This window comes from Streptomyces catenulae (genome assembly GCF_000718015.1).
GTDB lineage: Bacteria > Actinomycetota > Actinomycetes > Streptomycetales > Streptomycetaceae > Streptomyces > Streptomyces catenulae.
Map to the genome: position 1 here is coordinate 56,721 of NZ_JODY01000009.1, position 57,464 is coordinate 114,184.

The 57,464-nt window shown below is 73.1% G+C and carries 50 protein-coding genes and 2 pseudogenes (2 of these 52 cut by a window edge); 28 read left to right on the forward strand and 24 right to left on the reverse strand.

Annotated features, from left to right (window positions below; all coding sequences use genetic code 11):
• A protein-coding gene (locus IF23_RS0111010; protein WP_030282393.1) for a pyridoxamine 5'-phosphate oxidase family protein crosses the window boundary here: on the forward strand, window positions 1–250 show its 3' portion. Its footprint begins 203 nt before the window's first position; only the last 250 of its 453 coding nucleotides appear in the window; its start codon lies beyond the left edge, outside the window; its stop codon occupies window positions 248–250.
• A gap of 57 nt (window positions 251–307) precedes the next feature.
• Here the strand turns inward: IF23_RS0111010 and IF23_RS0111015 are convergent, their stop codons facing one another.
• The 7 genes from IF23_RS0111015 to IF23_RS34865 form a co-directional block, all read right to left on the reverse strand.
• Window positions 308–1,240: a phospholipase D-like domain-containing protein gene (locus tag IF23_RS0111015; RefSeq protein WP_078653911.1), complete on the reverse strand. Its 933-nt coding sequence runs from the start codon at window positions 1,238–1,240 to the stop codon at window positions 308–310.
• A gap of 389 nt (window positions 1,241–1,629) precedes the next feature.
• Entirely contained in the window at window positions 1,630–2,553 is a 924-nt protein-coding gene (locus tag IF23_RS0111020) for an RNA polymerase sigma-70 factor (protein WP_030282397.1), read from the reverse strand.
• Between the two features lie 40 nt (window positions 2,554–2,593).
• Window positions 2,594–3,067 (reverse strand): carboxymuconolactone decarboxylase family protein, encoded by a 474-nt coding sequence (locus IF23_RS0111025; RefSeq protein ID WP_030282399.1) that lies wholly within the window; start codon window positions 3,065–3,067, stop codon window positions 2,594–2,596.
• A gap of 137 nt (window positions 3,068–3,204) precedes the next feature.
• Window positions 3,205–4,374 carry a M20 family metallopeptidase gene (locus IF23_RS0111030; RefSeq protein ID WP_030282401.1) on the reverse strand — a complete coding sequence of 390 codons (1,170 nt, stop codon included), beginning with the start codon at window positions 4,372–4,374 and terminating at the stop codon, window positions 3,205–3,207.
• Window positions 4,371–5,804, reverse strand: coding sequence for an MFS transporter (locus tag IF23_RS0111035; RefSeq protein WP_078653912.1), 1,434 nt, complete (start codon window positions 5,802–5,804; stop codon window positions 4,371–4,373). The genes IF23_RS0111030 and IF23_RS0111035 overlap by 4 nt, the downstream gene beginning before the upstream one ends.
• A 42-nt stretch (window positions 5,805–5,846) precedes the next feature.
• Window positions 5,847–6,419, reverse strand: a complete 573-nt coding sequence (locus IF23_RS0111040) for a TetR/AcrR family transcriptional regulator (protein ID WP_051739484.1) — start codon at window positions 6,417–6,419, stop codon at window positions 5,847–5,849.
• A gap of 236 nt (window positions 6,420–6,655) precedes the next feature.
• Window positions 6,656–8,182: an RICIN domain-containing protein gene (locus tag IF23_RS34865; protein ID WP_157848000.1), complete on the reverse strand. Its 1,527-nt coding sequence runs from the start codon at window positions 8,180–8,182 to the stop codon at window positions 6,656–6,658.
• Between the two features lie 291 nt (window positions 8,183–8,473).
• On the opposite strand from IF23_RS34865, the gene IF23_RS0111050 reads away from it, so the two are divergent.
• The 7 genes from IF23_RS0111050 to IF23_RS35505 are packed head-to-tail and all read left to right on the forward strand — an operon-like array spanning window position 8,474 to window position 17,205.
• On the forward strand, window positions 8,474–8,773 hold the full coding sequence (locus IF23_RS0111050) for a WXG100 family type VII secretion target (RefSeq protein WP_030282407.1): 300 nt from the start codon (window positions 8,474–8,476) through the stop codon (window positions 8,771–8,773).
• A gap of 35 nt (window positions 8,774–8,808) precedes the next feature.
• A complete protein-coding gene (locus IF23_RS0111055; protein ID WP_030282409.1) occupies window positions 8,809–13,206 on the forward strand; it encodes an FtsK/SpoIIIE domain-containing protein in 4,398 nt (1,465 codons plus the stop codon).
• Window positions 13,206–13,487, forward strand: a complete 282-nt coding sequence (locus tag IF23_RS0111060; RefSeq protein WP_030282411.1) for a hypothetical protein — start codon at window positions 13,206–13,208, stop codon at window positions 13,485–13,487. The genes IF23_RS0111055 and IF23_RS0111060 overlap by 1 nt, the downstream gene beginning before the upstream one ends.
• Before the next feature lie 9 nt (window positions 13,488–13,496).
• Window positions 13,497–14,915 (forward strand): hypothetical protein, encoded by a 1,419-nt coding sequence (locus tag IF23_RS0111065; RefSeq protein WP_030282413.1) that lies wholly within the window; start codon window positions 13,497–13,499, stop codon window positions 14,913–14,915.
• A gap of 16 nt (window positions 14,916–14,931) precedes the next feature.
• Window positions 14,932–15,663, forward strand: a complete 732-nt coding sequence (locus IF23_RS0111070) for a hypothetical protein (protein WP_030282415.1) — start codon at window positions 14,932–14,934, stop codon at window positions 15,661–15,663.
• Window positions 15,660–16,355, forward strand: coding sequence for a hypothetical protein (locus tag IF23_RS33980; protein ID WP_030282416.1), 696 nt, complete (start codon window positions 15,660–15,662; stop codon window positions 16,353–16,355). Before IF23_RS0111070 ends, IF23_RS33980 begins: the two co-directional genes overlap by 4 nt.
• Window positions 16,356–16,401: 46 nt before the next feature.
• Window positions 16,402–17,205, forward strand: coding sequence for a LuxR C-terminal-related transcriptional regulator (locus IF23_RS35505; protein WP_030282417.1), 804 nt, complete (start codon window positions 16,402–16,404; stop codon window positions 17,203–17,205).
• A 26-nt stretch (window positions 17,206–17,231) separates the two neighbouring features.
• Here the strand turns inward: IF23_RS35505 and IF23_RS0111085 are convergent.
• A pseudogene (locus IF23_RS0111085) lies at window positions 17,232–19,991 on the reverse strand (AfsR/SARP family transcriptional regulator); the annotation flags it as partial.
• A gap of 348 nt (window positions 19,992–20,339) precedes the next feature.
• Between IF23_RS0111085 and IF23_RS0111090 the strand changes: the two are divergent.
• Window positions 20,340–21,101 (forward strand): chitinase, encoded by a 762-nt coding sequence (locus IF23_RS0111090; protein ID WP_030282419.1) that lies wholly within the window; start codon window positions 20,340–20,342, stop codon window positions 21,099–21,101.
• A gap of 77 nt (window positions 21,102–21,178) precedes the next feature.
• On the opposite strand, the pseudogene IF23_RS0111095 reads toward IF23_RS0111090, so the two are convergent.
• A pseudogene (locus tag IF23_RS0111095) lies at window positions 21,179–22,201 on the reverse strand (chitinase); the annotation flags it as partial.
• Window positions 22,202–22,484: 283 nt separating this feature from the next.
• On the opposite strand from IF23_RS0111095, the gene IF23_RS0111100 reads away from it, so the two are divergent.
• From IF23_RS0111100 to hypE, 14 genes are all read left to right on the forward strand, one after another.
• Window positions 22,485–23,573: an NADH-quinone oxidoreductase subunit B family protein gene (locus tag IF23_RS0111100; RefSeq protein ID WP_030282421.1), complete on the forward strand. Its 1,089-nt coding sequence runs from the start codon at window positions 22,485–22,487 to the stop codon at window positions 23,571–23,573.
• 67 nt (window positions 23,574–23,640) lie between these two features.
• Window positions 23,641–25,422 carry a nickel-dependent hydrogenase large subunit gene (locus IF23_RS0111105; protein WP_030282423.1) on the forward strand — a complete coding sequence of 594 codons (1,782 nt, stop codon included), beginning with the start codon at window positions 23,641–23,643 and terminating at the stop codon, window positions 25,420–25,422.
• Complete coding sequence (locus tag IF23_RS0111110; protein WP_051739487.1) at window positions 25,419–25,958, forward strand: hypothetical protein; 540 nt, start codon at window positions 25,419–25,421, stop codon at window positions 25,956–25,958. Before IF23_RS0111105 ends, IF23_RS0111110 begins: the two co-directional genes overlap by 4 nt.
• Window positions 25,955–26,617, forward strand: a complete 663-nt coding sequence (locus IF23_RS0111115; RefSeq protein WP_030282426.1) for a DUF5947 family protein — start codon at window positions 25,955–25,957, stop codon at window positions 26,615–26,617. Before IF23_RS0111110 ends, IF23_RS0111115 begins: the two co-directional genes overlap by 4 nt.
• Complete coding sequence (locus tag IF23_RS0111120; RefSeq protein WP_030282427.1) at window positions 26,614–27,285, forward strand: DUF6084 family protein; 672 nt, start codon at window positions 26,614–26,616, stop codon at window positions 27,283–27,285. Before IF23_RS0111115 ends, IF23_RS0111120 begins: the two co-directional genes overlap by 4 nt.
• Entirely contained in the window at window positions 27,282–28,715 is a 1,434-nt protein-coding gene (locus IF23_RS0111125; protein WP_030282429.1) for a hypothetical protein, read from the forward strand. The genes IF23_RS0111120 and IF23_RS0111125 overlap by 4 nt, the downstream gene beginning before the upstream one ends.
• Window positions 28,712–29,242, forward strand: a complete 531-nt coding sequence (locus IF23_RS0111130; RefSeq protein ID WP_037677914.1) for a hydrogenase maturation protease — start codon at window positions 28,712–28,714, stop codon at window positions 29,240–29,242. The genes IF23_RS0111125 and IF23_RS0111130 overlap by 4 nt, the downstream gene beginning before the upstream one ends.
• Before the next feature lie 16 nt (window positions 29,243–29,258).
• The gene (locus IF23_RS35580) at window positions 29,259–29,369 is read left to right on the forward strand and encodes a DUF6893 family small protein (protein ID WP_425423829.1); all 111 of its coding nucleotides are present in this window, start codon (window positions 29,259–29,261) and stop codon (window positions 29,367–29,369) included.
• Window positions 29,370–29,527: 158 nt separating this feature from the next.
• Complete coding sequence (locus tag IF23_RS0111140) at window positions 29,528–29,917, forward strand: hydrogenase maturation nickel metallochaperone HypA/HybF (protein ID WP_030282432.1); 390 nt, start codon at window positions 29,528–29,530, stop codon at window positions 29,915–29,917.
• A gap of 4 nt (window positions 29,918–29,921) precedes the next feature.
• A complete protein-coding gene (hypB, locus tag IF23_RS0111145) occupies window positions 29,922–30,674 on the forward strand; it encodes a hydrogenase nickel incorporation protein HypB (RefSeq protein ID WP_030282433.1) in 753 nt (250 codons plus the stop codon).
• Window positions 30,671–33,052 (forward strand): carbamoyltransferase HypF, encoded by a 2,382-nt coding sequence (hypF, locus tag IF23_RS0111150; protein WP_030282435.1) that lies wholly within the window; start codon window positions 30,671–30,673, stop codon window positions 33,050–33,052. The genes hypB and hypF overlap by 4 nt, the downstream gene beginning before the upstream one ends.
• A 32-nt stretch (window positions 33,053–33,084) precedes the next feature.
• On the forward strand, window positions 33,085–33,432 hold the full coding sequence (locus IF23_RS0111155; RefSeq protein ID WP_051739488.1) for a HypC/HybG/HupF family hydrogenase formation chaperone: 348 nt from the start codon (window positions 33,085–33,087) through the stop codon (window positions 33,430–33,432).
• Window positions 33,429–34,553 carry a hydrogenase formation protein HypD gene (gene hypD, locus IF23_RS0111160; protein ID WP_030282439.1) on the forward strand — a complete coding sequence of 375 codons (1,125 nt, stop codon included), beginning with the start codon at window positions 33,429–33,431 and terminating at the stop codon, window positions 34,551–34,553. Before IF23_RS0111155 ends, hypD begins: the two co-directional genes overlap by 4 nt.
• Window positions 34,546–35,631, forward strand: coding sequence for a hydrogenase expression/formation protein HypE (gene hypE / locus IF23_RS0111165; RefSeq protein WP_030282441.1), 1,086 nt, complete (start codon window positions 34,546–34,548; stop codon window positions 35,629–35,631). The genes hypD and hypE overlap by 8 nt, the downstream gene beginning before the upstream one ends.
• Before the next feature lie 575 nt (window positions 35,632–36,206).
• Here the strand turns inward: hypE and IF23_RS0111175 are convergent.
• The 9 genes from IF23_RS0111175 to IF23_RS0111215 form a co-directional block, all read right to left on the reverse strand.
• Window positions 36,207–37,034, reverse strand: coding sequence for an alpha/beta fold hydrolase (locus tag IF23_RS0111175; protein ID WP_030282445.1), 828 nt, complete (start codon window positions 37,032–37,034; stop codon window positions 36,207–36,209).
• Window positions 37,035–37,179: 145 nt separating this feature from the next.
• Window positions 37,180–38,220, reverse strand: coding sequence for an SDR family oxidoreductase (locus tag IF23_RS0111180; RefSeq protein WP_030282446.1), 1,041 nt, complete (start codon window positions 38,218–38,220; stop codon window positions 37,180–37,182).
• Between the two features lie 29 nt (window positions 38,221–38,249).
• On the reverse strand, window positions 38,250–39,500 hold the full coding sequence (locus tag IF23_RS0111185; RefSeq protein ID WP_030282448.1) for a beta-ketoacyl-[acyl-carrier-protein] synthase family protein: 1,251 nt from the start codon (window positions 39,498–39,500) through the stop codon (window positions 38,250–38,252).
• Window positions 39,497–39,778: an acyl carrier protein gene (locus IF23_RS0111190; protein WP_051739490.1), complete on the reverse strand. Its 282-nt coding sequence runs from the start codon at window positions 39,776–39,778 to the stop codon at window positions 39,497–39,499. The genes IF23_RS0111185 and IF23_RS0111190 overlap by 4 nt, the downstream gene beginning before the upstream one ends.
• 17 nt (window positions 39,779–39,795) lie before the next feature.
• A complete protein-coding gene (locus IF23_RS0111195) occupies window positions 39,796–41,043 on the reverse strand; it encodes an aspartate aminotransferase family protein (RefSeq protein WP_037677917.1) in 1,248 nt (415 codons plus the stop codon).
• Between the two features lie 64 nt (window positions 41,044–41,107).
• Complete coding sequence (locus IF23_RS0111200; RefSeq protein ID WP_030282453.1) at window positions 41,108–41,554, reverse strand: type II toxin-antitoxin system RatA family toxin; 447 nt, start codon at window positions 41,552–41,554, stop codon at window positions 41,108–41,110.
• 58 nt (window positions 41,555–41,612) lie between these two features.
• The gene (locus tag IF23_RS0111205; RefSeq protein WP_030282455.1) at window positions 41,613–42,752 is read right to left on the reverse strand and encodes a GNAT family N-acetyltransferase; all 1,140 of its coding nucleotides are present in this window, start codon (window positions 42,750–42,752) and stop codon (window positions 41,613–41,615) included.
• Window positions 42,753–42,756: 4 nt separating this feature from the next.
• A complete protein-coding gene (locus IF23_RS0111210; RefSeq protein ID WP_030282457.1) occupies window positions 42,757–43,890 on the reverse strand; it encodes an acyl-CoA dehydrogenase family protein in 1,134 nt (377 codons plus the stop codon).
• On the reverse strand, window positions 43,887–45,152 hold the full coding sequence (locus IF23_RS0111215; protein WP_030282459.1) for a cytochrome P450: 1,266 nt from the start codon (window positions 45,150–45,152) through the stop codon (window positions 43,887–43,889). The genes IF23_RS0111210 and IF23_RS0111215 overlap by 4 nt, the downstream gene beginning before the upstream one ends.
• Before the next feature lie 875 nt (window positions 45,153–46,027).
• On the opposite strand from IF23_RS0111215, the gene IF23_RS0111220 reads away from it, so the two are divergent.
• Window positions 46,028–46,588, forward strand: coding sequence for a GNAT family N-acetyltransferase (locus IF23_RS0111220; protein ID WP_030282461.1), 561 nt, complete (start codon window positions 46,028–46,030; stop codon window positions 46,586–46,588).
• Between the two features lie 13 nt (window positions 46,589–46,601).
• Here IF23_RS0111220 and IF23_RS0111225 read toward each other — a convergent pair whose 3' ends face one another.
• The gene (locus IF23_RS0111225) at window positions 46,602–47,261 is read right to left on the reverse strand and encodes a response regulator (RefSeq protein ID WP_030282462.1); all 660 of its coding nucleotides are present in this window, start codon (window positions 47,259–47,261) and stop codon (window positions 46,602–46,604) included.
• A 68-nt stretch (window positions 47,262–47,329) separates the two neighbouring features.
• Window positions 47,330–48,493: a sensor histidine kinase gene (locus IF23_RS0111230; RefSeq protein ID WP_051739491.1), complete on the reverse strand. Its 1,164-nt coding sequence runs from the start codon at window positions 48,491–48,493 to the stop codon at window positions 47,330–47,332.
• A gap of 207 nt (window positions 48,494–48,700) precedes the next feature.
• On the opposite strand from IF23_RS0111230, the gene IF23_RS33985 reads away from it, so the two are divergent.
• Window positions 48,701–49,075, forward strand: coding sequence for a hypothetical protein (locus IF23_RS33985; protein WP_030282466.1), 375 nt, complete (start codon window positions 48,701–48,703; stop codon window positions 49,073–49,075).
• Window positions 49,076–49,100: 25 nt separating this feature from the next.
• On the opposite strand, the gene IF23_RS0111240 is transcribed toward IF23_RS33985, so the two are convergent.
• Together IF23_RS0111240 and IF23_RS0111245 are read right to left on the reverse strand one after the other, a co-directional pair.
• Entirely contained in the window at window positions 49,101–50,822 is a 1,722-nt protein-coding gene (locus IF23_RS0111240) for a flavin reductase (protein ID WP_030282469.1), read from the reverse strand.
• Between the two features lie 64 nt (window positions 50,823–50,886).
• Window positions 50,887–52,107 carry a styrene monooxygenase/indole monooxygenase family protein gene (locus IF23_RS0111245; RefSeq protein WP_030282471.1) on the reverse strand — a complete coding sequence of 407 codons (1,221 nt, stop codon included), beginning with the start codon at window positions 52,105–52,107 and terminating at the stop codon, window positions 50,887–50,889.
• A 517-nt stretch (window positions 52,108–52,624) separates the two neighbouring features.
• On the opposite strand from IF23_RS0111245, the gene IF23_RS0111255 reads away from it, so the two are divergent.
• Both IF23_RS0111255 and IF23_RS0111260 read left to right on the forward strand, forming a co-directional pair.
• Entirely contained in the window at window positions 52,625–53,623 is a 999-nt protein-coding gene (locus IF23_RS0111255; RefSeq protein WP_030282475.1) for an AraC family transcriptional regulator, read from the forward strand.
• A 117-nt stretch (window positions 53,624–53,740) separates the two neighbouring features.
• The gene (locus tag IF23_RS0111260) at window positions 53,741–55,285 is read left to right on the forward strand and encodes an FMN-binding glutamate synthase family protein (protein ID WP_030282477.1); all 1,545 of its coding nucleotides are present in this window, start codon (window positions 53,741–53,743) and stop codon (window positions 55,283–55,285) included.
• Window positions 55,286–55,376: 91 nt separating this feature from the next.
• Here the strand turns inward: IF23_RS0111260 and IF23_RS0111265 are convergent, their stop codons facing one another.
• Window positions 55,377–56,168, reverse strand: a complete 792-nt coding sequence (locus tag IF23_RS0111265; RefSeq protein ID WP_030282478.1) for an SDR family NAD(P)-dependent oxidoreductase — start codon at window positions 56,166–56,168, stop codon at window positions 55,377–55,379.
• 87 nt (window positions 56,169–56,255) lie between these two features.
• Between IF23_RS0111265 and IF23_RS0111270 the strand changes: the two genes are divergently transcribed.
• On the forward strand, window positions 56,256–57,107 hold the full coding sequence (locus IF23_RS0111270; RefSeq protein ID WP_030282485.1) for a helix-turn-helix transcriptional regulator: 852 nt from the start codon (window positions 56,256–56,258) through the stop codon (window positions 57,105–57,107).
• 27 nt (window positions 57,108–57,134) lie between these two features.
• On the opposite strand, the gene IF23_RS0111275 is transcribed toward IF23_RS0111270, so the two are convergent.
• A protein-coding gene (locus IF23_RS0111275) for a hypothetical protein (protein ID WP_157848001.1) crosses the window boundary here: on the reverse strand, window positions 57,135–57,464 show its 3' portion. 294 nt of this gene lie beyond the right edge of the window; 330 of the gene's 624 nt are visible here — the last part of the coding sequence; its start codon lies off the right edge, out of view; the stop codon is at window positions 57,135–57,137.

A 57,464-nucleotide genomic window follows, 5' to 3' on the forward strand; every position in this document is an offset into this window, starting at 1 on the left:
GCGCCGCGATCCCCGCGCCTCGCTCCTCGTCGCCGCCCCGGCGGGGGAGCGCGAGCGCTGGGTGGCGGTCACCGGACGGACCACCATCGAGACCGACGGCGCCCACGACCTCGCCGCCCGTCTGGCCGCCCGCTACTGGGGCCACGACGCCCCGGCCCGGGCGGCCGAGACCGCCGCCGCGCAGACGGCGGAGCCGGATCTGGTACGCGTCGTGCTCCATCCGGAGCGCGTCCGCCGCTACCGGATGTGACCCCGCGTCCGGCCTGCCCGCCACGGGGGAGCGGGCGGGCCGGTACGCGGCCGGGTGTCAGGCCCTGCCGGAGCCCTTGTGGAAGTCGGCGGTGAACGCCTTCTCGATACCGCCGACGATCGCGGAATCGCTCACGATGATGCCGAGTTCCCGGTTGTGGTGGAGGGAATTGGCGGAGAAGTTCTCCGACCCGGCGAATACCTTCGCACCGGAGGCGCCGTGGTCGACGACGATCGCCTTGGCGTGAATGTAGTAGCCGGTGGAGCTGGTGTACGTGACGACCTTTCCGCCCGCCGCGGTGACCTTCTTCAGCTGCTTGCTGTACTTCGACGACTGGTTCTCCGCGACGACCCGGACGGTGACACCGCGCTTCGCGTCCGCGACGAGCGCGTTGACGAGAGTGGTGTCACCGAATTCCTCCTCCTGGACGTCCAGGCTGTGCTTGGCGCTCTTGATCAGCGTCAGCAGATGGCTCTGCGAGTCGGTCGGCGACCAGACCAGATCGGTGCCATCGGAGGGGGTGACCGCTTTCTTCGCGAAGTCGGCGGCGAAGACCTTCTCGATGGCCCTCACATCGGCCGCGTCACGGTCGAAGACGCCGTAGTCGCGGGAGGTCGGATAGTACTTGGTGTCGAAGTTGCCGGTGCTGATGTACGAGGTGGCGCCATCGACGGTGATCGTCTTCTGGTGGGTGTAGACGTACTTCGAGGACGAGTACGTCACCCCGGCACCGGCGGCGGAGAGCTTCTTGTAGGCGGCGCCGTCGATGGCCGAGTGCTGCGAGTCGAAGACCACCCGCACCTTCACCCCCGCCTTCTCCTTCCGCACCAGGTCCTTGACGAGCGTGGTGTCACGCAGTTCGTAGATCGTCACGTCGACCGATTTCCGGGCCGAGTTGACGAAGGAGTAGATCGCGGATTCCTTCTGGTCCGGCAGGATCACCAGGGAATGGACCCCGGCGGCGTGGGCGGCGGGAACGAGGGAACTCACCGCGCTCAGGGCACCTGCGACGAGAGTGGTTGTGAGACTGCGGAGGGGAATCACCGGAACTCCTCACATGGCCGGACGGCACGCAATGCGCGTAGCGGGTCCAGTAAGGCACGGTGCCCCGAGGCGCTGAAGCCCGGTTCGGTGAACAACGAGGCAGGATTGGGCAAAAGCAGCACAAGAACTTATCCGGAGTCAATTGTCGCTAAAAAATGGCGCGTTGTGGCTCCGGTTCCACTGTGCGGCGGCGTAATTCCGTTCGAATGGTTCGGGGGGTGTGGGATTTCCGGGATTCCGGTTCCCGGCCGGACGGAATTCCGTATCTGTGCCGCACGTGACGCGAGAGGCGCGGGCACCGGCCGCCCGGACGCGGTGCGGCCGGTGCTACCCCGTCAGCTCCGCCGCCGACGGGCCTGCCGGATCTCCCGGTCGACGCTCCAGGCGTCCGCGACCGGCCCCAGATGGCCGAGCTTGTCGGGGTTGAGCACCCCGCGGACCGTCCGGATCCGCCCGTCGAGGATGTCGAGGACCAGCGTGTGGAGCACCTTGCCGTCCGCGGTACGGAAGACCGCGCCCGGGTGGCCGTTGATCCGCTGCGGGGTCAGCACCACGCCGACCTGCCGCATCCAGGGGAAGACCGAGCCGAGCAGCCGGGCCACCTTCTCCGCGCCGACCACCGCACGGGCGAACTGCGGTGCCTTGCCGCCGCCGTCGCCGACCATCGTGACATCCGCGGCCAGCAACTCCTGGAGCCCGTCGACATCACCCTCGTGGAGCGCCGCGAAGAACCGGGACGCCAACTCCTCCCGCTCCGCCCGCGCCGCCGCGAACCGCGGCCGCCCGGCCGCCATGTGCCGCCGCGCCCGGACCAGCAGCTGACGGCAGGCCGCCGGGGAGCGCTCCACCGCCTCGGCGACCTCGTCGTAACCGAAGCCGAACACCTCCCGCATCACGAACACCGCCCGCTCCAACGGGCTGAGCCGCTCCAGCAGCAGAAGCGCCGCCATCGACAGCGAATCGGCCAACTCCGCCGCGCGCTCCGGATCCTGGTACGGATCGTCGAGCAGCGGCTCGGGGAACCACGGGCCCACGTACCGCTCCCGCCGCACCCGCGCCGACCGCAGCACATCGATGGCGACCCGCGTCACCGCCGCCGACAGATACGCCTTGACCGACACCGGCCGGACCGCCGCGCCGTCGAAGCGCAGCCAGGTCTCCTGCACCGCGTCCTCCGCCTCCCCGACGCTGCCCAGAATGCGGTACGCCAGCGAGAACAGCAGCGGCCGCAGCTCCTCGAACTCCTCGACCTTGCGCACACCGATCCTTCCCCTCGACTTCCCGGTGGTCCGGCGCGGTTCAGCGGAACCGGGCCGGGACGTGGTCTCCGGCCGGCTGCCGGGTGAGGACGTTCAGCCGGTTCACCATGTTCATGAAGGAGATAAGGAGGACGAGGGCCATGAGGTGCTCCTCGTCGTGGTGGGCGGCGGCCCGGGCCCAGACCGCGTCGCCGACACCGGTGGCCGCGTCCGCGACCCGGGTGCCCTCCTCCGCCAGCTCCAGCGCGGCGCGCTCCGCCTCGGTGAAGACCGTGGCCTCCCGCCACGCCGCCACCAGATGCAGCCGCACCGCGCTCTCCCCGGCGGCCGCCGCCTCCTTGGTGTGCAGGTCGACACAGACCGCGCAGCCGTTGATCTGGCTCACCCGCAGCGCGATCAGCTCCCGCAGCCCGGCGGGCAGCGGCCCCTCCCGGAGCGTCCGGCCCACGGCCATCAGCTGCCGGAAGACCTCCGGGGCGTCCGCGCCGGTGGTGAAGGTCAGCCGTGCGTCCATGTGTGCTCCTCCGTACTCGTCCGTGGATACACCCCTGGGACGAGACGGCCGGGCCCCCTGTGACACCGGCGGATGTGACCCGCGTCTCCCCGCCGGAGGGCGGGCGCCACCCGCGCGGGCGGGCGGCGCCACCGGCCCTACGCGCTCCGCTCCCGCACCCCCGCCAGCAACCGCTCCCGCAGCGCCGGACGGGCCCCGCACTCCACCCCCGTCCAGGCCATCGCGACGGCGCCGTCCAGGACCGCGCGGTCGGCGCCGGGGGAGGTCCCGGCGGCGGCGAACTCCGCCGTGTGCTGGCGGGCGCCCCCGGTGTCGTAGCCGAGCATCGGATGGATGGCCGGGACGAGACGGGAGACGTTGCCCATGTCGGTGGAGGCGGTCCGGCCGGGCGCCCGGTCGACGGTGCGGCCCAACTCCTCCGCCGCCGCGGCGTACACCGCGGACAGCTCCCCGTCCTGGCGGAGTTCGGCGAAGTCGTGCCCGTGCGGGGTGAGCGTCAGCTCGGCGCCGGTGGCCACCGCGCCCGCCTCGAAGCAGGCACGGACCCGCCGCCGGATGTCGTGCAGCCGCTCCAGCGAGTCGGCGCGGATCTCGTAACGGGCGGCGGTCCGCGCCGGGATGACGTTGGCCGCCTGCCCGCCGTCGGTGACGATGCCGTGCACCACCGCGTCCCGGGGCAGTTGCTGGCGCAGCAGACCGAGCGAGGTCTGGGCGACGGTCAGCGCGTCCAGCGCGTTGACGCCCTCCCAGGGCGCGGCCGCGGCGTGCGCGGGACGGCCGGTGTAGGCGATGTCCCAGGCACAGATGGCCAGGGAGCCGCCGTCGACCTGGTCCTTCTCGTCGGCGTGCGCCATCATCGCCGCGCCCACACCGTCGAAGACCCCCGCCTCGATCAGATACGCCTTCCCGCCGCGGTCCTCCTCGGCGGGGGTGCCGATCAGCCGGACGGTGAGCCCGAGCTCGTCGGCGACCGCGCCCAGCGCCAGCGCCGCGCCGGTGGCGGACGCCCCGTTGACGTTGTGGCCGCAGGCGTGGCCCAGCCCCGGCAGCGCGTCGTACTCCGCGCAGTAGGCGATCACCAGATCGCCGCTGCCGATCCGCGCGTCGAAGGCGGTCGGCAACCCGCCGACCCCGCGCTCCACCGCGAACCCGGCCCGCTCCGCCAGCGCGGTGATCGCCGCGGCCGACCGGTGCTCCTCGAACGCCACCTCCGGCTCGGCGTGCAGCCGGTGGCTCAACCCGACCAGCTCGCCGCGCAGTTCACGGGCGCGCTCCGCCACCCGGCGGCGCAGTTCGGTCGTCGTCATCGTCGTACCCCTTCTCGTGTCCGTTCGGTGCGCAGCCCGGTCGCCGCCACCGCCGCCACCGCGCCCACCAGCGCGCAGACCGCCCAGGCGACGGTGTAGCCGCCGCCCGCCACCCGCCCGCCGGTGCCCGCATGGGCGCTCAGCACCGCGCTCACCAGCGCGGCGCCCACGGCCCCGCCCAGCGAGAGGACCAGTTCGTTGACGCCCGCCGCGGTGGCCGTCTCGGAGACCGGTACGGCCTCCACCGCCAGCGCCCGGGTGGCCGACTGGAAGATGCCCATGGCCACCCCGGTCAGCGCCGACAGCACCAGATACGCCGCCAACGTCCCGTGGACGAGCGCCAGCCCGCCGAACCCGGCCAGCGCGGCCAGGCCACCGATCGCCACCGTCGTACGGTCGCCGAGCAGCCGCAGCGCCCGCGGGGTCAGCAGCGAGGCGGCCACCCCGGTCGCCGCCTGCGGCAGCATCGCGAAGCCGATCGCCATCGAACCCAGCCCGAAGCCGTACCCGGCGGTCCGCGGATCGGCGCCCAGGAAGGTGGAGTTGGCGCCCAGCGTGCCGATGGTGACGAAGGAGAGGCAGAAGGTCACCACGGATGCCAGAGCCACCCGCCGGTTGCGGAACATCCGGACGTCCACCACCGGCCGCGCGGCCCGCAGCTCCGCGAACGGCCAGCTCGCCGCGGCCAGTACGCCGACCCCGGCGCTCACCAGCGTCGCCGGTGCGCCCCAGCCCCATACCGGGCCCTGGGAGAGCGCCAGCGTGATCCCGACCAGCCCCAGCGCCAGCAGCGCGAACGGCTGGAGCGGGAAGCCCTGCCCGGCGGGTGCCGACCGCTCGGCCGGGATCAGCAGACAGGCCACCAGCCCCAGCGCGGCCACGGCGACGCCGGTCCACAGTCCGAGCACCGGACTGACCGCGGCCATCGCCCCCGCCGCCACCCCGGCCAGCCCGATGGCCGCCAGCAACACGCCGACCAGGATGCCGATGCCGCGCCGGGCGCCCTCGTCGCCGGTCCGGTCCCGCAGGATGCCGATCATCAGCGGCATGAAGCCGACCACGCTGCCCTGGAGCAGGGCGCCCACCGCGATGCCGATCAGCGACGGCCACACCGCCATCAGCAGCGAACCGGTCGCCAGCATCGCCACGGACAGCCGCAGGATCCGGCGGTAGCCGTGGTTGTCGCCCAGCCGGGAGAGCAGCGGGGTGAAGACCGTCATGCCGACCTGCTGGACCACGTAGATCCAGGAGAGCTGGACGGTGCCGATCCCGTGCTGGGCGCCGACCGCGGGGAGCACGGGGTAGAGGTACTGCTGGGTGAAGCCGCTGACGGTCTCGACGACGGCCATGGAGGCGAGCATCGACCCGACCCCCAGCCGTATCTGACGATCCGTCAGATCTGTGGGTGGAGCGGTGGTGATTTCGGGCATGGCGGCTCTCCTGGGAGCTGTTGGGAGGGGTGGCGGCCCGGCTCAGCGGCGCAGCCGGGGCACCCCGCCGCGCAGCGCCAGGTCCACCAGCTCATCGGCCTGGGTGGCCAGGAAGACGTCCGAGCGCATCTGGCTGCGGAACTGGACGACCCCCGACCAGCCGTCGAGCAGCAGGTCCACATCGGTGTCGGCGGGCAGGTCGCCGCGGACCATCGCCCGCTGGACGGTGGCCCGGGCGTCCTGGCGGCGCGGTGCGAGCACCTCGCGACGGAAGCGCTCCATCACCGCCGGTTCGCCCATGTTCGCCCAGAGGGCGGGCAGGACGAGCGTGCCCTCGCCCTGGGCGTCGCGGAGGATCAGTCCGAAAAGATGGCGCAGTTCGGCCCGGCTGTCGCCGAGCTCGGGCACGGTGTCCATCCGCGCGTCCCGGATGAGGAGTTCGCCCACCAGCGCGGCCTTGTTCGGCCACCGGTGGTAGATGGTCTTCCGCGTCACCCCGGCCCGCTTCGCGACCATGTCGACGGTCAGCTCCAGGTAGCCCAGCTCCGACAGCAGCTCGGCCACGGCGTCCAACACCTTGCGCTGCACGCCGCCCGACGCGTTCTCCTTGCCCATGGCGGATCAACTTAGAGACGCCCGCCGGGCGCGTCAATGGTTTGAGGTAAACAACGTGTTCCCGAGAGTGGTACGAGAAAAGCCGTGCCCACCAGGCACTGGCCAGCGGAGGGGAACAGTGTGTTTACTTACGGGGTGGCTGTCCCGCTCCCGTCCGGAGACGACGAAGGCCCCCGGCGCTGCCGGGGGCCTTCGGTGGGGCGTGCTGCCCGTACGGGGATCCGCTCCCCGCTCCGTCACTTGCGCTGGAAGACCTCGCTGCCGTCCTTGGTGCACGGCTGCAGCTGGACGCCGCCGTTGCCGCCCGGCTTGACGCACTTGTCGGCCTGCCCGGCGTACAGGGTGCCGTCACGCAGGGAGAACTGCTGCGCCGGGTTCCCGCTGCAGTTGGCGATCTGCACGGTCGTACCGGCCTCGGTGGCGCCGCCCGCGGCGTCCATGCACAGGCCCTTGGTGCGGATGGTGCCGTCCTTGGCGATGTCCCACTGCTGGTTGGCGAGACCGTCGCAGGGCGCGAGGGCCAGCGGCGTACCGTCGCTGCCCGCGGCGCCGCTCAGGCACTTCTTCGTACCGGCGTGCAGCAGCGGCGCCCCCGGGGCGCTCGGGTCGCCGCCCGGCGGCGGGCCCTGGGACTCCGGCGGAGCGGGCTGGTCGGGGGTGGCGCCGCCCGTCGCGGGCGAGGTGGGCCCGGTGGTGGCGGAGGGCGCCGGGTGGTCCGCCGCCGGGGAGTCCGTCGAGGGCCGGGTGAAGAAGAAGACCAGCCCCGCCGCCACGACACAGGCGGCGGCCACCACCGACGCCACGACGATGTTCCGGCGGCGATTGGACGACGGCTTGTCCGCCGGTACCCCGGGGACGGGACGCGCCGACGGCGCCGTGACCGACCGGGGCGCCGGGGCGACCGTGACGTCCTTGACGTCGTCCGCGAGCGGCGGGGTGTCCAGCGCCGGGTTCAGCGGATGGTGCACCGGCTCGGCCAGCAGCCCGGTGTCGATCAGCCCCCGCGAATCGACGGTGAACCGCCAGCGCGGACGGTCACCACGGCCCAGGACCACCACCGACCACGGGGTCCGCGGATGGTCCGCCAGATAGTGGACGCGCTCCCGGTCCCGCCCGCCCGGCATGCTCGCCAGGATCAGCACACCGCCGGACGGCTGGGACAGCGCGGCCCCCGCCTCCTCCAGGCTCTGCACCTCGGTCGTCCCGGCCGGATCCGCGGTACCGGGCTTGAACCCGACCCGGACCACCTGGACACCCCGCGACCACGGATTGGTGGTCAGCTCCCGCGTCCAGTCCTGGACGAGCGCGCGGGCACGCCGACTGTCGCCCTCCAGGGCGATGATCCCACCGGCGTTGGCGAGGTTGAGCAGCGCGAAGCCGTCGCTGTTGCTGCCGATGGAGACCAGATGCGGGTACGGCTCCCGCACCGACTCCGCGACCTCCGCGGTCTGCACCCACCGCAACTGGGCGTACCAGGCACGGGCGTCGGGGTCGGCGGTCCAGCCCGCGGGGGGCCGCCCGTCGGGGGTCTTGAGGAGGAACCGCACGCTGTCCGCGCCCACGACGACCGCATGGACCAGCGGTACTTCACGGTTCTCCCGGGCGCAGGCGGTCGCCAGCACCCGCATCACGCGGTCGACCGTCCACAGGCCGTGATCGGCGCGCAGGCCCCCCGCCAGAGGTTCGGTCTTCCGCTTGCCGAACAACCGGGTCAGCCAGTTGCCCTGGCGTCCTCGATCGGCGGGTCGGTTGGGCTGTGTCACCTTCAACTCCTCGACTGGGGCCTGCCGGACGGCGAGAGGGTTTCGCGCGGGTGCGCGGCAGGGGAGGCTCCGCGCGGGGTTCGCAGGCGTGGAAGGAACGGTGGCGCGCCGCGCGTGGGGGTGTCAACGCGGGGTGGGGGGTGAGCTTGGGTCCTTGGGCCCATCGCGGCCCGGCAGTTGTGGACCCTCGCGCCGGTCCGTTCCTAGCATCGAGCGCGTCCGTGCCGGGGAGTACCGGCGAGTGCCGATGTGCCGCAAGACGGCCCGGCGACAGCAGAAGGGATGTCTCTCATGGCGAACATGAACGTGACGTACGGCGAGATGCAGGACAGCGCAACCCGTATGCGCAACAACAAGTCCGACATCGACGCCAAGCTCAGCGAGTGCAAGAGCATCGTCGACAACCTGACCGCCAGCGGCTTCGTCACCGACCAGGCCTCCGGCAAGTTCGAAGAGGTGCACACCGAGTTCGTCACCTCGGCGAACACGGCGATGGAGACCCTCGACCAGCTTTCCCAGTGGCTCGACAAGGCGGTCACCGCGATGCAGGACATGGACACCCAGCTGTCCGGCTCGCTGAACAAGAAGTAACGCGAGAAGCCGGTCGGCAGCGAGAGGGAGCGGCCATGCCCATGATGATCACCATCGCCCGGGAACCGGACGTGTCGGCCGATCTGGTCGTGGACGCGGATCCCGGCACCGTCCTGCGCGAGGTCGTCCGCAAACTGCTGGCCAGCGTAGGGGTGGCCGGGCAGCCGGGCAGCGCCCAACTGCCCGAGGTCTACCTCGACGGGCAGCTGCTCGACCTCGACCGGTCCCTCTCGCAGAGCGGTATCCACGACGGCAGCGTCCTGTGGCTGGACCGGCCCGGCAAGGGCACCAGGAAGCGGGCCGGACTGGTCACCGTCCGGGCGGTGGCGGGCACGGGAGCGGGCCAGGTCTGGCACCTGGACGCCGGTGAGCACGTGATCGGCTCCCGTGGCCGCGTCCGGCTGGGACGCGGCCAACCGGCCCAGGTCGCCGTCATCCAGGTCTTCCTGGACGCGACGGTCCACCTCACCGCCTCCACCGCCGACTGCCTGCTGGACCGCGTCCCGCTGTCCGGCGAGGAGGTCCGCTGGGAGCCCAACGCGCAACTGCGCTGCGGGGACACCCTGCTGGAGGTGCAGCCGGTCCGCAGCCCGGACGCCATCGTCGACCCCTCTCCGGACGGCGAGTACCTGGACTACAACCGTCCGCCGCGGCTGCTCCCGCCCACCAAGCGCACCGAATTCCGGCTCCCCGCCGAGCCCAAGGCGCCGACCCCGAACGCCCTGCCGTGGCTCGCCGCGTCCCTGCCCGCCGTCTTCGGCGGTGTGATCGCGATGGTGTCGAGCAACCCGATGTTCCTGCTCATGGCCGGAATGTCCCCGGTCATGATGATCGGCAACTGGATCTCCGGACGGCGCCAGGGCAAGGTCGGCCACCGCCGCAAGATCGCCGAGTTCCAGCAGCAGCGCGCCGAGATCGAGCAGGAGATCGCCGACGCGCTGGAGCACGAGCGGCTGGACCGCCGCGCCGCCAGCCCCGACCCCGGCGAACTCCAGGTCATCGCGACCGGCCCGCACGCCAGGCTCTGGGAACGCCGCCGCGTCGACCCCGACCACCTGCTGGTCCGCGTCGGCATCGCCGACCTCCCCACCCAGGTCCTGGTGGAGGAGGAGGCCGAACGCGGCCGCCACCGCCGCGACCTGCGGGCCGCGCCGGACGTCCCGGTCTCCTTCTCCCTCGCCCACGCGGGCGTCGTCGGCGTCGCCGGACACGAGGAGTGGCCCCGGCAGATGGCCCGCTGGCTCGCCGGTCAGCTGGCCGTGCTGCAGAGCCCCCGCGACATGCAGCTCTACGTCCTGACCGACCCGGCGGGCGAACGGCTGTGGGAGTGGGCGGCCTGGCTGCCGCACACCCGCCCCCTGCTCGGGCAGCAGGCCCTGGCGCTGGTCGGCGCGGACGCCCAGACCCTCAGCCACCGCGTCGCCGAGCTGATCGAGCTGATCAACGTCCGCAAGCAGGTACGGCTCCAGGCCGGTTCGCAGGTCGTCCTGAGCGACCCGGACATCGTCGTCGTCATGGACGGCGCCCGGCGGCTGCGCGCCCTGCCCGGCGTGGTGACCATCCTGCGCGAAGGCCCCGCCGTGGGCGTCTACTGCATCTGCGTGGACGGCGACGAGCGGACCCTGCCCGAGGAGTGCGCCACCGTCGTCGTCGGCGGCGCGGGCCTGCCCGCCAGCCTGCGCCAGCAGCGCGCCGACCAGATCGACAACATCCTCGCCGACGAGGTCGTGGACGGCTGGTACGAGTCCACCGGACGCCACCTCGCCCCGCTGCGGGACGTCAGCAAGAACCAGGGCGAATCCGCGCTCCCGGGCTCCGCACGGCTGCTGGAGACCCTCGGCATGGAGGAGCCCGACGCGGCCTCCGTCGCCGGGGTGTGGCGCGGCGGCGGCCGCAGCACCAAGGCCGTCGTCGGCTACACCCTCGACGGACCGTTCTCCCTCGACCTGGTCAGCCACGGCCCGCACGGCCTCGTCGCGGGCACCACCGGCTCCGGCAAGTCGGAGTTCCTCCAGACGCTGGTGGCGTCCCTGGCCGTCGCCAACCGCCCGGACGCCATGACGTTCGTGCTGATCGACTACAAGGGCGGCGCCGCCTTCAAGGAGTGCGTCCACCTGCCGCACACCGTCGGCCTGGTGACCGACCTCGACCCGCACCTCGTCGAACGCGCCCTGACCTCGCTCGGCGCGGAGCTGACCCACCGGGAGCGCCTCCTCGCCGCCGCCGGGGCCAAGGACCTGGAGGACTACCTCGACTACGCGACCCGCCGACCCGAACTGAAGCCGATCCCGCGGCTGCTCATCGTCATCGACGAGTTCGCCTCCATGGCACGGGAACTGCCGGACTTCGTGACCGGCCTGGTCAACGTCGCCCAGCGGGGCCGCTCCCTCGGCATCCACCTGATCCTGGCCACCCAGCGGCCCTCCGGCGTGGTCTCCTCGGAGATCCGCGCCAACACCAACCTGCGGATCGCGCTGCGGGTGACCGACGCGGGGGAGAGCACCGACGTCATCGACGACGCCGAGGCCGCCAACATCTCCGCCTCGACCCCCGGCCGGGCCTACGCCCGCCTCGGGCACAGCTCGCTCATCCCCTTCCAGACCGGCCGGGTCGGCGGCCGCCGCCCGTCGGCGAACCGGTCCGAGGAGGTCGTCGCCCCCTTCCTCCAGCCGGTCTCCTGGCTGGACCTGGGACTGCCCGCCCCGCAGCGTCCGCGCGTCGCCGGGGAGGCCGAGGAGGCGACCGACCTGTCCGTCCTGGTCAAGTCGGTACGCCAGGCGGGGGAGTTGCTGAACATCCCGCCGCAGCGCCGCCCCTGGCTCCCGCCGCTGCCGCTCTCCCCGGTGGTCGAACTGGCCAAGGAACCGGTCTACGGCTCCGGCAAGGACCCGGTGTTCTCCTGGGCGATCCAGGACCTGCCGACCCAGCAGCTCCAGGAACCGGCGACGGTCGACCTGGCCACCTTCGGCCATCTGCACATCGTCGGCGCCCCGCGCTCCGGCCGCTCCGCCGCGCTGCGCACCTTCGCCGCCGCCGCGGCCGCCGCGTCCAGCGTCACCGACCTCCATCTGTACGGCCTCGACTGCGGCAACGGCGCGCTGCTCTCCCTGAGCCGCCTGCCGCACTGCGGCGCGGTGGTGCAGCGTACGGAGACCGACCGCGCGGTGCGGCTGCTCAAGCGCCTCCACGACGAGGTGCAGCGGCGTCAGCGGCTGCTCGGCGAGTCCGGGTTCGCGGACGTGGCCGAACAGCGGGCGGCCCGGCCCGCCGAGGAGCGGCTGCCGCACATCGTGCTGCTGCTGGACCGCTGGGAGGGCTTCATGGGCACCCTCGGCGAGTACGACGGCGGCACGCTCGCCGAGACGATCCAGACCCTCCACCGCGAGGGCGGCAGCGCGGGCGTGCACCTGGTCATCGCGGGTGACCGGATGCTGCTCAGCGGCCGGATGGCGTCGCTCTGCGAGGACAAGCTCATCCTGCGGCTCTCGGACCGTACGGACGCCAGCCTCGCCGGGCTCAACCCGCGCAAGATCCCCGAGAACCTGCCGCCCGGCCGTGGCTACCGCGCGATCAACGCGGTCGAGACCCAGATCGCCCTGGTCGCCGCCGACCCCTCGGGTCCGGCGCAGGTCGCGGCGGTGCACGCGCTCGCCGACCGGCTGATCGAGCGCGAGGCGGCGGTCCCGAAGTCGGCCCGGCCGAACCGCATCGCGGTGATGCCGACCGAGCTCTCCTTCGACCAGGCATGGGACATGGTCGGTACGCCGGAGCCGATGTGGGCGCTGGTGGGCGTGGCCGGTGACGACCTCGAACCGGTCGGCGCCGACCTCCGCGGCGACCAGCCGACCTTCCTGATCGCCGGACCGTCCCGCTCCGGCCGCAGCACCGCGCTGGGCGTCATGACGGAGTCGCTGCTGCGCGGCGGCACCGAGGTGGTGATCGGCGCGCCGATGAACTCTCCGCTGCGCTCCTTCGCCGGACGGGCCGGGGTCCGCGGCGTCCTCACCGACGAGCAGCCCACCGAGCAGCAGTTCGCCGAACTGCTCGACCCGGGTGAGGGCCCGGTGGTGCTGGTGGTCGACGACGCCGAGGTGTGGCGCGACCTGATCTGCCGTGACTGGCTGAAGGCGTTCGTCCGTAAGGCGTCCGGCAACAACCGTGGCGTGATCATCGGTGGCGATGTCGCCACCGTGGGCGTCGGTTTCGCCGGTTGGCAGTCGGAGATCAAGAAGAACCGCCGCGGTGTCCTCCTGTCGCCGCCCAACCTGGGCGACGGTGACCTGGTGGGGGTCAGGCTCTCCCGAGCCCAGGTGGCCCCGAAGGTCGTGGCGGGCGCGGGCCTGCTGCACCTGGGCAGCGGCACCCTGATGACCACGCAGATTCCGACGGCGGTCCCTCCCACGGCGGCCGCGGACAACCGTAGGGGGCAGTGATGGCAGACCTCGTGGTGAAGGACCTGGGCACCCTGGCCAGCGACCTGAGCGAACTGATCAGCCAGTTCGAGGGGGCGCTCGACTTCCAGAACGACGACAAGGGTCTCTGGGGACAGCTCAACGCCAATCTCTCGATGGGCGACTTCGCCGACAACTGGACCGTCCACCGTGACGACATGGTCAAGAGCATGAAGAAATTCCGCGACAAGGTGTCCGAGCTCGACAAGGCCTTCGCCGACGGTGATCAGCAGTTGCTGGACACGTTCAAGAAGGACAGCTGAGGAGCGCCGATGTCCGTCAGGAAACTCGACTGGTCACCACTGGACCGCAGTTCGGACCCCGTCCGCAACGCCGACCCCGATCGGATCCAGAGCTCGCAGAAGCGCTACGAGTTCATCGCCGACACCATCGACGACGCCGTCGCCAAGCTGGAGAAGGTCGTCACCTCCGGCAGTGACGGCCTGGTGGGCAAGTACGTCGAGGGGCTCAAGGACGACGCCAAGTCGATCAAGGAGAGCCTGGAGAAGGCCGGGGTCCGCTACCGCGACGTCGCGAGCGAGATCAAGAAGTACGAGCCGGATCTGGACCACGCCCTGAAGGAGACCGCGGCGGCGCGCACCGACGCGGAGGAGGCCAAGGGCGACCAGACCAAGGCCAAGGGCATGCCGGACGCCAAGAAGGACGACGACGGAGAGATCTCCGCCGACGAGAAGGCGAAGGGCGACGCCAAGGACAAGGCCACCAAGGGCGCCGACGACAAGATGGCCGCCGCGAAGAAGCGGCTCGACGACGCCGTCAACGCCCTCGACGTCGCCGGTAAGCGCTTCGGCGACGCGGTCAACTGCAAGAAGTACGACGACGGTCTGACCGACTCCACCAAGGACAAGATCGACGCCGTGCTGGCGAAGATCGGTGAGATCTTCGGCTGGATCGGCCTGGTCCTCGGCGTCCTCGCGATCCTGATTCCAGGGGTGAACCTCCTGGTCTTTGCCGGAATCGCGGCGGGTGTGGTCTCACTCGTCGCCAGCTCCGTGCTCTACGCCCACGGCAAGGGCAGCATCCTCGACGTCGTCATGGGCGCCGTCGGCCTCGGTCTCGCCGGGCTCGGCGGTATCGCCTCGCTGGTGACCAAGAGCATCTCCAACACCGCCAAGATCACCACCCTCGGCAAGTGGGGTTTCCGCCCGATCGCCGGGGGCGGCAAGAACATCGAGATGGTCCCGCTCGGGCCGGGCGGGCGTGCGTTGGGGGGCGGCCCCGGTCGGATTCCCAACTTCTCCAGGCCCTTCGGTCCGGGCAACAACTTCTTCAACCCGAACAACGCGGCCGGCAACTGGCGGAACCTGTCGGAGTGGTTCAACAACCCGGCCAGCGACTGGCTGCTGAAGAAGGGCGGCTTCCCCACCCCCGACAAGGGGTTCTGGGGCTCCTTCGGGACCCAGTTCAAGGATGTCGGAAAGTTCTGGGGCAACCTGGGCAAGAACCCGATCACGTTCGGCAAGGACTTCGGCAGCACCATCGCCGGTATCCAGGGCGCGCGCGACCTGGCGAACATCGTGAACGCGGCCGGTCTCGGGAACATCAACAAGCTCTGGTACGTCTGGGGCGGCGTGAACGGCGCCTTCGGCCTCGGCGCGATGATCTACACCGGTGGACGCAACATGCAGTGGATCCCCGACGTCAACCTGCCCGACAACGCGGCGACCTGAGGCGGGGGGAGAGACGATGAGCTCGAAGATCGCGGAACTGACCGACATCCCCTGGCACTGGGAATGGGTGCCCGGCGAGGTGCCGGGCGAGGGGGAGGAAGACCCCTGGGTCCAGCACGTGACGGAACTCTTCGCCGCATGGACGACCGAGGGGCTGGACGCCGCCCGGCAGTCCTGGGCGAAGGAGATCGCGGAAGACTTCCCGCTGTCCGGGGAAGCCGTCGGCCTCGCCATCGCCGCCTGGCTGCGCGAGCGCGCGGCCCAGCTGCCCGCCTGGTCCCGGCTGGCGTGGGGCGCCGCGTTCCTGGAGGAGGGCGCGCCGCGCTGGGCACCCGTCCCGGTCGTCGTGGAGTTCCACCGGCCCGAGGCCGAGGACCCGAACTACCTCCTGGAGCTGATGGGCGCGGGCGGTGCCGAGGGGGACACCCGGCCGCCCACGGTCGAGTACGTGACCACGCTGAGCGGTGACGGGTTCCGGGTCTTCGCCCTGGGACGGACGGACGACGGCGCGGCCTACGGGCGCGTCGGGGCCGCGCTGCGGCTGGACATCCCCCAGGGCGCCGACAGCGGGGATGTCGGCGTGGACGTCCTCCTGTCGACGTTGGTGTTCGACATGGGACTGATGGCCGTGATCGGTCCGGGAGTGGAGCAGTTGATGCAGCAGATCGCCGAGGAGAGCGTGCCGCAGCCCGACGGAAGCCGGGCCCGGCTCGGCTTCCACGCACCGCAGGACGGGGTGCACTCGTGATCGACTTCGAACTGGTCCTGCCCGACGGCTGGGTGCAGATCCCCACCACCACCGAGACGACCAAGCTGCGCCGCCGGGTCGTCGACGAGCTGATCCGGCACCACCTGCCGGACTCGCTGCCGCGGGACAAGGCGGGCCCCTTCCGCCGGATGCTCCGCAAGGAGCTGATCGAGGCGACCGACGAGGCCGCCCGGCAGGGCGCCCGCTCGGTGCTGCTGCCGCTGCGCGAGTTCAACGGCGTCAAGCTGCCCGGGTCGCTGGTGGTCACCGTCATCGAGAGCGGTGAGGAGGACGAGGACGCGGAGGCGCTGCTGGCGTCGATCCTCGCCGACGCGGGGGACTCCGGCAGCTATCTGGAGGTCGGCCAGGCACCGGCGGTCCGCCTGGCCACCGTCGTGGACAGCGCCCGCGCCGGACGCAAGGCGCCGTCCTGGCGGGTCTCGTACTACGTGTCCAACCCGGACGCGCCCGGAGTGTGGGGGCTGCTGACCTACACCGTGCTGACCGACGGTGACCTGGAGGCCGAGCCGGTCCAGGCGGTGATGCTGCTCTTCGACATGATCGTGTCGACGCTGCGCTGGTCGAACCGGATCGACGTCCCCACCGAGGAGGAAGTCCTCACGGAACTGGACGAGTTGACCGCCGAGGAGAAGGCGGCAACACCGGCCGGGCGGCCCGACGCACCCGCATGAGGCAGGTATGAAGAGGACATGAAGTCCGCTCCGGCAAGCTGAGGGAATGAGCGCCGCTGTCACTTCTTCCCTTTCGCAGAACGCCGCCGATCGGATACGCATCGCCATCGTCAGCCCGGACATCCTCGCCCGGATCAAGCAGGTGTTCGCCGACAAGAACCTCGACGTGGACATCGTCCACATGCCCTACGTCGAGGTCGAGGTCCGGCCGGTGGGCGGCGCCCCCACCACCGACCGGCCCGTTCCGGAGGCGGTGCCGGACCGGCGGACGGGCGGCCTCATCCGCCGCGGGCCGCGGGCGGCGCGACGGCTCTGCGCGGAGTACCGGCTGCATGTGGTCGGCCAGAGCGGGGAAACGGGCCCGGCGGCCGAGCCGCCGAGCCACCACGAACCCGACCCGGCGCCCGAGCGGCCGGAGAGCTCGGGCCCCGAGGAATCCTCCCTCTCCCGCCGCCAGCACGAGGTGATGGCCCTTGTCTCCCGCGGCGCGCGCAACGCGGAGATCGCCGAACGGCTCCGCCTCAGCGAGAAGACCGTGAAGAACCATCTCAACCGCATCTTCCGGCAGTTGGGCGCCAACAGCCGGGTCGAGGCGGTGGTGCTGTGGCAGCGCGGGCAACGCGATCAGCGCAGCGGCGCGACACCGCCCAGCGCCGCACAGCGGATCGGTCCCGCCTCCCCCGTGCCGATCGCGTCCAGCGAGTCGAGGAGGCGGGTGACGGCGGTGGCCTCCGCCGTGCCCAGCTCCGCGACCTTCTCCCGCGCCTGGTCGGCCAGATCCGCCGCCGACCACTGGGACCCCTCCGGCCACGGCATCCTCGACAGACCCGCGAGGGCCAACGCCTCGTGACGGCGGGCGCCGTTGGCGGAGCACAGCGAGAGCGCCTCCCGGAAGTACCGCCGGGCCGCCTCGGTGTCCCCGAGCCCGTGCTCCGCCAGGCCCAGGTTGATCAGCAGGTTCGCCTCCAGCAGCGGGTTCCGGGAGAGCCGGGCCGCCTCCAGACCGGGGATGCCGTGCCGCAGTGACTCCTCGAACTCGCCGTGCGCGGCGTGCAGTCCGCACAGGATGTCGAGGCAGCCGGACCGGTGGTACGCCGAGCCGGTCCGGCAGGCCAGCGTCAACGCCCGCTGCGCGTACCGCAGCGCCGTCGGATACGCCCCGTCCTCCCGCAGCGCGGTCGCCAGATTGCCGAGCAGGCTGGTGCGGAGGAGATCGTCGTCGAGTTCGTCGGCGAGCCGCAGCCCGTGTTCCAACTGCTCGACGGCCACGTCGTCCCGCCCCATCCGGGAGTGCGCCACGCCCAGGTGGTTGCGGAGGGCGGCCTCGGCCCTGCGGTTTCCGGTCAGTTCGGCGCTGCGCAGACCGATCCGGAGCGTTTCGGCCCAGTCCTGGGCCTGTCCGGCCGTGGCGAGGTAGTCGAAGAGGAGATAGGCCAGCTGCCAGGCCGCGTCATGGCAGCCGATCCGGTGCGCCGTGCGGACGAGCGGGCCGAGGTTCTCCCACTCCTGCGCGCACCAGGCCACCAGCGCCCGCCGGTCCGCGAACCGCGGCGGCTCGCCGCCCGCGGTGTCCGCCTCGACGGTGAACGGCAGGGGCGGCTCGTCGGGGGTGTGGCGGTGCGACAGGGTCCGCAGGTACCAGTGGAGCGCCCGCTCCAGCGACCGGCGCCGTGAGGCGGCGGACTCACCGCCCCGGCACACCTCCTCCGCGTAGATGCGGGTGAGATCGTGCATCACATAGCGGTCGCCGGAGACCTCCAGCAGATTCTGGGCGGCCAGGCTCCGCAGGGTGTCCGCCGCGGCGCGGGCCGGGGCGTCCAGCAGGGCGGCGGCGGTCTCCGGCCGGATGCTGCCGCCCGGGAAGAGCCCGAGGAGGCGGAAGGCGTGCGCCTCCGCGGCGGGGAGCTTGGTGTACGAGCAGGAGAGCACCCCGCGGACGGAGGCCAGTTCGTCGCCGGGGATCTCCAGGGTGTCCAGCCGCCGCCACACGTCCTCCAGGTCCGCCACCACATCGGCGATCTGCGGCCGTGGGCCCGCGGAGACCTGGTCGGCCACGATCCGCAGGGCCAGCGGCAGATGCCCGCACAGCTCCGCCAGCCGACGGGCCGCCGCGGCCTCCTCGCCGACCCGCGCCCCGCCGATCGCGTCGGAGAGGAGTTCCAGGGACTCCCCGGCGTCGAACGGGGAGAGCGTCACCCGGCGGGCGGAGTAGCGGACCGCGAGGCCGCCGAGCCGGTTGCGGCTGGTGACGAGGGTGAAGGACGGACCGGAGCCGGGCAGCAGGGCGTCCAGCTGATCGGCGGATTCGGCGTTGTCGAGGACGATGAGCAGCCGCTTGTTCCGGACGAGGCTGCGCCACTGCGCGACGCGCGCCTCCTCACCCGCGGGTATCGCCCCGGCACCGAGGGAGGTGAGCAGATGGTGGAGCACATCCGCGGGCGCGCTCGCGGGGCGCTTGGGGTCGAAGCCCCGCAGGTTCACGTAGAGCTGCCCGTCCGGGTAGGCGTCGGCGAGCTGATGGCCGCAGTGCACGGCGAGGGCGGTCTTGCCGACACCGCCGACCCCGACGATCATCGCGATCCGCGGCGCCCCGGGCGACGGTGCGCGCGCCGCGTCCAGCACCTGCCGCATGGAATCGGTGCGCCCCGCCAACCGGCCTACGCTCTGCGGCAGTTGGGCGGGGCGTACGGGTTCGGCTGCGGTCGGCTCCGCTCTGACCGGGGGGCTGCTCAGCAGGGAGGTGTACAGCGTGCGCAGCTCCGCCGTCGGGTCGATCCCCAGCTCGTCGGCGAGGCGTTTGCGCAGGTCGTGGTAGTGGGCGAGGGCGTCGGCGGTGCGGCCGCTCCGGTTGAGCGCCGTCATCAGCAGGGCGCTCAGCCGCTCGTGGTACGGGTTGTCCTGTACGTGCTGTTGCAGTTGGTCGGCGACCTGCTCGGGGCGGTCGAGGGCCAGCAGGGAGTCGGCGCGCTCCAGCAGCAGGCTCAGCCGCAGTTCCGAGACCCGGGCCCGGTGCGCGGCGGCGTGCGGGCCGGGGAGTCCGCTGAGCGGGGAGCCGGGTTGCCAGTGGGCCAGCGCCCGGTCGTAGGCGCCGACCGCCGCGGCCGGGTCCTGCCGCGCCCGGCTGTCGCGGGCCCGCGCCGCCAGCTGTTCGACCACCGTGACATCGAGGCGTGAGGGGTCGAGGCGGAGCGCGTAGCCCTGGCCGGATCCGGTCGGCGGCAGCGGCGGTTCGCCGGAACCGGCCAGGATCCGGCGGAGTCCGGACACATAGGTGTGGAGGCTGCCGACCGCGGTGGCCGGAGGCGACGCGCCCCAGAGGCCGTCGATCAACTCGTCCCGGGAGACCGCCTTTCCGGTGCGCAGCGCGAGGATGGCGAAGGCCGCGCGCTGCTTCGGGGGGCCGAGGAGCAGCTCCCGGTCCCCGGCGTAGGCGCGAAGTGGTCCGAGGGTTTCGACCCTCAGCAACTCGCCACGCGGCATCGACATGGGGCCTCCAACGGATAGTGCTGTGCTCTGTTGTGCGCGCCGCTGTGCGGGCATACCGGAATCGCCGCGTGAGGAAGGGGTCCGGGCACATCCAGTCTCCGGGCTCCTCACCAGGATGTTCAAATTGAAACGAGGAGTGCGCGGGCGCATTCGGGCAGTGGAGACCGCGTGACGGAGCACAGGGGTGCGGGCCTGTCCGGTGGGGCGTGGCGCGCGAGCTGATGATAGATCAGCTGCGCTGTGGGGAGCCGGAGTTCGTCGCCCGTGACGCGGTATGGACGCATCCGGCGCGACGCCTCTAGCCTGACCTTGGTCTAGACCGCGGCTTTCGCGGTCCTTTCCGCGTGCCGTGATGCTCCACCGGCCTGTCCGGCGCCACCGCCCGACAGGCCCGCTCGGTAAGGCAATTCCCCCACAGCGGCCGTAGCCCGCCCGGTGGCCCGGAGCCCGTGAGGCCCGGTCCGTCCGCCCGGCGGGTGCCGCACGAAGGAGTTCCCGATGAGATCACGTATCGCCGCCCTGATCGGCGCCGCCACCCTCGCCGCAGGAGTGGCCGTGCTGGCGCCCGCCGCCCCCGCGGGGGCCGCGCCCGGGTGTGCCCCGACCGCCGTGACCTGCACGAAGGCCGCGACCAAGGCGGAGGGTTTCGTCGTCAGCGAAGCGCAGTTCAACCAGATGTTCCCGAACCGGAACGCGTTCTACACCTACCAGGGGCTGACCGACGCGCTCAGCGCCTACCCGGAGTTCGCGAACACCGGGAGCGACACCGTCAAGCGTCAGGAGGCGGCCGCCTTCCTCGCGAACGTCAGCCATGAGACCGGCGGTCTCGTCTACGTCGTGGAGCAGAACACCGGCAACTACCCGCACTACTGCGACGCCACCCAGCCCTACGGCTGCCCCGCGGGCCAGGCCGCGTACTACGGCCGCGGTCCGATCCAGCTGAGCTGGAACTTCAACTACAAGGCGGCCGGGGACGCGCTCGGCATCGACCTGCTGAACAACCCGTCGCTGGTCGAGCAGGATCCGGCCGTCGCCTGGAAGACCGCGCTCTGGTACTGGAACACCCAGAAGGGCCCGGGCACCATGACGCCGCACGACGCGATGGTCAACGGCGCGGGCTTCGGTGAGACGATCCGCGCCATCAACGGGTCCATCGAGTGCAACGGCGGCAACCCCGGCCAGGTGCAGAGCCGGATCGACAGCTACCAGAGCTTCGTGCAGATCCTCGGGACCGAGCCCGGCGGCAACCTGAGCTGCTGACGACGCTCCCCGGGTGACGGGGCCGTGCGTCCGGCCGGGCCACCGGTCCCGGCCGGACGCACGGCCCGTTCTCATCCGGTGGCCCGGGCGAACGTCACCGAGTAGGCGGTGAAGTCGTACGCGCCCTGCGGCACGCTGCTGCACGTACCGGAGGTCCGGCCGTTGTTGTCCGGCGGGGTGCACTGGCGGTCGCGGTTGACGGACCAGTTGGTCAGGCGCGCCATGTGGTGGGCGGTCGCGAAGTCCAGCACCTTCTGGAAGTCCGCCTGGGTGAAGTACTCCCCGGTGTCGCTGCGGCCGTTCATCTGGGAGATGCCCTCGTGGGCGTAGGCGGTGGCCTCGTCCCAGCCGAAGGTGGAGCGGAGGAGTCCGTTGAACTTCGTCAGCGCCGCGGTCTGGGAGTCCGCGCCGTCGAAACCGCCGTCGAAGGGCATGATCGAGAAGTTGTCCGGGGTGAAGGACTGGGATTCCGCCTCGTTCAGCATCTGCTTGCCGAACCAGCCGGTGCCGTCCGCCGTCCCCGCCGTGGTGATCGAGAGGTAGAGCCCGGGGTTCTTCTGCTGGAGGATCTTGGCGGCGCCGATCTCGTTGTGGATGGCGGCGGTGTTCTCGTACTCCGGCTCCTCCAGGTCGAAGTCGAGCGCCTTGAGGCCGTACTTGTCGATCACCTTCTGGTACGCGGCGGCCGTCGCCTCGGGGGTGGCGCACGCCTGCCCGAGCTTGGTGCCGCCGTAGCCGCCGATGGAGGCGGAGACGTCGCCGCCCTTCGCCCGGATCGCGGAGATCACCCCGGCGACCGCGGTGTCCGACTCCACCGGGCCCGTACCGTCCCACGTCGGCGTGCAGCCGCCGCCGTTCGGCGCCAGGACGAAGGCGAGCTGGAACGCCTTGAGGCCGGTGGCATCCATCACCGCCGCGGCGTCCGGCGGGTCGTTGTCGAGCGGCATGAGGTAGGGCGCGGCCGCGTACCAGTTGCTGCCCAGGGCCTGCGGTCGCGGGGCGGTGGGGTGGCCCGCGGCGCGCGCCGTACCGGCGGCGGTGAGCGCGAGGCAGACCGCGGCGGTGAGGGCGCCGAGCGTGCGGGCGTGACGGGTGGGCACATGACCTCCCGGGGAACGGATCTGGTCCAGACCAATCGCTCCACAGCGTGAACCCCGCCCCGGGGCGCGTCAATACTCCGGACCGCACGGAGTGGGGGAGCGCCGAGGGCTCCGGGCCGCGCCCCGGCGGGCCGGGTGCCCCCGTACCCGGACTGCCGCACCGGCATCACTGGACTGCCCCGCCCGACGGCGTCACGCGGCGTGTCGGCTGCTATCACGGGCAGCAGGCACGTTATCTGCCTTAAGCGGCCTTTCCGCCCCGGACCCCAGAGGAGGCATCCTCATGGATGCAGCACCATCGGCTCCGAACGGCTCCACCGCCCCGCCCTCCGCCGGTACGGAGGAGGAGGCGCCGATCCACATCCTCTGGATCAACGCCGGTCTCAGCTGCGACGGCGACTCCGTGTCGCTGACCGCCGCCACCCAGCCCAGCATCGAACAGATCGCCCTCCAGGGACTGCCCGGTCTCCCGAAGATCGCCGTGCACTGGCCACTGATCGACTTCGAGTGCGGACCGGTCCAGGGCGCGGACACCTTCATCGAATGGTTCTTCAAGGCGGAACGCGGCGAGATCGAACCGTTCGTCCTGGTCATCGAGGGCTCCATCCCCAACGAGGCGATCAAGAGCGAGGGGTACTGGTGCGGCTTCGGCGACGACCCCGAGACCGGCCAGCCGATCACCACCAGCGAATGGATCGACCGCCTCGCCCCCAAGGCACTCGCCGTCGTCGCCATCGGCACCTGCGCCACCTACGGCGGCATCCACGCCATGGAGGGCAACCCCACCGGCGCGATGGGCGTCCCCGACTACCTCGGCTGGGACTGGAAATCCGGCGCCGGAATCCCGATCGTCTGCGTCCCGGGCTGCCCCATCCAGCCGGACAACTTCGCCGAGACCCTCACCTACCTCCTCCACCAGGCGGCCGGATCGGCACCGATGATCCCGCTGGACGACAAGCTCCGCCCCACCTGGCTCTTCGGCGCCACCGTCCACGAGGGCTGCGACCGCGGCGGCTACTACGAACAGGGCGAGTTCGCCACCACCTACGACTCACCCAAGTGCCTGGTCAAACTGGGCTGCTGGGGCCCGGTCGTCCACTGCAACGTCGCCAAACGCGGCTGGATGGACGGGATCGGCGGCTGCCCCAACGTCGGCGGCATCTGCATCGCCTGCACCATGCCCGGCTTCCCCGACAAGTTCATGCCGTTCATGGATCCGCCGCCCGGCGGCATCGTCTCCAGCACCGCCAGCGGACTCTACGGCGGCGTCATCCGCAGGCTGCGCGCCATCACCCGTAAGACGGTGGACAAGGAACCGCGCTGGCGCCACACCGGCACCGAACTCACCACCGGCTACCGCGCCCCGTGGTGACACCCCCGTCGCCACCCGACCCGACCCACATCCCCGCTCGACGAAGGTGAAGGGCACCGCAGACACGATGGCACCGACGACGAAGACCGCGGACGGCAGCGGACTGACCGAGATGTCCTGGGATCCGATCACCCGGATCGTGGGCAGCCTCGGCATCCACACGAAGATCGACTTCAAGCAGAAGCGGGTGGCGGAGTGCTACAGCACCTCGTCGGTCTTCCGCGGCTACAGCGTCTTCATGCGCGGCAAGGACCCCCGCGACGCCCACTTCATCACCAGCCGCATCTGCGGGATCTGCGGGGACAACCACGCCACCTGCTCGGTGTACGCACAGAACATGGCGTACGGCGTGAAGCCGCCGCACCTCGGTGAGTGGATCATCAACCTCGGCGAAGCCGCGGAGTTCATGTTCGACCACAACATCTTCCAGGAGAACCTGGTCGGGGTCGACTACTGCGAGAAGATGGTCCGCGAGACCAACCCCGGCGTCCTCGACCTCGCCGAACGCACCGAGGCACCGCACGCCGCCGAACACGGCTACCGCACCATCGCCGACATCATGCGCTCCCTCAACCCGCTGGAAGGCGAGTTCTACCGCGAGGCGCTCCAGGTCAGCCGCTACACCCGGGAGATGTTCTGCCTGATGGAGGGGCGGCACGTCCACCCCTCCACGCTCTACGCCGGTGGCGTCGGCACCGTCGCCTCCGTCCAGCTCTTCACCGACTACCTCAGCCGCCTGATGCGCTACGTCGAATTCATGAAGCGCGTCGTCCCGCTCCACGACGACCTCTTCGACTTCTTCTACGAGGCGCTCCCCGGCTACGAGGAGGTCGGTCGCCGCCGCGTCCTGCTGGGCTGCTGGGGCGCGCTCAACGACCCCGACCACTGCGACTTCACCTACCGCAACATGACCGACTGGGGCCGGCGGATGTTCGTCACCCCCGGCATCGTCGTGGACGGCGAACTCGTCACCAACGACCTCACCGAGATCAACCTCGGCATCCGCATCCTGCTCGGCAGCTCCTACTACGACGACTGGGCGGGCCAGGAACAGTTCGTCACCCACGACCCGCTCGGCAACCCCGTCGACCCGCGCCACCCCTGGAACCAGCACACCATCCCCGCCCCGCAGAAGCGGAACTTCGAGGACAAGTACAGCTGGGTGATGTCCCCGCGCTGGTTCGACGGCACGGAACACCTCGCCCTCGACACCGGCGGCGGGCCCCTCGCCCGCCTCTGGTCCACCGCCCTGTCCGGGCTCGTCGACTGCGGCTACGTCAAGTCCACCGGCCACAGCGTCGTCATCAACCTGCCGCGCTCGCTGACCAAGCCGGAGACCAGCTTCGAGTGGAAGATCCCGCGCTGGAGCAACGCGCTGGAGCGCAACCGCGCCCGGACCTACTTCCAGGCGTACACCGCAGCCCTCGCCCTCCACTTCGCCGAGAAGGCGCTCGACGAGGTCCGCGCCGGACGCACCCAGACCTGGGAGAAGTTCGAGGTGCCCGACGAGTCCATCGGCTGCGGCTTCACCGAGGCGGTCCGCGGCGTCCTCTCCCACCACATGGTCATCCGGGACGGCAAGATCGCCAACTACCACCCGTACCCGCCGACCCCCTGGAACGCCAGCGTCCGCGACAGCTACGGCACCCCGGGACCGTACGAGGACGCCGTCCAGAACACCCCGATCTTCGAGGAGAACGCCCCGGAGAACTTCAAGGGCATCGACATCATGCGCGCCGTCCGCAGCTTCGACCCCTGCCTGCCGTGCGGCGTCCACATGTACGTCGGCGGCGGTCGCACCGTCCAGGAGACCCATCTGCCCACCGGACTGAGCGGACTGGCCGGATGAGCGCCGAGGAGACCGCCCGCCGCGTCGAGGCGGTGCTCGACCGCCTCGCCGCCCACGACGACCCCGACGTCCCCGCCGCCGCGGAGGAACTCGTCCGCGACCTGATGGAGTTCTACGGCACCGGACTCGGCCGCCTCCTCACCCTCGTCTCCACCGCCGACGGCACGCCCCCGCCCGCGCTGCTGGACGACGCCTGCGTCGCCGGACTGCTGGTCCTGCACGGACTCCACCCCGAGGACGCCCCCACCCGGATCGCCCGCGCGCTGCGCACCGCGGGCGCCGCCGACGCCGTCGTCGAGGAGTTCGACGCGAGCACCGGCGCGCTGCGGCTGCGCCGGGAGGGCGGCGGCTGCGGCGGAACCGCCGACGCCACCCGGCAGCGCATCGCGGACGCGCTGGCCTGCCACGCACCGGAGGTGACCGGCGTCGACCTGCGACAGGCCGCCCCCGCACCGCCGTTGCTGCAGATCGGCACCCGCCCGCCGGAGCCCGTCCCGGCGGGCGCCGCCCCCGACGGCCGGACCGCGGCGCCGTGACCGCGCCGCACCCCGCCCGGCACCGCCCGGGACCCGCACCGCGCGGACTGCACCGCTTCACCCGGCCACGGCCCGCCGCGCCGGAACGCTGCGACCTGTGCGGCACCGCCCTGGACACCGGCCACCGCCACCTCGCCGACACCACCGGGCGCTCCCTCGCCTGTGCCTGCCCGCCCTGCGCCCTGCTCTTCGACCGGCCCGGCGCGGGCGGCGGCCGGTTCCGCACGGTGCCCGACCGGGTCCTCGCCGACCCCGGCTCCGCGCCCTCCGCCGCCGCCTGGGCCGCCCTGCACATCCCCGTCGCCCTCGCCTTCTTCTTCCACCACTCCGCCCTCGGCCGCCCGATCGCCCTCTGCCCCAGCCCCGCGGGCGCCACCGAGACCGAACTCGACCCCGCCGCCTGGGACACCGCCTTCGCCGGATCCCGCCTCGCCGCCCTCCTCACACCGGACGTCGAGGCGCTCCTGGTCCGGCGCACCGGCGAGGCGGCCGTCTGCTACCTCGTACCGGTCGACACCGCCTACGAACTGGTCGGCCGGATGCGGCTGCACTGGACCGGCTTCGACGGCGGGGCCGAGGCCCGCGCCGCCCTCGACGCCTTCTTCGCGGAACTGGCCGACCGGGCCACCGCACTCCCCGAGGAGGCGGCCCACCCGTGAGCGACCTCGCCTTCTCCTGCACCGGCGTCCGCGCCGACCCGTACGCCGCGGGCCCCACCCTCGTCTTCCGGCTGCGGATCACCGCCTCCGGACCCGAGCGGGTGCACGCCCTCGCGCTCCGCTGCCAGCTCCGTATCGAACCGGCCCGCCGCCGCTACACCGACACCGAGGCGGCCCACCTCGGCGACCTCTTCGGTGAGCGGGAGCGCTGGGGCTCCACCCTCAACCCGCTCCAGTTCGCCCAGGTCTCCGTGGTCGTCAACGGCTTCACCGGCGAGACCGAGGTGGATCTGCCGGTGCCCTGCACCTACGACACCGACATCGCCTCCGCCAAGTACTTCGCCGCCCTCGACACCGGCGAGGTCCCGCTGCTGCTCCTCTTCTCCGGTACGGCCTTCCGCGGCGCGGGCGGCTTCCGGGTGCAGCCGGTGCCCTGGGACCGGGAGGCGGTCTGCCGGATGCCGGTGACCGTCTGGCGGGACATGATCGAACAGCACTTCCCCGGCTGCGGCTGGCTGCGCCTGCCCCGCACCGCCCTGGACGCCCTCGGCGCCTACCGCTCCCGCCGCGCCCTGCCGTCCTGGGAGGAGACCGTCCTGACGCTCCTCGCCGAGGCGGAGCGGGGCGCGCACCCCCTGCCCGCACGCCCCCGGGAGGCCCTGTCATGACGTCCGCCGCGCCCGCGACGGAGGACCTGTTCGCCCATGCCCGCCAGATCGCCGACGCCGTCCTGCTGGAGGGCTATGTGCTCTACCCGTACCGGGCGTCGGCGGCGAAGAACCGGATGCGCTGGCAGTTCGGCGTCCTCGTCCCGCCGCGGTGGCCCGGTGCCGCCGCCGAACACACCCTCCAGCGCACCGAATGCCTGCTGGAGCCCCGCGGCAACCCGGCCCTCCACGCCCAGGTCCGCTTCCTGCACGCCCGGCGCCGCACCGTCCAGCGGGCGCTGCCCGACGGCACCTACGAGACCGTCGAGGCACTGGAACTGCCGGACCGTGTCGTCCGGCCCTGGGACGAGGGCGTCACCGAGCAGGTGGACCTCACCACCGGGATCGCCGACCTCACCGGCGACGGCGTACGGCTGCCCTTCGCCCTCCCCGCCCACGAGGAGAGCGAGCCGCTGTACGACGGCGGGTGCCTGGTGGGCCGTCAGCTCCGGCGCCGGGAGCACGTGGCCGGGGAGCTGCACCTGCGCGCCACCGAACTCGACGGCCCCTGCCGCCTGCTGCGGCTCACCGCGACCGTCCGCAACACCGGCGACTGGGACGGCGACGGCACGGCGGACCGGGCGGCGGCGCTGCCGTACTCGCTGCTCTCCGCGCATCTGCTGCTCGGCACCACCTCCGGCGCGTTCCTCTCCCTGACCGACCCGCCCGAGTGGGCCTCGGGCGCCGCCGCCGACTGCCGCAACGCCCACACCTGGCCGGTCCTGGCGGGCGCCGACGGCACCGCCCGCACCGTCCTGTCCTCCCCGATCATCCTGGAGGACCACCCGCGGATCGCCCCCGAGAGCCCCGGCGTCCTCTACGACGCCACGGAGATCGACGAGATCCTCGCGCTGCGCACCGCCGCCCTCACCGACCAGGAGAAACGCGAGGCCCGCGGCACCGACGACCGGGCCGCCGCCGTCATCGACCTCGCCGACTCGATGCCGCCCGAGGTGCTGGAGCGGCTGCACGGCGCGGTCCGCGCGCTGCGCGAGGTCACCGGCGACGGACCGCCCCCGCCGCCCGACCGGGCCGCCGCCGCGCCCCCCGACCCGTTCGACGGCGACACCGGCGGCGCCCCCTGGTGGGACCCGGCCGCCGACGCCGCCGTCGACCCGGTCCGCGACCGCGTCCTCGTCGACGGCACCCCCGTCGGCGCGGGCAGCCGCGTCGCGCTGCGCCCCGGACCGCGGCGCACCGACGCCCAGGACCTGTTCCTGCACGGCCGCACCGCGGTGGTGGAGGCGGTGCTGCACGATGTGGACGGCGGGGTGCATCTCGCCGTCACCGTGGACGGCGACCCCGGCGCCGACATCCGCCGGGAACAGGGCCGCTTCCTCTACTTCCAGCCCGACGAACTCACCCCGCTCGCCGCCGTGGAGGACGGATGACCGCCGCCCCGCCCCGCGTCCTCGTGGCCGGGATCGGCAACCTCTTCCTCGGCGACGACGGCTTCGGCGTGGAGACCGTCCGCCGCCTCGCCGCGCAGCCGCTGCCGCCGGGCACCGAACTCGCCGACATCGGCGTCCGCGGCGTCCACCTCGCCTACCGGATGCTCGACGGCTACGACACCGCCGTCCTGGTCGACGCGGTCCCCGGCGACGGCCCGCCCGGCACCGTCCGCCTGATCGAACCCGCCACCGGACCGGCCGCCGGTCAGGTCGCCGTGGACGGCCACCACATGACACCGGACGCGGTGCTGGCGCTGCTGGACCACCTGGCCGAGACCACCGGCGGCGCCCGGCCACGCCGGGTCCTCGTCGTCGGCTGCGTCCCCGCCGACCTGGACGAGGGCATCGGCCTCAGCGCCCCCGTCGAAGCCGCCGTCGACGCGGCGGTACGGCTGCTCACCACGCTGCTGTCCGAGGCCACGCCCACCCCTCCCGAACCCGCGGGCGGCCCCGCGGCCCGCACCTGACACGAAGGAGCACCCCATGCGGAAGGTCCTGCTGGCGGCCGCGGCACTCGCCGCCCTCGCCGCCGCGGGCGGCGCCGTCGCCGTACTGCCCGACGTCAAGCGCTATCTGCGGATGCGGTCCATGTGACGCACGGCCCGCCGCCGCTCCGCGCCGCCTGAACGGCCCACGGCGCGGCACCGGCGGCGGCGTGGCGCCCCGCGCGCCGCCACCGCGCCCCCTGTAATGGCACCGGTCGCGCAGCCGGACGGCGGGCGCGGTCCGGCACGCGATCCGGAGTGAGACCGATGCACGAGATGTCCCTCGCCGTGGCGGTGGTGGAGCAGGTGGACGGCGCCCTGCGCGACGAGCCGCCCGGCACCGTCGAGACCGTCCGCCTCCAGGTCGGCGAATTGGCCGGGGTCGTCCCCGACGCCCTGCACTTCTCCTTCACCCTCGCCTGCGAGGGAACCGTCCTCGAAGGCGCCGCCCTGCACATCGACACCGTGCCCGGACGCGCCCGCTGCACCCCGTGCGGCGCGGAATGGGCCACCGGTATGCCGCCCCGTCTGCACTGCCCGGACTGCCGCTCCACCGCCGCCGCCCTCGTCGCGGGGCGCGAGTTGCAGATCGTCAGCGTGCACCGCGCCGACCACGGCACCGTCCCCGCCCCCACCCCCGCATCCGAGGAGAACTGAAGCCATGTGCCGCGTCGTCGACCTCCAGCAAGCCGTGCTCGCCGAGAACGACCGGCGGGCCCTCACCCTCCGCACCGAACTCGCCGCCCGCGGCACCACCGCCGTCAACCTGCTCTCCAGCCCCGGCAGCGGCAAGACCGCGCTGCTGGAGGCCGAACTCACCCTGGCCCGCTCCCGCGGCGTCCCGGTCGCCGCCCTCACCGCCGACCTGGCCACCGAGAACGACGCCCGCCGCCTGGGCCGCTCCGGCGCCCCGGTCAAGCAGATCCTCACCGACGGGCTCTGCCACCTGGAGGCGGAGATGCTCCGCGGCCACCTGGACGGCTGGCTGCCGGACGGCACCCGGGTGCTGTTCGTCGAGAACGTCGGCAACCTCGTCTGCCCGGCCACCTACGACCTCGGCGAGACGCTGCGGGTGGCGCTCTGCTCGGTCACCGAGGGCGAGGACAAACCGCTGAAGTACCCGACCGCCTTCGGCCTCGCCCACCTGGTGCTGGTGACCAAGAGCGACCTCGCCGACGCCGTCGGCTTCGACGAGAGCGCCTTCCGCGCCCACGTCCAGCAGATCAACCCCGGTGTGGAGACCGTCCTCACCTCCACCCGCACCGGCGAGGGCGCCGGTGTCCTGCTGGAGCACGCGCTCGCCGCCCACGGCAACGCCCCCGCCCACCGCCCCGTGATGGCCCGTCAGGCCCCGCCCCGGGAACACCACCACACCCACTCCCACCACGACGGTGCGGTGCACAGCCACTCATGACCGTGTCCGGGGAGACGGCCGCGGCACCGCCCGCGGCCGAACGCCGCCGGGTCACCGTCCGCGGCGTCGTCCAGGGCGTCGGCTTCCGCCCCTTCGTCTTCACCCTCGCCACCGAACTGGGCCTGACCGGCCAGGTCGGCAACACCGGCGACGGCGTGGTCGCCGACGTCGAGGGCGCGCCGGGCGCGGTCGCCGCGTTCTGCCGCCGGATCGGCACCGACGCACCGCCCCTCGCCGTCGTCGAATCCGTCGCCCACACCCCGCTCCCGGCGGACGGCGGCGCGGGCTTCCGTATCGCCGCCACCACCACCGGCGACCGCGCCCGCACCCTCATCGCGCCGGACACCGCCACCTGCGCGGAGTGCCTCGCCGAACTCACCGACCCCGCCGACCGCCGCTACCGGCACCCCTTCCTCACCTGCACCCACTGCGGCCCGCGCTTCACCATCGTCACCGCCCTGCCCTACGACCGGGCCACCACCACCATGGCCGGTTTCCCGATGTGCGCCCGGTGCGCCCGCGAGTACGCCGACCCCGCCGACCGCCGCTTCCACGCCCAGCCCATCGCCTGCCACGACTGCGGGCCCCGGCTGACGCTGCGCCGCCGCCCCGGGACCGCCGACGCCTGCGCCGACCCGGTCGCCGCGGCCCGCCGGATGCTCGCCGACGGCGCGATCCTCGCGGTCAAGGGCCTCGGCGGCTACCACCTGGCCTGCGACGCGTCCCGGGAGCACACCGTGCGGCGGCTGCGGGAGCGCAAGGCGCGCGGCGGCAGACCGTTCGCCGTCATGGCCCGCGATGCCGCCGCCGTCGACGGGCTCGTCCACCTCTCCGCCGCCGAACGCGCCCTGCTCACCGGCGCCCGCCGCCCCATCGTCCTGCTCCGCCGACGGGACGCCGCCGACCGCGCGCCGGACGCCCCGCGCCTCGCCGACGCCGTCGCCCCCGGCAGCCCCGACCTCGGCGTCATGCTGCCCTACACCCCCCTGCACCACCTGCTGTTCGGCCTGCCGGGCGACCCGCCCGGACCCGCACTGCTCGTGATGACCAGCGGCAACCGTGGCGGGGAGCCCATCGTCACCGACGACGCGGACGCCCTCACCACCCTCGCCCCGCTCGTCGACGGCTGGCTCACCCACGACCGGCCCATCCACGTCCCCTGCGACGACTCCGTGGTCCGGATGATCGACGGGGCGCCGGTGCTGCTGCGCCGCTCCCGCGGCTACGCCCCCGCCGCGCTGCCGCTGCCGCTGCCCGTCGCCCCCGCGCTCGCCGTCGGCGGCGACCTCAAGAACGTCCTCTGCCTGGGGGAGGGGCGCCGCGCCTGGCTCTCCGCCCACCTCGGCGACATGGACGATCCGGCGACCCTCACCGCCGCCGACCGCGCCACCGCCCACCTCGCGGACCTCACCGGCGTCCGCCCCCGCCACGTCGTCGCCGACCGGCACCCCGGCTACCGCTCCCTGGGCCGCGCCCGCCGCGCCGCCGGGTCCGACGGCGTACGCCGGGTCCAGCACCACCACGCCCATATCGCCTCCGTCCTGGCCGAACACGGTCTCGACGGCGGCCGGAAGGTGATCGGCGTCGCCTTCGACGGCACCGGCTACGGCGACGACGGCACCGTCTGGGGCGGCGAATTCCTCCTCGCCGACTACGACGGCTACCACCGCTTCGCCCACCTCGCCCCCGTCCCGCAGCCCGGCGGCGACGCCGCCGTCCGCCACCCCTACCGGATGGCCCTCGCCCATCTCCACGCCGCCGGCCTGCCCCACGCCCCCGACCTGCCCTGCGTCCGCGCCTGCCCACCCGAACAACTCCCGCTGCTGCAACGGCAGTTGACGCGCGGCCTGAACTGCGTCCCCACCTCCAGCATGGGCCGCCTCTTCGACGCCGCCGCCTCCCTGACCGGCCTCTGCCACACCGCCGGATACGAGGCCCAGGCCGCCGTCACCCTCGAAGCGGCGGCCTCCCGCGCCGAGGGCCCGGCGCCGCACGAGCCGCCGCCGGGCCCCGCCTTCACCCTGCGCGCCACCCCGGCGGGCCCGCTCGCCGCCGACCCCGCCCCGCTCCTCGCCACCCTCGCCGCCGGGGTCCGCGCGGGCGTCCCCGCCGAACGGCTCGCGGCCCGCTTCCACCACGCCGTCACCGCACTGGTCGGCCGGGTCTGCGCCGCCGCCCGCGACCGGCACGGGCTGGACACCGTCGCCCTGACCGGCGGCGTCTTCGCCAACCGGCTGCTCGCCTCGGAGTGCGCCGACACCCTGCGCGCGGACGGCTTCACCGTGCTGCGCCACCGGCTCGTCCCGCCCGGCGACGGCGGACTGGCACTCGGCCAGCTGATGGTCGCCGCCCGTCACGGCGCACCCACCGCCCCCTGAACCACCCGATCCCGCAGAGCGAGGAGAACCCCATGTGTCTCGCGGTACCCGGCAAGGTGCTGGAGATCCGGCAGCGCGACGGTACGCGCATGGCCACCGTCGACTTCGGCGGCGTCCACAAGGACGTCTGCCTGGAATATCTGCCGGACCTCGCCGTCGGGGAGTACGCCATCGTGCACGTCGGCTTCGCCCTCCAGCGGCTGGACGAGGAATCGGCCCGGCAGACCCTCGCCCTCTTCAACGATCTCGGGCTGCTGGAGGAGGAGTTCGGCGACCCGTGGGAGGCGGCAGCCGCCGAACAGGGCGGCACCGGGAGCGACACCGGCGCGCCGTCCGGCGGCCGGGCCACGGCGGACACGGCGCGGGAGGCGCAGCGGTGAAGTACCTGGAGGAGTTCCGCAACCCGGACCTGGCACGGCGGCTGCTGGACGACATCCACGCCACCGTCACCCGCCCCTGGGCCCTGATGGAGGTCTGCGGCGGCCAGACGCACACCATCATCCGCCACGGCATCGACCAACTCCTGCCCGATCAGGTCGAGTTGATCCACGGACCGGGCTGCCCGGTCTGCGTCACCCCGCTGGAGGTCATCGACAAGGCCCTGGAGATCGCCGCCCGCCCGGACGTCATCTTCTGCTCCTTCGGCGACATGCTCCGGGTCCCCGGCACCGACCGCGATCTCTTCCGCGTCCGCAGCGAGGGCGGCGACGTCCGCGTCGTCTACAGCCCGCTGGACGCCCTCAAGGTCGCCCGGGAGAACCCCGGCAAGGAAGTCGTCTTCTTCGGCATCGGCTTCGAGACCACCGCACCGCCCAACGCCATGACGGTGCACCAGGCCCGCCGCCTCGGCATCCGCAACTTCAGCCTGCTCGTCTCGCACGTCCGGGTGCCCCCGGCCATCGAGGCGATCATGCGCTCCGCCGACTGCCGGGTCCAGGGCTTCCTCGCCGCCGGACACGTCTGCAGCGTGATGGGCGTGGACGAGTACCCGGAGCTGGCCGCCCGCCACCGGGTCCCCATCGTCGTCACCGGCTTCGAACCCCTCGACATCCTCGAAGGCGTCCGCCGCGCCGTACGGCAGCTGGAGCGCGGCGAACACCACGTCGACAACGCCTACGCCCGCGCCGTCCGCCCCCGCGGCAACCCCGCAGCCCAAGCGATGATCGCCGACATCTTCGAGGTCACCGACCGCTCCTGGCGCGGCATCGGCACCATCCCCGGCAGCGGCTGGCGGCTCTCCCCGCGCTACCGCGAGTACGACGCCGAACACCGCTTCGCCGTCACCGGCATCACCACCGAGGAACCCGCCGCCTGCCGCAGCGGCGACGTCCTCCAGGGCCTGATCAAGCCCCACCAGTGCCCGGCGTTCGGCACCGACTGCACCCCGCGCACCCCGCTCGGCGCCACCATGGTCTCCAGCGAGGGCGCCTGCGCCGCCTACTACCTCTACCGCCGCCTCGGCACCCCCACCGCACCACTGGAGGCGACCCCCGTTGTCTGACACCACCCTGCGCGTACCCGCGCCCCCGGCCCCCGACTTCTCCGGCTGGACCTGCCCCGCCCCGCTCCGCGACCATCCGCGGATCGTCATGGGGCACGGCGGGGGCGGGGTGCTCTCCGCCGAACTCGTCGAGCACGTCTTCGCGCCCGCGTTCGGCGGTCCGGCGCTCTCGACGCTCGCCGACTCCGCCGCGGTGACGCTGGGCGGCGTCCGGCTGGCCTTCTCCACCGACTCCTACGTGGTGCGGCCGCTGTTCTTCCCCGGCGGCAGCATCGCCGACCTCGCCGTCAACGGCACCGTCAACGACCTCGCCATGAGCGGCGCCCGCGCCGCCTACCTCTCCTGCGGCTTCCTCCTGGAGGAGGGCGTGGAGACCGCGCTGGTCGCCCGGGTCGCCGAGGCGCTGGGCGCCGCCGCGCGGACCGCGGGCGTGGAGATCGCCACCGGCGACACCAAGGTCGTCGAGGCCGGTCACGGCGACGGCATCTACCTCAACACCGCCGGGATCGGCCTCATCCCGGACGGCGTCGACATCCGCCCGCAGCGCGCCGCCCCCGGCGACGTCGTCCTCGTCAGCGGGCCGATCGGCGAACACGGCATCGCGGTGATGAGCGTACGGGAGGGCCTGGAGTTCGGCGTCGGCGTGGAGAGCGACTGCGCGGCGCTGGGCGGACTCGTCGAGGCGATGCTCGCCGTCACCCCGGACCTGCATGTGCTGCGCGACCCCACCCGCGGCGGACTGGCCACCGCCGTCGGCGAGATCGCCGCCGCCGCCTCGGTCGGCGTGGTCCTCGACGAACGGAAGCTGCCGGTCCCGGATCCGGTCGCCAACGCCTGCGCGGTGCTGGGCCTCGATCCGATGTACGTGGCGAACGAGGGCAAGCTGGTCGCCTTCGTCCCCCGCGCCGAGGCGGACGCCGTCCTGGCGGCGATGCGGGCCCACCCGCTCGGCACCGGCGCCACCGTCATCGGCGAATGCGTCACCGACCACCCCGGCATGGTCGTCGCCCGCACCGGCCTCGGCGGCACCCGCGTCGTCGACCTCCCCCTCGGCGAGCAACTGCCCCGAATCTGCTGACCCGGCGGCCGAAGCACCGCACACCGACGGGCGGTACGGGCCTTGAACTGCCTCCCGTCCCGTACCGCCCCGGTCGCCGTACGGGCCGGTCGGAGACCGTCCTGCGCCGGTGCGGCGACGAAGCTCAACCAGGTGCGGTGGCCGGGGAGTCGGCGCCGCGGTGCGTCAGGAACCGTCGGCCGGTGTCCCCGCCCTGCCGGGTTCCGGTACGCGCTCCTCGTCCGGCTCCGGGGGTTCGGGGACCGGATGCATCGGGTCCTGGGGGCCCGGGGGCGGTGGGTGCGGTGCGTCCGGGTCCGGTTGGAGCGGGGGTTCGCGGGGCGGGGTGGGCCACGGGGACGGCGCCGGTTGCGCCGGGTCCCCGGCGAGCGGGGCGGGCAAGGTGAGGCGCATCTCTCCTCCTGTCCGGGACGGTCTGCACCGGGTGCGGGGCACCGGACCGCGTACGCGCCACCGGGGCGACGCCCTGCGGCGGGCCCGGCCCCACCTCCCACTGTGCGCCACCCCACCCGGACCCGCGAGGGCGCCCGCACCGGCACCGGGCACGGCCGGGCGCCACCGGGGTCGCGGGACCCTCACCCGGCGAGGAAGTCCAGCAGATCCCTGGTGAACCTCTCCTTGTCGCCGGGGACGAGCGCGATGCCGTGCGAGCCGCCCTCGTAGACCTTGAGCGTGGCGCCCGGGATGATCCCGGCGGTCTTCCGGCCGGTCGCGTCGAGCGGCACCACCTGGTCGTCGTCGCCGTGCACCACGAGCGTGGGGATGTCGAACCTCTTCAGGTCCTCGTGGAAGTCGGTCCCCGCGAAGGCGTCCACGCAGGCCACCCCGGCTTCGATCGTCTCCTGCATCGCCATGTACCAGAAGGCGTCCTTGTTGCCCTCGGTGACCTTGTTGCCCGGGCGGTTCGCGGAGAAGAAGCCGACCGCGGTGTCCTTCCAGAACTGCGAGCGCTCGTGAAGGATGCCGTCCTTGAGGCCGTCGAGCACGCTCTGCGGGACACCCTCCGGGTTCTCGGGACCCTGGCGCAGCAGCGGCGGGATCGCCGACAGCAGCACCGCGGAGCGGATCCGCCCGGTGCCGTGCCGACCGATGTAGCGGGCCAGTTCGCCGCCGCCCATCGAGTGCCCGACCAGCGTCACCTCGCGCAGGTCGAGCCGGGTGAGCAGATCGTCCAGATCGTCGGCGAAGGTGTCGAAGTCGTAGCCGTCCCACACCGGGGTGGAGCGGCCGTGGCCCCGCCGGTCGTGGGCGATGCCCCGGAAACCGGCGTCGGCCACCGCCTTGAGCTGGTCCTGCCAGGCGTCGCCGTTGAGCGGCCAGCCGTGCAGGAAGACCACCGGGCGGCCCCGCCCCCAGTCCTTGTAGAAGATCTCGACACCGTCGCGCGTCGTGCAGACAGGCATGGTCACGTCCCCTCGGATGGACGGGCCGGCCGGGCGGCGGCACACCGCCGCCGCTTCGCACCGGCGCGGGAGGGCACACCCCTCCCTCCCGCCATACTGCGAGCGGACCACCGCGGCGGCAAAGGGGGAATACGGACCGCCCGCGCTACGCCCCGTCCCCGCCGCCGACCAGGGTCCACGGACTCGGGCTCGCCAGCGCCTGCCGGGGCCTGCTGCGCGCCCAGTGGCGCACCGACACCGCCATCACCTCACCCGGGTCGCGCACCGGCCGGGTCGGGGCGAAGGGCTCGGCCATGCTGGTGTAGCTCTGGAACATCGCGAGCAGATCGACCGCCTGCTGCTGCACCGGCGAGAGCCACTGCCGCGCCAACGGCAGGAAGAAGCGGTTCCAGCTCTCGGTGGAGACCGTCGGCGGGACCGCGACGGGACCGGCGCCGTGGGCGGTCCGGAAGTCGTTGATGGCGGCGCAGCTGATCTCGACCAGGGTGCTCAGCCGCAGACTGGCCGCGCCCGCCGCCAGCGTCTCGGTACGCGGCGCGTCCGGCGCGGGCCCCAGGGCCGCCGCCACGACCGCGTCGGCGACCTCGTCGAGCGGGCTGATCTCGGCGTAACCGTCCGGATCGCCGACGACGACGGCGGCGAGACCGGAGACCAGGGCCGGGAAGAGGGTGTACGGGCCGGAGAAGCGGGAGATCCGGCCGTCGGCGCGGCTGCCCATGATCAGCGGCGGCCGGATCACGGTCACCGGGCCGCGGTGCTCGGTGGTGACGATCTCCTCGCAGACGGCCTTGGACCACTCGTAGCCGTTGCGGTAGCCCTCGAACTCCGGGCCGCGCAGATCCTCGGGGTTGCGTACGCCCCCGACGTAGGCGGTGGAGACATGGACGACATGGGTCTCGGGCCCGGCCAGCCCCAGGACCGCGCGGAGCGGGCGGATGTTGGCGTCGGCGGCCTCGGCGCGGGAGAGCGTCCAGCGGGTCGAGGCGGCGGTGTGCACGATGACGTCCCACGGGCCGGTCAGCTCCGGCGGCACCGGACCGGCGCCCATGTCCCAGCGGACCAGCGGATCGGGGGTGCGGCGGCGGGCGGTGCGGACGAGGGCGGTACCGGGGGGCGCGGTGGCGCGCAGGCGGCCGGTGACCTCGGTGCCGACTATGCCGGTCGCCCCGGTGAGGAGGATGCGCATGCCAGATCTCCTTGGCGGGTGGTGGTCGGTCAGGTCCCGGGGGTCAGCACGAGGCAGGCGTTCTGCCCGCCGAAACCGAAGGAGTTGGACAGCACGGGGGCGAGCGCCACCCGCCGCGGCGCCCCGGCGACCACATCGATCCGGTCGGCCTCGGTGCAGCGGGCGAGGTTGGCGACCGGCGGTACGGTGCGGCGCCCGGCGCAGACGAGGGCGACCGCCGCCTCCAACGCCCCCGAACCGCCTATGAGATGGCCGGTGACGCCCTTGATCGACGTCACCGGCGGCGCCTGCCCGGCGAAGGCACGGTCGACGGCGGTCGCCTCGGCGGCGTCGTTGAGCCGGGTGGCGGTGCCGTGCGCGTTGACGTGCCCGATGTCGCCGGGGCGCAACCCGGCGTCGGCTATCGCCCCCGCCATACAGGCGGCCGCGGCCGTCCCCTCCGGATGCGGCGCGGCGATGTGGAACGCGTCGGAGTTGGTCGCGTACCCGGCGACCTCCCCGTAGATCCGCGCGCCGCGGGCGAGCGCCGCCTCGCGCCGCTCCAGGACCAGGAGGGCGGCGCCCTCGCCCATCACGAAGCCGTCCCGGTCCGCGTCGAAGGGGCGGCTGGCCCGACCGGGGTCGTCGTTACGGAGCGACAGGGCCCGCATCCGGGCGAAACCGCTGAGCATGATGGTGGTGATCGCCGAGTCGAAGCCGCCGGTCACCACCGCGTCCAGCTCACCGTGCCGGATCCGGCGCAGCGCCTCCCCGACGGCGTTGGTGCCGCTGGCGCACGCCGTGGTGTGGGTCAGACACGAGCCCAGGAAGCCGTACCGCATGGCGATCCGCGCCGCCGCGGAGTTGGCCATGGTCCGCGGCACGGTGTGCACCGGCATCCCCATCGGATCGGCGCCGTGGTCGAGGGCGGTGGCCTCCATCGTGGGCAGCCCGCCGATACCGGCGCCGAGGTGGACCCCGACCCGCTCCGGCGGCAGCGGCGGCAGCTCCGCGTCGCGTACGGCGTCGACCGCCGCGCACAGGGCCAGCGCGGTGGGCCGGTCGATCTGCCGCAGTTCCCGGAGGCTGAGGGTGGACTCCGGGTCGAACTCCGGGACCCGGCAGGCGAAACGCACCGCCGCCCGCTGCGCGACGAGGACGTCGACGGGGGCGGCGGCGGTGCCCGCGGCCGCCATGACGGCCGCGACCACCTCGTCGAGCGTGTTCCCGACCGGGGTCCGCACGCCGATACCGGTGACGACGGCGCGGACGCGACCGGCGGGATCCGGGGGAGGTGTCACCGGTCGGCCGTCCGCTCGGTCAGCAGGGCGATGGCATGGCCGACGTTGTCGGCGCGCATCAGGTCCTCGGGCGAGATCTGCACCCCGAGGGCCCGTTCGAGCTGCGCCCCGACGGCCATCAACTCCAGGCTGTCGACGCCGTGATCGGCCTCCAGATCGGTGCTGTCGGAGATCTCGTCGGGGGTGGTGCCCAGGACGTCGGCGATGGTGGTCCGGACGATGTCGGCCAGCGAGCGGCCGGTGGCGTCCGGGGTGGAAGGGGCCTGTGGGTCGGTCACGTCGTTCTCCTGATCGGTCAGTCTGCGGTGCGGATGCGGCCCGCGTCGTCGAGGGCGGTGTCGAGAATGTCCAGGGCCCGCTCCAGTTCGGCGGCGGTGGTGGTCAGCGGGGGCAGCAGCCGTACCGTCGTGGGGCGGCTCAGACAGGGCGAGACGAGCAGATCGGCGTTGGCCAGCCCGACGATGACCTCACCGGCGGCCTGCGGCGCGGTGAAGTCGATGCCCCACAGCAGCCCGCGGCCCCGGAAACCGCTCATCACCCGCCCGTGCCGCGCCCGGAGGGCCCGCAGCCCGGCGGCCAGCCGGTCGGCCAGGAACCGGCCGTGACCGGCCAGTTCCTCCACCGCGGCCAGCGCGGCGGGGAGCGCGGCGCAGCTGAGCGGGTGCCCGCCGAACGTCGCCGAGTGCAGGAACGGATCGGCCGCCAGCGGCGCGTACAGCTCCTCGGAGCAGACCATCGCGGAGAGCGGCACCACACCGCCGCCGAGCGGCTTGCCGACCAGCACCGCGTCGACGGGCAGCCCCTCGGCGAGCGCCACCGAACGCTCCCCGCAGCGCCGCAGCCCGCACTGGATCTCGTCGGCGATCACGAACGCGCCCTGCGCCTGCGCGTCCCGCGTCCACCGCCGCAGCACCTCGGGGGCGAGCGGCACGGCGCCGTTCTCCCCCTGGACGGGTTCGAAGACCAGCGCGGCGAACGGACCGCGGGCCCCCTCCCGGCGCACCGCGTCCGGGTCGTCGGGGTCGAGATGGACGACATCGGTGGCGCAGCCGCGCAGCCCCGTACGGAACAGCGGATGGTGGGTGAGGGCCAGCGCGCCGACCGTCTTGCCGTGGAACCCGCCGCGCACCGCCAGCACCCGGTCCCGCCCGGCCGCCAGACGGGCGAGCTTGACCGCGATCTCCACGGCGTCGGCCCCGTTGAGCCCGAAGTAGACCTTGGGCAGCACCCCGCCGAAGTACTCCACGAGAACGGCCGCCGCCTCGGCGCTCACCGGGTTCGCCAGACTCCGCGTCGAGGTCGGCATCACCGCCAGCTGCCGCTGGACCGCGGCGACGACGGCGGGGTGGCGGTGGCCCAGCAGCGCGACCGCGTACGAGCCGAAGTCCAGGGCCGAGCGGCCGTCGGAGAGGGTGACCCGGGAGCCCGACGCGGCGGACTCCACGGCGCCGTGCCCGGCGAACTTGCCGGTGAGCGCGAGCTTGGGCGACTGATGGCGGCGCAACCGCTCGAACACCGCGGTGGCCTCGGACGGATCGGTCATGTGCGGCCTCCTGGACGGGGACGGGCGAGCGGGCGGTGCCGGTCGCGCGGGGCGGCGGTGCGCGTCACGCGGCGCCGGTCAGACGGCGCTCCAACGCCGTGAGCATCTGCTCGGCGTTCTCCCGCAGCGCGGTGGCGGCGACGGGGTTGAGCATCTCGGCGAGCAGCGGGATCCCGATATCGAACTCGACATGGAGCGACACCAGGCTGCCGCCGTCCTCGGCCGGGCGGATCGCCCAGTGGCCGACGAAATGCGCCAGATCGCCACTGACCTGGTGGAAGTCGAAACGGCGCGCCGCCTCGTCGATCCGCTCGTCCTCCGTCCACTCCAGGACCGACCCCTTCAGCAGCACCGACCAGGCGGTCGTCCGCTCCCGCGGCCCGCGCTGCTCGACGACGGTGAGGGACCGGACGCTGTCCATGCACGCGGGATAGCTCTCGACGTCGACGACCGCCTCCCAGCTCCGGTCCGGCGGGGCGGCGATGTGCAGCTCTACTGCGACGCGGGGCATGAGGACCCTTTCCACGGGAGGGAGACGAGCGGACGTGACCGAAGGGGCGGGGGCGCGCTCACGACCGGGGCGCGAGCGTCCGGGCGAGCGCCGCGTCGAGCGCGGCCGGAAGCAGTCGGCGCAGCACCGCGCGGGGCAGCGGACGCACATGGGTGAGGGCGTAGCGCTGCTCGACCAGCGCACAGCCCAACTCCCGTTTCGGCTCGTAGGCGGTCTGCGCGAACCGGATGTGGCGGCACCCGCGGGCGAGAGCCAGCTCGATGGCCGCGTAGTGGACGTGGTGGTAGAGATGCGCCTGGTGGGCCAGCCGGTAGTCGAGACCGATCCGCGCCCCGATCGCGCCGTCCCCGCGGAAGAGACAGAGCAGATACGCGACGAGACGGTCCCCCTCGAAACAGGCCACCAGCCGCTGCTCGGGACCATCGGGCCGGTGCAGCGCCCGGAGGAAGGACGCGTCGAGGACATCGAGCGTCTGATCCGCCCGCTCCATCACCTGCCCGTACAGCTCCAGCATCCGGGGGACGAGCGAGACGAAGTCGGCCAGCACCTCGATCCGCAGATCGTCCCGGGCCTTGAACTTCCGCACCTTGCTGCGGACGTTGCGCCGCGCCTTCGCGGGCAGCGCGGCGACGTACTCCTCGAACGAGCCGTACCCCAGGGTGAGTTCGGTGTCCGGCATGCTCGCCACCTCGAAGAAGCCCGCCGCCTCCAGCGCGGGCCGCAGCGGCGTCAGCTCGTCCGGGGCGAAGTCCTTGAAGATGACGGTGCCGAGCCGGTGGCGCCGCGCATGGGTGAGCACCGTACGCACCAGCAGCCCGGCGACCGGCTCCGGCAGCGGCTCCCGGCTCAGGATGTGCCCCTGCCCCAGGAAGTTGCCGCAGAACAGCATCGGGACGCGCAGCAGGCCCGGGCACCACCGGCGCAGCGGCGCCAGCATCCGGCGCTCCCGCTCCCCGACGATCCGGTCCAGACGCAGCCCGTGGACGGCGGCCAGCGGCAGCACCGCGAGCACCCGGCCCGCCTCCCGGACCACCGCGTACGCATAGCCGTCCGGACCGATGGCGCCGCGCTCCATCGCCGTGAACACCTCGCGCCCCCACATCGGGTCGTCCGGCGGGGCCAGCGCGTCCCAGAGGTCGGCGGGGACGGCGTCGACACCGGACAGGATCTCGACGGTGGGACCGTTCGCTGCGCTCATCGCGTCACCCGACCCGCAGGGCCTGGCCGTCCAGGGCCGCGCACAGCGCCTCGGCCGTCCTGCCCCGGGACGGCGGATGGAAGGCGAGACCGGTCGCGGCGGAGGCGAGATAGGTGCCCGCGGTGGAGCCGATGAAGGACATCCCGCCGAGCATCCCCAGCGCGACCGGGGTGGCGCGGGCGATGGCGTCCTGGGCGGCGTAGCGCGCGGTCAACGCCCGCACCAGCAGCGGCTCGCCCCACTCGGCGCGCTCGCCCATCTCCCGCGCCACCGCCTCCACCGCCAGCATCGCGGCGTCGAGTTCGGTGACGAGCAGGGCCCGGTCACCGGCCGTACCCCCGCCGCGCAGCAGCGCCCGCTCCACCAGGGCACTGGCGGTGCCCAGATATCCGGCCGTCATCAGCAGCTCGAACCAGAGGAACCCCGCGATGTGCAGGGAGTCCAGCGCGGACCCGGCGGTCACGTCGGTGGCGACGACCATCTGCGGGTCCAGCGTCACCTCGGTGAGGACCACCTCCTCGCTCTCCGCACCGGCCAGCACGGTGTTGCTCCAGAACGGCCGGACGGAGACCCCCTCGGTCCGCGCGGGCACGATGGCCACCGCCAGCCGCTCGGTACCGTCCGCGTCGGTCATCGTCACCGAGGCGGTGAGGACGTCCATGGAGTGGGCCAGGCTGCACGGCTTCTTGCTGCCGTTGAGCACGACATGGTCGCCGCGGCGTTCGGCGGTGATGGCCGGACGCAGCACGGACTGTCCGGTGCGGCCCTCCGCGAAGCCGGACGCCAGCAGCAACCGGTCCCCGACGACCGCCTCCAGCAGCATCCACGCGAACCCGGCACCGTGCCGGGTCGCCTCCACCAGACCGGCCACCGAGAAGTGGTGCATGGTGGTGGCGACCGCCAGCGACGGGCAGCGGGCGCCCACCGCCCGCTGCAACCGGACGGCCTCCAGCGGGCTCGCGCCGACACCGGAATGGTCCCCGGGAACCAGCAGCCCGGGGCCCTTGGCCTCCCGGAACGCCGCGAGGGCGGGGCTGCCGCGCCGCTCCAACTCGGCCAGCGGGTGCGCGGCGAGCGCCGCGTCGAGACCGGGCAGCAGGCGTTCGAGCACCTCGCGCTCGGGGTCCAGAAAACTCATGCGGCGGCCTTTCCGGAGTACGTGACGGACGGAACGGCGGGACCGTGGCCCACGGGCAGGTCCTCGAAGACACGGAGGCTGAACGACTCCCGGCGCACCGGATCCCCGGCGGAGGCCAGCCGCGGGAAACGGGCGAGCAACCGGCGCAGCGCCACCGCACCCTCCAGCCGCGCCAGGGCCGCCCCCAGGCAGTAGTGCGGCCCGCCGCTGAAGCTCAGCACCCGGCTGCCGGTGCGGGTCACGTCGAAGCGGTGCGGGTCCGGGTGGAGCGCGGGGTCGCGGTTGGCGGCGGTCAGCACGGTGGTGACGTTGGCGCCCTCCGGAACCGGCACCCCGCCGATGACCCCGGTCCGCCCGGCGATCCGCTCGGTCATCTGGACGGGCGTGTCCCACCGCAGCGCCTCCTCGACGGCCTGCGGCACCAGCCCGGGGTCGGCCGCCAGCCGGGCCAGCTGCTCGGGGTGGCGCAGCAGCGCGTGCACGGCCAGCCCCAGCAGACCGGTGGTGGTCTCGAAGCCCGCGACGAAGACCAGCAGCAACGTGTCGACCAGCTCGTGTTCCGTCAGCGTCCCCGCGTTCTCCAGCGCCAGCGCGGTGGCGAGGTCGTCGGCGGGCTCCTGCCGCCGCCGCTCGGCCAGCTCCAGGAAGTAGCCGCGCAGCTGCTCCACGGCGCGGTCGGCCCGCTCCCAGTCCTCCGGGGTGCGGACCGGCTCCAGCAACCGGCTGGCGTCACTGCCCAGCGCCCGGAACCGGGCACCATCGGCCTCCGGTACGCCGAGCAGCTCGCCGACCACGGCCACGGGCAGCGGATAGCCGACCAGCTCCTGGAAGTTGGCCGCGCCGCCGTCCGAGGTCGCGTCGGCGAGGTCGTCGAGCAGACCGTCGGTGATCCGCTCCACGGCGTCCCGCAACGCGGTCACCCGGCGCGGGGTGAGGCCCTTCCCGGCGAGTCGGCGCAGCCGGGTGTGGTCGGCGCCGTTGGCCCGCAGCATCGAGGAGTAGAAGAAGTCGGCCGCCGGGTGCTCACGCCAGTCCGGCAGGTTCTCCTCACACCAGGTCAGATCCGGGGTGCGGTAGGCGGTGTCGGTGAGGACGGCCTGACAGTCGGCGAAGGTGGTGAGGAAGAAGGTGTCCAGGTCCGGGTCGTGGTACACGGGCGCGGTCCGCCGCAGGGCCTCCAGCGCGGGGTGCGGGTTCTCCCGCCCCTCCGGTGTGAACAGCGAGAAGAGGAGCGTCTGTGCCTGCGGTGCCGGGGAGTTCACGATGGCGTACCTCGGTGGTCGGTGCGTACCTCGGTGGTCGACGGGCGCGGCACGGTCGGACAGCCCCCATGGCGTGGATCCACCGCCTCGACGGGCGTGGATCTTCCCGTGTCCTCAAGTGACGCTATGTCGCTAAGTGACGGATGGGCAAGGGCGTGAATCGGAAAGGCGCGGACCCCGGGGCGCCCACTCCGGCGCGACCGACGGCGGACGCGCTCCCGGCCCTGCCACGGCCGCCCCGGCACCGCCCCGCCCCCGCTTCCGCGCCTGCCGGGGCAGCACCTGACGGCGCGCCACGCACCCCACAACGACCGCCCGGCGCACGGGACACGCCCTGGCGCCCACCGTCCGAAAAGCGTCTCTTACCTGCGGTAACTCCCGGATGTTCCGGACGGGTCGAACGGGGCTCCGGTCGGGGATTCTCCGCTGGTGTGTGGCGCCCGCTGACGCGTTGCCGTTCGGTGGCGAGGGGCGCCACGGACCGGTGTCCGCTCCGCTCAGGTGTCAGCCGGACCGGGAACGGGGTGTGCGGTGGGGCGCCGTCGTCCCGGTCGGAGAGGGGTGGGCCGTGGACGGTGCGGGATGCGCCGGTGCTCGCAGAACGGGGGCCACCTCGGCCGCGTCGGCAAGTGAAGCGCATGGGGCGGAAGTTGAGGGCTGACCCAATGGAATGGTGGGGGTAGGGTGCCGAACCCTGGAAGGGCGCGCCGAAGGGGGAGCGGGGCCACGGCCCCGGGGGAGGCCGGGTCCGAAGAGCCCACCGCGCGCGACCGGCGCGCCAACGACCTCTCCGCAGGCTTCAAGGACTGTCGAAGAGCCCACCGCGCGCGGCCACCGCCCGCACCGCCACCGATACCGCACCGAAAGGATGAGCAATGCCCCGGAACACCTCCGAGACAACACCCGGTCCGTCCTCCTCGCCGGAGCTCCGGACGACCGCTCTCGACACGTACACGCCCGCCGATCTGCGCGGCATCTCGGGCGGTCGGCCCGACCCGTTCGAGGTCTCCCACCTGGGGCTGACCTGGCGGCCCAAGGAGCACCACTTCGGCGTCGTCCAGGGTGAGCGGCTGGTGGCGCACGCCGGATGGGTGGACCTCCCCGTCCGGGTCGGCGGCGCCCAGGTGCGGGTGGCGGGCCTGGGCGGGGTGATCGTCGCGCCCGAGCTGCGGGGACACGGGCTGGCCCGGCGCGTGGTGTCCGCCACCGCGGCCCACGCCGCGGAGCAGGGCTACGGCCTCGCCCTCCTGTTCTGCCTGCCGGACCGGACGCCGGTCTACGCGGCGATGGGGTGGACCCGGCTGGCCGCCGAGGTCGAGGCCGAGCAACCGGGCGGCACCCGCACCGTCATGCCGCTACCGGCCATGTGGCTCCCGCTCGGCGGCGACGCGTCCTGGCCGCACGGGCGGGTCAGCCTGCTCTCGTTGCCCATGTGACCGGCCCGGACGGTCAGCTGACGATGCCGTGTTCCCAGGCCCAGGCCGCTATCTCCACGCGGTTGCGCGCCTTGAGCTTCTCCTGGATGCGGCTGAGGTGACTCTTGACGGTGCTGAGCGCGACCGTCAGCCGCTCGGCGATCTCGTGGTTCGTGTGGCCGCGGGCCACCAGGGTCGCCACCTTCAGCTCCTGCCCGGTCAGACGCCGCGCCGCGGCCGCCGCGTCCGGCCCGCGCCGGGGCGTGCTCAGCTGCTCCAGGAGGCGGACGGTGACCGACGGCGAGATGAGGGAGTCGCCCTCGACGGCCGCGTGGATCGCCTCGATCAGCAGCCGGGGGCCGGAGTTCTTGACCACGAAGCCGTTGGCACCGGCGCGCAGCGCACCGTAGACATACTCGTCCAGGTCGAAGGTGGTCACGATGACGATCTTGGTGTCGGGGGCCGCCGCGCCCCCGTCCTGACGGAGCCGCCGCGTCGCCTCCAGACCGTCGAGCCCCGGCATCCGGATGTCCATCAGACACACATCGGGCCGCAACCGGTGCACCGCCTCGACGGCTTCGAGGCCGGTGGCCGCCTCGCCGACCACGGTGAGGTCGTCCTGCGCCTCCAGGATGAGCCGGAAGCCGGTCCGCACCATCTCCTGGTCGTCGGCGATCACCACGGAGATGCTCATTACGGGTGCCACTCCTTCATGTCGGGGAAATCTCGCGGGCGGTCGCCCGGGCGGTCCGGCGGTGCCGGTCAGGTCATCGGGAGCGAGGCCGCCAGCTCCCAGCCGCCTTCCGGCAGGGGCGCACCGGTCAGCTCGCCGCCCAGTTCGCCCACCCGCTCCGTCAGACCGATCAGACCGAAACCGCTCTGCCGGAACCGTCCGCGTCCGCGCGGTTGCCCGCTCGCGTCGTCACGTACGCGGACGATCAGCCGGTCCCCGTCGGTTCCCAGCGTGACGTGCACCGCGGTCGCCGTACGGGCGTGCTTGCGGACGTTGGTCAGCCCCTCCTGGACCACCCGCTCGACGGACCGCGCCAACTGCGGTGACCACGCGGCGCCGTCCAGACCGTCGGCCACGTCCAGCCAGGCGTGCTGTCCGGGGCCGGGGAAGCGGTGGACCAGCTCCGCGATCCGGGTCATGACGGGGACGGCGGGGGCCGCCGCACGGTCGTCGGCGTCGCGCAGCAGACGGACCATCCGGCCCATCGCCACCAGCCCTTCCTGACCGGCCTTCTCGATGTCGGTGAACAACCGGCGGGCCGTCTCCGGATCCCGTGCGACGACCTGCTCCCCGGCCTGGGCCTGGACGACCACCGCCGTGACGTGGTGGGCCACGTGGTCGTGGAGATCGCGGGCGAGGTCCAGCCGTTCGGCCCGGCGCACCCGCTCCGCGGTCGCCCGGCGCCCGGCGTCCTCCGTCCGCAGATAGCCGCCGAACAGCGCGAAGCCGACCGCCAGCAGCGGGAACAGCTGGTCGACCCCGCCGAGCAGCGGCAGCTCCGCCGACGTCGGCGCACGGTCCTTGAGATGCAGCACCGCCACGAACAGCGCCACCGCCGACACCGCGAGCGGCCCCCGCCGCCCGTACCGGCAGGCCAGACACAACAGCACCAGCAGCCCGAGGAGTTCGGCCCACCCCGGGGTGCGCTGACCCACCGTCTGCCTCACCAGCGCGGTCGTCAGCAGCGAGGCGACCGCGACGGCGACACCCGCCGCACCCGCCGTCCACGCCCGCCCGGCCCGGTACGCGGCCAGGGTGGGGGCGACCGCGCCCAGGGACAGGACCCCGCAGGCGAGCACCGTGGCCCCGACGGCGCTGCGGCTCACCACCCCGGCGTCCAGGACCAGCAGCACCAGACAGACACAGGCCACCGCGACGGCCTCCCGCGAGGCGCGCGGGAACGGGACACTCATGGCCAGGAGGGTAGCCGCGCCCGCCGCCGCGCTCCTCGGGGCGGGGGAGTGCGGATACGTACTTTCGGCCGGTGCCGGGCGGCGGGGAGCCGGACCTCCGGCGGAGGCGCCGCCGACCGGCCCGGACCCAGAATGGTCCACGCGCCGTTCGCGATCCGCCCCGGACGATCCGCCGCCGAGACGACCGCCCCGCCACCAGGAGTAGCCGTGAAGTTCCCCGCCGTCCCCACCCCCGTCACGGTGCTGCTGGCGGCCGGTGCCGCCGTCGCCGCCGCCGTGGCGCTCTCCACCTTGGGCCTGTTCGGCGGCAGTTGGGACGTGACCATGGAGGTCACCGGCACCGGCTCCGCCGACGTCACCTACAGCTTCTCCGGCGACAACGACGGCACCACCGAGACGGGCCGGACCCTGCCCTGGAGCAGGGTGCAGAACGTCGGCTACGGCTTCAACGACATCGGCGTCCGGAACCCGGCCCCCGGCGCCGTCTGCCGTATCTACGTCGACGGCAGGGTCGAGGACGAACAGAAGCGGCCCGACGCGAAGGGCGTCCTGTCCTGCTCGGTCCATCTCCAGCAGGACTGACGCGACCGGCCGCGGCCGCCGTCCGTCACAGGTCCGGGTGTTTCGTCGCCACGTGGTAGTAGCCCGAGTGGAACACCAGCGGGGTGCCGCCGTCGGAGTCGTACTGTTCGACCTCGCCGAGGAAGATGATGTGGTCGCCGGCGTCGAGACGCTGCACGGTGCGGCACTGGAAGCGGGCCACCGCACCCTCCAGGAGCGGCGTCCCGGCGATGCCGGGCGTCGTCGCGGTGCCGCGGAACTTGTCGTCCGACGGGGTCGCGAACTGGCGGGAGAGATGGTGCTGGTCGGCCGCGAGGACATGGACGGCGAAGTGCGAGGCGTCGGTGAAGTCCGGCAGGCTCGGGCTGTTCCTGCCCGGGCACCACAGGACGAGCGGCGGGTCCAGGGAGACGGAGGTGAAGGAGTTCGCCGTCATCCCGACGTGACGGCCGTCGGGGGCGCGGGCCGTCACCACGGTCACACCGGTCGCGTACTGGCCCAGCGCGCGCCGCAGCTCCCGGCCGTCGAAGCGGGCGGCGTGCCGGGCGCGCTTCTCGGCGAGGAAGCGCTCCGCCTCGGCCGCCTCGAACCACCAGCGGTAGAGGGTGCGCGGATCGTCGAAACCGGCCGCGACGGCCTCCGCGACCGACGGGATCTCGGCCGCCGCCGTCAGGATCTCGCGGTGGTGCGGACCCAACTCCGTCAGCAGGGAGTTGGTCCAGCCGACCGCCCACTGGGCCCAGCCGCGCCAGAAGTTGTCGAAGGTGCGCTGCATCCACTGCGGGGTGAACTCCGCCGCGCCGTGACGCAGGATGCTGTCGAGGTAGTGGGTCGCGGCCTGCGCCGCGTTGTTCGACCCCTGGCCGGTGATCGGGTCGTTGAGGACCACCGCGTCGGCCATGCCGAGGACGTGCCGCCCGGAGGACAGCCGGGCCACGGGCTGCCGCACGGTCGGCGTGACCCGGCCGCGCAGCACCCCGCCGCTGTCGGTCAGCCGGGAGTTGCGGTGCCGGGCGAACTCGTCGGGGAAGAAGCGGTGGAGGATCTCCAGGGACCGGGTGAGATGGGCCTCGGGGGTGTGGACGTCGTCCCAGCAGTCCATCGGACCGCCGGGCACCCCTTCGAAGACCATGATCTCGCAGGGGCCCGTCGTGGTCAGGGCGGGGAACGAGAAGAACTCACCGACCCCCGGCACCAGCCGGTAGTAGACGCCCGCCTCCCCCTCCCGCGGCTCCGCACCCGTCACATACGTCAGCGCCAGCGCGCGGCGCGGCCGGTCGTACGGGGAGAGTTCGGAGTTGCGCGGGAAGAGGCGGCTCAGCTCGCCCTTGCCGGTGGAGACCACGACGAGGTCGTGCGTACGGGCGTACCACTCCAGGTCGCCCACGCCCGCCTCGTGCAGCACGATCTCGCCGTGGCCGTCCGCGAACTGCTCGATCCACGCCGCGCACTTGACCCGCTGGTCGACGGAGTGCGCGGGCCCCTCCAGCGGGGCGCGCCAGGTGAGGTCGGGGGTGCCGTGCGCACCGATGAGGGAGAACGCGATGCCGGTGATGTCCGGGGCCTGGTCCGCCCAGTGGTGCAGACCGAGTTCGCGCTCGTTCTGGAGCGCGGTGTCGAACATGCACTGACTGGACATGACCGGGCCCCGGCGTATCTCCTCCGGGCTGCGGTCGGTGACCAGGGTGACGTCGTAGCCGTGCGCCTGGAGCCCCAGGGCGAGTTGGGCACCCGCCTGCCCGGCGCCGATCACCGCGATCCTTCTCATGTCCTGCTGTCCCGCTCTCGTTACCTGGCTGTCGCTGTGCTGGTGGGGTGCGCCCGGCCCGTGGTCAGGAGCTGACCGCGGCCAGGTAGTTCTGCGCGGCGACCGGGTCCATGAACCAGTGGAAGAAGTCGCGCGGGTCGTCGAAGCCGTTGACGAAACGAGAGGCGATCCGGGGGTTGACGCTCGCCGCGCCGAACAGCTCCAGGACGTGCTGCGGCGGGGCGCCCAGCATCGCGTTGGTCCACGCGGTCGCGGACTGCGCGTTGTCCCAGAAGCGGCCGAACGCCAGCTCCATGAAGGCGGCGTCGTACGGACGGTCGCCGTGGTCGAGGATGCTGGCCAGGTACGAGGCCGCGCACTTCGAGGCGTTGTTGGAGCCCTGGCCGGTGACCGGGTCGTTGAGGACCAGCACATCGGCGAGGCCGAGCACCCGCGCGCCCGAGGGCAGCGTGGCGACGGGCCTGCGGACGGTCGGCGCGAAGCGGCCCGCGAGGGTGCCGTGGGCGTCGGTGAGCGCCAGATCGGTGCAGCGCTCGGCCTCCCACGGGACGTACGTCCGCAGCAGCTCCTGGAACGTCGCCAGCTGCTGTTCGGGGGCGAGCCCGTCGAAACGGTCGAGCGGGCCGCCCGGGATGCCCTCGAAGAACATGATGTCGCAGGGGCCGGTGGTGGTGAGGCTGGGCATGGTGAAGTACTCGCCCACCCCCGGGATGACGTTGAAGCTGACGCCGGTGCGGTGCGGCAGCGGCACCATGCCGGTGACGTACGTCAGGGCCAGCGCGCGCTGCGGGGCGGCGAACGGGGAGCGCCGCGCGTCCCGCTCGAACAGCCCGGAGATCGCGCCCTTCCCGGCCGCGACGACCACCAGGTCGGACTCGGCGGCGTACCGCTCCAGGTCCGCGATACCGGCCTCGCGGATGTCGAGACGGCCACCGCGGCGGGCGAACTCGCCCATCCACAGCGGCATCTTGACGCGCTGGTCGATGGAGCGCGCGGTGGCGTCCAGCCGGGCGTCGAAGGAGAGGGCGCGGCCGCCCTGGCCGTCGGCGATGTTCACGCCGAGACCGGCGATGGCCGGGCAGGCGTCGCCCCAGAAGTCGAGGCCGAGGTTGCGCTCGTGGGCCAGCGCGGTGCCGAACATCGCCTGGCTGGACATGACCCGGCCCTCGCGGATCTGGTCACCGGTGCGGTTGGAGACGACGGTGACGTCGTAACCGTGGTCGAGCAGCCCGATACCGAGCTGCAGCCCGGCCTGACCGGCTCCGACGATGGTGATCTTGCGCATGAGTGGGACCTCCGGGGGTTCGGATGATGCGGTGGTGAAGGGTGCCGTACGAGGCCGTGCGGGGGAAGGCGCGGCGACGCGGCGGCGGTGGGGACGGTGGTGCGGAGGACGGCTGCCCGCCGGCGGGGGGTCCGGCGGGCAGCCGCGGGAAGCCGGATCACCCGTGGGACCAGGGGAGAGGTCCGGGCACCCGGCCGGTTACAGGGGCCCGTCCGACGCGGCGGACCGGGACGGCAGGGGTGCGGCGGGGCGCGGGGGCTCGGCCCCGTCCGCTCCGGCGGAACCGGCGGCGCCCGCGCGTGGGGCGCGCGGCGTACCTGCGGCGGGGCGGACGCCGGTCACGGCGCCGCCCGTGTCGAGCACGGTCCGGCCCGGCACTCCCTGCATCGTTGATTCCCTGGTCTCTTTCTCGGATCCGCGGCGGTCGGGGATCCACCTTGGTATGGCAAGATCGTCTGCGCTATCCCGATCACGCGGGTCGCTGTCCCGATCGCGCATCTCAGCGGTGGAGGTTGACGTGCCCGCCGACGAGCCCCCGCTCGCAAATCACCAGCTCTTCCACACAGCAGACATCTGGGAAGCCCGCGCCGAGGTCGGCCGCGCCTTCTGCCCGCACGACCTGCGCATCGTGCAGCGCTCGGCGACGCTCGACGCCCGGCTGCACGGCACCCCCTTCGACCGCACCGGCCTGTACTACCTCGACTACGGAACGGAGGTCCGGATCACCCCGGGTGATCTGGAGAGCTTCTTCCTGGTCCAGATACCGCTCGCCGGATACGCGGAGATCACCTGCGGCCGTGAGGAGATCATCTCCTCGCCGGAACTCGCCTCCGTCCCCTCACCCGCCGGGAAGCTCGACATGCGCTGGGGCGGCGGCAACCCGCAGCTGATCGTCTGGCTCGACCGGGCGGCCATGGAGGCACACCTGGGCAGCCTGCTCGGCCGCACCGTGCGCCGCCCGATCTCCTTCTCGCTCGGTATGAACCTCACCACACCCGGCTCCCGCTCCTGGCTCAACATCGTCGACCTCATGCGCCGCGAGGCGGAGGACCCGGGCGGGATGACCGACCGGCCGATCGTGACGAAACAGCTCGAATCGCTGCTGATGACCCAGTTGCTGATGGCCCAGCCGCACAACTACACCCCGGCGCTCCACGGCGAACAGCCCCGCGTCGCCCCGCCCGCGGTCCGCCGCGCCATGGAGACCATCGAGGCGCACGCCGCCGAGCCGCTGACCGTCGCCGAGATCGCGGAGTGCGTCGGCGTCGGCGTCCGGGCCCTCCAGGAGGGCTTCCGCCGCCATCTCGACACCACCCCCCTCGCCTACCTCCGCGAGGTCCGCCTCGACCACGTACGCAAGGAACTCCGGGCCGGTGCCCCCGGCACCACCACCGTCACCGCCGTCGCCGCCCGCTGGGGCTTTCTGCACCCCGGGCGCTTCTCGGTGGCCTACCGTCGGCAGTTCGGGGAGTCGCCGTCGGAGACGTTGCGGCGGTCCGGGGCCCTGCGGCCCTGACCGGACGACGCCCTACTATCGTTCGACCTTTCGCGGCGGGCACCGCGCCCGCCCTCCATCCGCCGCCCCACGCTCCACGCCCCGACGGGGGAGCCGGGCACCGAGAGAGGAACGTCCATGCGCGCCCGGAGCATCGGCGCGGTCGCCGCCACCGCAGTGGCAGTGGTGGCCGCCCGTGACCTCATGCAGAAGAAGCACGCACTGCTCAGGAACTTCCCGGTGATCGGGCACGCCCGGTACCTGCTGGAGACGATCGGGCCGGAGCTGCGGCAGTACATAGTCACCTCCAACGACGAGGAACGCCCGTTCAGCCGCGACCAGCGCACCTGGATCTACGCGTCGTCGAAGGGCGAGAACAACTACTTCGGCTTCGGCACCGACAACGACGTCGAGCACATGCAGGGGCACGCCTACGTCAAGCAGCGCACCTTCGCGGGCGCCCTGCCCGACCTGCACGACCCGCAGGTCCCGCTGCCCTCGGCCAAGGTGCTGGGCGGACCGCGCGGCCGGGCCAAGGCGTTCCGCCCGGCGAGTGTGGTGAACATCTCCGCGATGAGCTTCGGCTCGCTCTCCGGCGCGGCGATCACCGCGCTCAACGAGGGCGCGGGGCTGGCCGGGACGATGCAGAACACCGGTGAGGGCGGCCTCTCGCCGTACCACCGCAACGGCGGCGACCTCATCCTCCAGATCGGCACCTCGTACTTCGGCTGCCGCAACGACGACGGCACCTTCAACCTCGACAAGCTCAAGGAGGTGGTCGCCGGTGCCCCCGTCAAGGCGCTGGAGATCAAGCTCTCCCAGGGCGCCAAGCCGGGGCTCGGCGGGATGCTGCCGGGCGCGAAGGTGACGCCGGAGATCGCCGGGATCCGCGGCATCCCGGTCGGCGAGGACTGCGCCTCGCCCTCCCGGCACACCGCCTTCCACGACGTCGACTCGATGCTGGACTTCGTCGAACTGCTCGCCGCCGAGACCGGGCTGCCGGTCGGCATCAAGAGCGCCGTCGGCGAGATGGAGTTCTGGCAGGAGCTGGCCGCGCTGATGGCGCGCGGTGACCGCGGCGTCGACTTCATCACGGTCGACGGCGGCGAGGGCGGCACCGGCGCGGCGCCGCTGATCTTCTCCGACTCGGTGTCGCTGCCGTTCCGGATGGGCTTCTCCCGCGTCTACGGCACCTTCGCCGAGCGGGGGCTGACCGACGACATCACCTTCATCGGCTCCGGCAAGCTCGGTCTGCCCGAGAACGCCGCCGTCGCCTTCGCCCTGGGCGTCGACATGATCAACGTCGCCCGGGAGGCGATGCTGTCCATCGGCTGCATCCAGGCGCAGAAGTGCCACACCGACAAGTGCCCCACCGGCATCGCCACCCAGGACCCGTGGCTGATGCGCGGCCTCGACCCGGCGTCGAAGGCCACCCGCGCCGCCGTCTACCTGCGCACCCTGCGCAAGGAGCTGATGAAGGTCTCGTCCGCCGTCGGCGTCGCCCACCCGGCGCTCCTCACCGCCGCCGACATCGAGATCATGAACGGCGACTACGAGGCCCGCACCCTGGCCGGGGTCTACGGCTACAAGGACGGCTGGGGCGAGCTGGGCCCGCGCCTGGCCGAGGAGATCACGACCCTGATGACGACCGGGGCGCAGCCGTCCGGGACGCCGGAGGTCTGACCCCGCCCGGCCGCTCCCGCCGGTGGCCCGGCTCCGTACCGCACGGAGCCGGGCCACCGGCGCGTCGAGGCGGCCCGGCGCCCGCGCCGTCTCAGGCCCGCATCCCGCCGTCCACCCGGAGCACCGTGCCCGTGACGTAGGAGGCGCGGTCGCTCAGCAGCCACGCCGCGGCCTGCGCGACCTCCTCCGGATCGGCGGCCCGGCCCAGCGGGGTCAGGGAGTTGAGCCGGGCGACGGTGCCCGGGGACTCCGCGTCCCACTCCCGCAGCATCTCGGTGAGCGTGGTGCCCGGCGCGACCGCGTTGACCCGGATGCCCTCCGGCCCGTACGTGGCGGCCGCCGACGCGGTCAGGCTGTTGACCGCCGCCTTCGCCGCCCCGTACCCGGGCAGCTCCGGGTTGGCCATCAGGCTGCCGACGCTGGAGGTGTTGACGATCGCACCGCGCCCGGCGGTGGCGCGGATCGCGGCGATCTCCGCGGCCATGGCCACCCACACGCCCTTGAAGGTGACGGCCGAGACGGCGTCGAACTCCTCCTCCGCCAACCGGTCCAGCGGACCGGGCCGCTGGCCCGCCGCACCGTTGTTGAAGGCCACGTCGAGCCGTCCGTACCGCTCCACGGCCCGGTCGACGGCGGCCCGGACGTCCGCCGGGTCGGCCAGATCGCACCGGACGTGTTCCGCGGCGCCGCCCGCCGCGCGGATCTCCCCGGCCACCGCCGCGAGCTGATCGGTACTGCGGGCCGCGAGGACGACCCGGGCGCCTTCCCGGGCGAAGAGCCGGGCCGCCGCCGCGCCGATACCGCGGCCGGCCCCCGTGACGAAGGCGACCTTGTCCGCGAGGAGACCGGAAGCCGGGGGAGAGAGTGAGGTGGTGTGGTTCATGCCGACGAGCCTGACCCCGGCGGCCCGGCCCGGCCAGGCACCGGTGGTACCTGGCTGGGCGGACCGCCGCCCGCGCACACTGGACGGGTGGACCGACAAGAACTGGCAGGTTTCCTGCGCAGCCGACGCGAACGCCTGCTCCCCGCCACCGTGGGCCTGCCCGCGGGGCCGCGCCGCCGCACCCCGGGGCTGCGCCGCGAGGAGGTGGCGCAGCTCGCCTTCATCTCGACCGAGTACTACACCCGGCTCGAACAGGCCCGTGCCCCCTCCCCGTCCCGCGAGGTGCTGGCCCAGCTCGCCCGCGCGCTGCGGCTGACGGACGCCGAACGCGACCACCTCCACCACCTCGCGGGCTCCCCGCCGGGACCGCCGCCCGGGCCGTCGCGGGAGGTGCGGCAGAGCCTCGTCGACCTGCTCGCCCGGCTGCCGGAGACCGCCGCGCTGGTCCTCTCGGCGACCTACGACGTCCTCGCCTGGAACGGTCTGGCCGCCGCCCTGATGGAGGACTTCTCCGCCCTGCCGCGCCGCGACCGCAACCTCCTGCGGCGCGCCTTCCTCGGCCCGCACCCCGAGGGGCGGCGGCTGTACGGCCTCGGGGACACCGGCAGCTTCGCCCGGACCGCGGCCCAGCACCTGCGGACCGCCGCGGCGCGCTACCCCGACGCCCCGGAGGTGACCGGCCTGGTCCGTGAACTCCGCGACCACAGCGCGGAGTTCGCCCGGATCTGGGCGGCCCACGACGTCGCCGCCCGGCCCGCCACCTGCGCCGCCTTCGCCCACCCGCTCGTCGGACCGGTCCAGGTCACCTGCGACATCCTGGACATCGCCGACCGCGACCAGCGCGTCCTGCTCTACTCCGCCGTCCCCGGCTCCCCTTCGCAGGAGTCGCTGCGGCTGCTGTCGGTCCTCGGCACCCAGCGGCTGGACGTACCGGGCTGAGCGGCCCGGCGACCGCGGGAGCGGCCTTCAGGTCTGCGACGTGTTGCCGGCGCGCAGCGCGAAGCCGCCGACGTACCACTTCCCGTCGACCTTGACGACGTGCACCTTCGCCGAGAAGTCCTTCTCGTCCACACCGTGCGAACGGGACAGGATGATCGCCCGCAGCGGTGTGCCGTCCACGACGATCCTGGCCGTCGGGACGACCGCCCGGTCGCCCTCGGGGGTGGGCGCGTTGGCCCGCACCCGCGGCTTCCCGGAGGCGTCCGGCGGGGTGAACGCCTCGCTCATGGAGGTCAGCCCGGGGGCCATCTTCTCCAGCGTCGCCGCATCGCACCGCGCGGGGACCGCCTTCGCCGA

Bases quoted from the DNA above. Each gene is read 5' to 3' on its own strand.
- IF23_RS0111035 (WP_078653912.1), bottom strand. From the start codon at position 5,804: ATGCCCGAAATCACCACCGCTCCACCCACAGATCTGACGGATCGTCAG.
- IF23_RS0111050 (WP_030282407.1), top strand. From the start codon at position 8,474: ATGGCGAACATGAACGTGACGTACGGCGAGATGCAGGACAGCGCAACC.
- IF23_RS0111260 (WP_030282477.1), top strand. From the start codon at position 53,741: ATGCGCGCCCGGAGCATCGGCGCGGTCGCCGCCACCGCAGTGGCAGTG.
- IF23_RS0111225 (WP_030282462.1), bottom strand. From the start codon at position 47,261: ATGAGCATCTCCGTGGTGATCGCCGACGACCAGGAGATGGTGCGGACC.
- IF23_RS0111175 (WP_030282445.1), bottom strand. From the start codon at position 37,034: ATGCCTGTCTGCACGACGCGCGACGGTGTCGAGATCTTCTACAAGGAC.
- IF23_RS35505 (WP_030282417.1), top strand. From the start codon at position 16,402: ATGAGCGCCGCTGTCACTTCTTCCCTTTCGCAGAACGCCGCCGATCGG.
- IF23_RS0111065 (WP_030282413.1), top strand. From the start codon at position 13,497: ATGTCCGTCAGGAAACTCGACTGGTCACCACTGGACCGCAGTTCGGAC.
- IF23_RS0111100 (WP_030282421.1), top strand. From the start codon at position 22,485: ATGGATGCAGCACCATCGGCTCCGAACGGCTCCACCGCCCCGCCCTCC.
- IF23_RS0111025 (WP_030282399.1), bottom strand. From the start codon at position 3,067: ATGGACGCACGGCTGACCTTCACCACCGGCGCGGACGCCCCGGAGGTC.
- IF23_RS0111265 (WP_030282478.1), bottom strand. From the start codon at position 56,168: ATGAACCACACCACCTCACTCTCTCCCCCGGCTTCCGGTCTCCTCGCG.
- IF23_RS0111155 (WP_051739488.1), top strand. From the start codon at position 33,085: ATGTGTCTCGCGGTACCCGGCAAGGTGCTGGAGATCCGGCAGCGCGAC.
- IF23_RS0111090 (WP_030282419.1), top strand. From the start codon at position 20,340: ATGAGATCACGTATCGCCGCCCTGATCGGCGCCGCCACCCTCGCCGCA.
- IF23_RS0111130 (WP_037677914.1), top strand. From the start codon at position 28,712: ATGACCGCCGCCCCGCCCCGCGTCCTCGTGGCCGGGATCGGCAACCTC.
- IF23_RS0111180 (WP_030282446.1), bottom strand. From the start codon at position 38,220: ATGCGCATCCTCCTCACCGGGGCGACCGGCATAGTCGGCACCGAGGTC.
- IF23_RS0111140 (WP_030282432.1), top strand. From the start codon at position 29,528: ATGCACGAGATGTCCCTCGCCGTGGCGGTGGTGGAGCAGGTGGACGGC.
- IF23_RS0111105 (WP_030282423.1), top strand. From the start codon at position 23,641: ATGGCACCGACGACGAAGACCGCGGACGGCAGCGGACTGACCGAGATG.
- IF23_RS0111230 (WP_051739491.1), bottom strand. From the start codon at position 48,493: ATGAGTGTCCCGTTCCCGCGCGCCTCGCGGGAGGCCGTCGCGGTGGCC.
- IF23_RS0111060 (WP_030282411.1), top strand. From the start codon at position 13,206: ATGGCAGACCTCGTGGTGAAGGACCTGGGCACCCTGGCCAGCGACCTG.
- IF23_RS0111110 (WP_051739487.1), top strand. From the start codon at position 25,419: ATGAGCGCCGAGGAGACCGCCCGCCGCGTCGAGGCGGTGCTCGACCGC.
- IF23_RS0111030 (WP_030282401.1), bottom strand. From the start codon at position 4,374: ATGACGACGACCGAACTGCGCCGCCGGGTGGCGGAGCGCGCCCGTGAA.
- IF23_RS0111205 (WP_030282455.1), bottom strand. From the start codon at position 42,752: ATGAGCGCAGCGAACGGTCCCACCGTCGAGATCCTGTCCGGTGTCGAC.
- IF23_RS0111210 (WP_030282457.1), bottom strand. From the start codon at position 43,890: ATGAGTTTTCTGGACCCCGAGCGCGAGGTGCTCGAACGCCTGCTGCCC.
- hypF (WP_030282435.1), top strand. From the start codon at position 30,671: ATGACCGTGTCCGGGGAGACGGCCGCGGCACCGCCCGCGGCCGAACGC.
- IF23_RS0111240 (WP_030282469.1), bottom strand. From the start codon at position 50,822: ATGAGAAGGATCGCGGTGATCGGCGCCGGGCAGGCGGGTGCCCAACTC.
- IF23_RS0111200 (WP_030282453.1), bottom strand. From the start codon at position 41,554: ATGCCCCGCGTCGCAGTAGAGCTGCACATCGCCGCCCCGCCGGACCGG.
- IF23_RS0111040 (WP_051739484.1), bottom strand. From the start codon at position 6,419: ATGGGCAAGGAGAACGCGTCGGGCGGCGTGCAGCGCAAGGTGTTGGAC.
- IF23_RS0111195 (WP_037677917.1), bottom strand. From the start codon at position 41,043: ATGACCGATCCGTCCGAGGCCACCGCGGTGTTCGAGCGGTTGCGCCGC.
- IF23_RS0111245 (WP_030282471.1), bottom strand. From the start codon at position 52,107: ATGCGCAAGATCACCATCGTCGGAGCCGGTCAGGCCGGGCTGCAGCTC.
- IF23_RS0111220 (WP_030282461.1), top strand. From the start codon at position 46,028: ATGCCCCGGAACACCTCCGAGACAACACCCGGTCCGTCCTCCTCGCCG.
- IF23_RS0111055 (WP_030282409.1), top strand. From the start codon at position 8,809: ATGCCCATGATGATCACCATCGCCCGGGAACCGGACGTGTCGGCCGAT.
- hypB (WP_030282433.1), top strand. From the start codon at position 29,922: ATGTGCCGCGTCGTCGACCTCCAGCAAGCCGTGCTCGCCGAGAACGAC.
- IF23_RS0111070 (WP_030282415.1), top strand. From the start codon at position 14,932: ATGAGCTCGAAGATCGCGGAACTGACCGACATCCCCTGGCACTGGGAA.
- IF23_RS0111125 (WP_030282429.1), top strand. From the start codon at position 27,282: ATGACGTCCGCCGCGCCCGCGACGGAGGACCTGTTCGCCCATGCCCGC.
- IF23_RS35580 (WP_425423829.1), top strand. From the start codon at position 29,259: ATGCGGAAGGTCCTGCTGGCGGCCGCGGCACTCGCCGCCCTCGCCGCC.